At 43.0% G+C, this 52,529-nt stretch carries 40 protein-coding genes, 2 tRNA genes and 1 pseudogene; 21 read left to right on the top strand and 22 right to left on the bottom strand.

Going from position 1 to position 52,529, the window contains the following annotated elements; all coding sequences use genetic code 11:
* Nucleotides 1–372: 372 nt before the first annotated feature.
* From JMX63_RS11190 to hisF, 11 genes are all read right to left on the bottom strand, one after another.
* Nucleotides 373–1,932, bottom strand: a complete 1,560-nt coding sequence (locus JMX63_RS11190; protein ID WP_201572393.1) for a TnsD family Tn7-like transposition protein — start codon at nucleotides 1,930–1,932, stop codon at nucleotides 373–375.
* Between the two features lies 1 nt (nucleotide 1,933).
* Nucleotides 1,934–3,607: an AAA family ATPase gene (locus JMX63_RS11185; protein WP_201572391.1), complete on the bottom strand. Its 1,674-nt coding sequence runs from the start codon at nucleotides 3,605–3,607 to the stop codon at nucleotides 1,934–1,936.
* Nucleotides 3,608–3,629: 22 nt separating this feature from the next.
* Nucleotides 3,630–5,726, bottom strand: coding sequence for a Mu transposase C-terminal domain-containing protein (locus JMX63_RS11180; RefSeq protein WP_201572389.1), 2,097 nt, complete (start codon nucleotides 5,724–5,726; stop codon nucleotides 3,630–3,632).
* Nucleotides 5,710–6,525: a TnsA endonuclease N-terminal domain-containing protein gene (locus JMX63_RS11175; protein ID WP_201572387.1), complete on the bottom strand. Its 816-nt coding sequence runs from the start codon at nucleotides 6,523–6,525 to the stop codon at nucleotides 5,710–5,712. Before JMX63_RS11175 ends, JMX63_RS11180 begins: the two co-directional genes overlap by 17 nt.
* A 148-nt stretch (nucleotides 6,526–6,673) precedes the next feature.
* The gene (gene glmS, locus JMX63_RS11170; RefSeq protein WP_201572385.1) at nucleotides 6,674–8,518 is read right to left on the bottom strand and encodes a glutamine--fructose-6-phosphate transaminase (isomerizing); all 1,845 of its coding nucleotides are present in this window, start codon (nucleotides 8,516–8,518) and stop codon (nucleotides 6,674–6,676) included.
* A 182-nt stretch (nucleotides 8,519–8,700) separates the two neighbouring features.
* Nucleotides 8,701–10,077, bottom strand: coding sequence for a bifunctional UDP-N-acetylglucosamine diphosphorylase/glucosamine-1-phosphate N-acetyltransferase GlmU (gene glmU, locus JMX63_RS11165; protein WP_201572383.1), 1,377 nt, complete (start codon nucleotides 10,075–10,077; stop codon nucleotides 8,701–8,703).
* Between the two features lie 206 nt (nucleotides 10,078–10,283).
* Nucleotides 10,284–10,865, bottom strand: coding sequence for a phosphatidylglycerophosphatase A family protein (locus tag JMX63_RS11160; protein ID WP_201572381.1), 582 nt, complete (start codon nucleotides 10,863–10,865; stop codon nucleotides 10,284–10,286).
* A gap of 3 nt (nucleotides 10,866–10,868) precedes the next feature.
* Nucleotides 10,869–11,900, bottom strand: a complete 1,032-nt coding sequence (gene thiL, locus JMX63_RS11155) for a thiamine-phosphate kinase (protein WP_201572379.1) — start codon at nucleotides 11,898–11,900, stop codon at nucleotides 10,869–10,871.
* An 8-nt stretch (nucleotides 11,901–11,908) separates the two neighbouring features.
* Nucleotides 11,909–12,751 carry a transcription antitermination factor NusB gene (nusB, locus tag JMX63_RS11150; RefSeq protein ID WP_227673322.1) on the bottom strand — a complete coding sequence of 281 codons (843 nt, stop codon included), beginning with the start codon at nucleotides 12,749–12,751 and terminating at the stop codon, nucleotides 11,909–11,911.
* 216 nt (nucleotides 12,752–12,967) lie between these two features.
* Nucleotides 12,968–13,489, bottom strand: coding sequence for a 6,7-dimethyl-8-ribityllumazine synthase (gene ribH, locus JMX63_RS11145; RefSeq protein WP_075106501.1), 522 nt, complete (start codon nucleotides 13,487–13,489; stop codon nucleotides 12,968–12,970).
* A gap of 185 nt (nucleotides 13,490–13,674) precedes the next feature.
* The gene (hisF, locus tag JMX63_RS11140; protein WP_102092121.1) at nucleotides 13,675–14,457 is read right to left on the bottom strand and encodes an imidazole glycerol phosphate synthase subunit HisF; all 783 of its coding nucleotides are present in this window, start codon (nucleotides 14,455–14,457) and stop codon (nucleotides 13,675–13,677) included.
* Between the two features lie 185 nt (nucleotides 14,458–14,642).
* On the opposite strand from hisF, the gene JMX63_RS11135 reads away from it, so the two are divergent.
* From JMX63_RS11135 to JMX63_RS11125, 3 genes are all read left to right on the top strand, one after another.
* Entirely contained in the window at nucleotides 14,643–15,806 is a 1,164-nt protein-coding gene (locus tag JMX63_RS11135) for a homoserine kinase (RefSeq protein ID WP_201572377.1), read from the top strand.
* Between the two features lie 72 nt (nucleotides 15,807–15,878).
* Nucleotides 15,879–16,208 carry a hypothetical protein gene (locus JMX63_RS11130; RefSeq protein WP_227673321.1) on the top strand — a complete coding sequence of 110 codons (330 nt, stop codon included), beginning with the start codon at nucleotides 15,879–15,881 and terminating at the stop codon, nucleotides 16,206–16,208.
* On the top strand, nucleotides 16,209–17,129 hold the full coding sequence (locus JMX63_RS11125) for a class II glutamine amidotransferase (RefSeq protein WP_057762068.1): 921 nt from the start codon (nucleotides 16,209–16,211) through the stop codon (nucleotides 17,127–17,129).
* Nucleotides 17,130–17,153: 24 nt separating this feature from the next.
* Here JMX63_RS11125 and JMX63_RS11120 read toward each other — a convergent pair whose 3' ends face one another.
* Both JMX63_RS11120 and JMX63_RS11115 read right to left on the bottom strand, forming a co-directional pair.
* A complete protein-coding gene (locus JMX63_RS11120; RefSeq protein ID WP_201572375.1) occupies nucleotides 17,154–17,729 on the bottom strand; it encodes a YchJ family protein in 576 nt (191 codons plus the stop codon).
* A gap of 59 nt (nucleotides 17,730–17,788) precedes the next feature.
* Nucleotides 17,789–18,505, bottom strand: coding sequence for a metal-dependent hydrolase (locus JMX63_RS11115; protein WP_179799584.1), 717 nt, complete (start codon nucleotides 18,503–18,505; stop codon nucleotides 17,789–17,791).
* A gap of 126 nt (nucleotides 18,506–18,631) precedes the next feature.
* Between JMX63_RS11115 and JMX63_RS11110 the strand changes: the two genes are divergently transcribed.
* Both JMX63_RS11110 and acnA read left to right on the top strand, forming a co-directional pair.
* Nucleotides 18,632–19,702, top strand: a complete 1,071-nt coding sequence (locus JMX63_RS11110) for a DUF3025 domain-containing protein (RefSeq protein ID WP_201572373.1) — start codon at nucleotides 18,632–18,634, stop codon at nucleotides 19,700–19,702.
* Nucleotides 19,703–19,998: 296 nt separating this feature from the next.
* Nucleotides 19,999–22,836: an aconitate hydratase gene (gene acnA / locus JMX63_RS11105; RefSeq protein WP_201572372.1), complete on the top strand. Its 2,838-nt coding sequence runs from the start codon at nucleotides 19,999–20,001 to the stop codon at nucleotides 22,834–22,836.
* Between the two features lie 100 nt (nucleotides 22,837–22,936).
* On the opposite strand, the gene JMX63_RS11100 is transcribed toward acnA, so the two are convergent.
* From JMX63_RS11100 to gltX, 5 genes are all read right to left on the bottom strand, one after another.
* On the bottom strand, nucleotides 22,937–23,590 hold the full coding sequence (locus JMX63_RS11100) for a LysE family translocator (protein WP_201572371.1): 654 nt from the start codon (nucleotides 23,588–23,590) through the stop codon (nucleotides 22,937–22,939).
* Between the two features lie 292 nt (nucleotides 23,591–23,882).
* Nucleotides 23,883–23,958, bottom strand: a tRNA-Glu gene (locus JMX63_RS11095).
* 148 nt (nucleotides 23,959–24,106) lie between these two features.
* Nucleotides 24,107–24,182, bottom strand: a tRNA-Ala gene (locus tag JMX63_RS11090).
* 122 nt (nucleotides 24,183–24,304) lie between these two features.
* Nucleotides 24,305–24,670, bottom strand: a complete 366-nt coding sequence (locus JMX63_RS11085) for a hypothetical protein (RefSeq protein WP_101205977.1) — start codon at nucleotides 24,668–24,670, stop codon at nucleotides 24,305–24,307.
* A 158-nt stretch (nucleotides 24,671–24,828) separates the two neighbouring features.
* Nucleotides 24,829–26,355 (bottom strand): glutamate--tRNA ligase, encoded by a 1,527-nt coding sequence (gene gltX, locus JMX63_RS11080; protein WP_201572399.1) that lies wholly within the window; start codon nucleotides 26,353–26,355, stop codon nucleotides 24,829–24,831.
* Nucleotides 26,356–26,704: 349 nt separating this feature from the next.
* On the opposite strand from gltX, the gene rsmH reads away from it, so the two are divergent.
* From rsmH to JMX63_RS11040, 8 genes are all read left to right on the top strand, one after another.
* Nucleotides 26,705–27,754 carry a 16S rRNA (cytosine(1402)-N(4))-methyltransferase RsmH gene (gene rsmH, locus JMX63_RS11075; protein ID WP_201572397.1) on the top strand — a complete coding sequence of 350 codons (1,050 nt, stop codon included), beginning with the start codon at nucleotides 26,705–26,707 and terminating at the stop codon, nucleotides 27,752–27,754.
* 429 nt (nucleotides 27,755–28,183) lie between these two features.
* Nucleotides 28,184–28,666 carry a cell division protein FtsL gene (gene ftsL / locus JMX63_RS11070; RefSeq protein ID WP_057762053.1) on the top strand — a complete coding sequence of 161 codons (483 nt, stop codon included), beginning with the start codon at nucleotides 28,184–28,186 and terminating at the stop codon, nucleotides 28,664–28,666.
* The gene (locus tag JMX63_RS11065; protein ID WP_201572370.1) at nucleotides 28,663–30,753 is read left to right on the top strand and encodes a peptidoglycan D,D-transpeptidase FtsI family protein; all 2,091 of its coding nucleotides are present in this window, start codon (nucleotides 28,663–28,665) and stop codon (nucleotides 30,751–30,753) included. The genes ftsL and JMX63_RS11065 overlap by 4 nt, the downstream gene beginning before the upstream one ends.
* Before the next feature lie 66 nt (nucleotides 30,754–30,819).
* On the top strand, nucleotides 30,820–32,532 hold the full coding sequence (locus tag JMX63_RS11060; RefSeq protein ID WP_201572369.1) for a UDP-N-acetylmuramoyl-L-alanyl-D-glutamate--2,6-diaminopimelate ligase: 1,713 nt from the start codon (nucleotides 30,820–30,822) through the stop codon (nucleotides 32,530–32,532).
* Nucleotides 32,533–32,614: 82 nt separating this feature from the next.
* Complete coding sequence (locus JMX63_RS11055; protein ID WP_201572368.1) at nucleotides 32,615–34,060, top strand: UDP-N-acetylmuramoyl-tripeptide--D-alanyl-D-alanine ligase; 1,446 nt, start codon at nucleotides 32,615–32,617, stop codon at nucleotides 34,058–34,060.
* A 3-nt stretch (nucleotides 34,061–34,063) separates the two neighbouring features.
* The gene (mraY, locus tag JMX63_RS11050; RefSeq protein ID WP_201572367.1) at nucleotides 34,064–35,182 is read left to right on the top strand and encodes a phospho-N-acetylmuramoyl-pentapeptide-transferase; all 1,119 of its coding nucleotides are present in this window, start codon (nucleotides 34,064–34,066) and stop codon (nucleotides 35,180–35,182) included.
* Between the two features lie 135 nt (nucleotides 35,183–35,317).
* Nucleotides 35,318–36,265, top strand: a complete 948-nt coding sequence (locus tag JMX63_RS11045; protein ID WP_201572395.1) for a putative RNA methyltransferase — start codon at nucleotides 35,318–35,320, stop codon at nucleotides 36,263–36,265.
* Between the two features lie 433 nt (nucleotides 36,266–36,698).
* Nucleotides 36,699–36,995 carry a hypothetical protein gene (locus tag JMX63_RS11040; protein ID WP_201572366.1) on the top strand — a complete coding sequence of 99 codons (297 nt, stop codon included), beginning with the start codon at nucleotides 36,699–36,701 and terminating at the stop codon, nucleotides 36,993–36,995.
* 95 nt (nucleotides 36,996–37,090) lie between these two features.
* On the opposite strand, the gene JMX63_RS11035 is transcribed toward JMX63_RS11040, so the two are convergent.
* The gene (locus tag JMX63_RS11035) at nucleotides 37,091–37,810 is read right to left on the bottom strand and encodes a hypothetical protein (RefSeq protein WP_201572365.1); all 720 of its coding nucleotides are present in this window, start codon (nucleotides 37,808–37,810) and stop codon (nucleotides 37,091–37,093) included.
* A gap of 572 nt (nucleotides 37,811–38,382) precedes the next feature.
* On the opposite strand from JMX63_RS11035, the gene JMX63_RS11030 reads away from it, so the two are divergent.
* Nucleotides 38,383–39,546, top strand: a complete 1,164-nt coding sequence (locus JMX63_RS11030) for a M20 aminoacylase family protein (protein WP_201572364.1) — start codon at nucleotides 38,383–38,385, stop codon at nucleotides 39,544–39,546.
* A 78-nt stretch (nucleotides 39,547–39,624) separates the two neighbouring features.
* Nucleotides 39,625–40,941, top strand: a complete 1,317-nt coding sequence (locus tag JMX63_RS11025; RefSeq protein ID WP_201572363.1) for a DUF3100 domain-containing protein — start codon at nucleotides 39,625–39,627, stop codon at nucleotides 40,939–40,941.
* Nucleotides 40,942–41,824: 883 nt separating this feature from the next.
* Here JMX63_RS11025 and JMX63_RS11020 read toward each other — a convergent pair.
* Genes JMX63_RS11020 through JMX63_RS11010 form a run of 3 tightly spaced genes read right to left on the bottom strand, consistent with a single transcriptional unit; the run spans nucleotide 41,825 to nucleotide 45,727 of the window.
* Nucleotides 41,825–43,399, bottom strand: coding sequence for an aldehyde dehydrogenase (NADP(+)) (locus tag JMX63_RS11020; protein ID WP_201572362.1), 1,575 nt, complete (start codon nucleotides 43,397–43,399; stop codon nucleotides 41,825–41,827).
* Between the two features lie 10 nt (nucleotides 43,400–43,409).
* Complete coding sequence (araD1, locus tag JMX63_RS11015) at nucleotides 43,410–44,408, bottom strand: AraD1 family protein (RefSeq protein ID WP_201572361.1); 999 nt, start codon at nucleotides 44,406–44,408, stop codon at nucleotides 43,410–43,412.
* 11 nt (nucleotides 44,409–44,419) lie between these two features.
* Nucleotides 44,420–45,727, bottom strand: a complete 1,308-nt coding sequence (locus JMX63_RS11010) for an MFS transporter (protein ID WP_201572360.1) — start codon at nucleotides 45,725–45,727, stop codon at nucleotides 44,420–44,422.
* A 216-nt stretch (nucleotides 45,728–45,943) separates the two neighbouring features.
* On the opposite strand from JMX63_RS11010, the gene JMX63_RS11005 reads away from it, so the two are divergent.
* The 6 genes and pseudogenes from JMX63_RS11005 to JMX63_RS14725 form a co-directional block, all read left to right on the top strand.
* Entirely contained in the window at nucleotides 45,944–47,677 is a 1,734-nt protein-coding gene (locus tag JMX63_RS11005) for an IlvD/Edd family dehydratase (RefSeq protein ID WP_201572359.1), read from the top strand.
* A gap of 101 nt (nucleotides 47,678–47,778) precedes the next feature.
* Entirely contained in the window at nucleotides 47,779–48,495 is a 717-nt protein-coding gene (locus tag JMX63_RS11000) for a FadR/GntR family transcriptional regulator (RefSeq protein ID WP_193006518.1), read from the top strand.
* 261 nt (nucleotides 48,496–48,756) lie between these two features.
* A complete protein-coding gene (locus JMX63_RS10995; RefSeq protein ID WP_201572358.1) occupies nucleotides 48,757–50,292 on the top strand; it encodes a type I restriction-modification system subunit M in 1,536 nt (511 codons plus the stop codon).
* Nucleotides 50,282–51,439, top strand: coding sequence for a restriction endonuclease subunit S (locus tag JMX63_RS10990; protein ID WP_201572357.1), 1,158 nt, complete (start codon nucleotides 50,282–50,284; stop codon nucleotides 51,437–51,439). Before JMX63_RS10995 ends, JMX63_RS10990 begins: the two co-directional genes overlap by 11 nt.
* 64 nt (nucleotides 51,440–51,503) lie before the next feature.
* Entirely contained in the window at nucleotides 51,504–52,238 is a 735-nt protein-coding gene (locus JMX63_RS10985; protein ID WP_201572356.1) for a hypothetical protein, read from the top strand.
* A gap of 221 nt (nucleotides 52,239–52,459) precedes the next feature.
* Nucleotides 52,460–52,529, top strand: a pseudogene (locus tag JMX63_RS14725) (transposase); the annotation flags it as partial.

Here is a 52,529-nt window from a genome sequence, read left to right as displayed (position 1 = left end):
CCAAAAAGTGGTCGATGCCAATCCGTAACTGGACGTCTGCTCTGAATCGTTTTATGATTATGTTTGATGACCGTATCAGCAAGCATTTAATCTAAACGGCAGTTACACAGAATTCGGGATGGTCTCGCATGGAAATACTCGAAATCAGACCAGTTTTCCAGATCATCAATAGTCAACTCAAAAACAGGACCTTTTTTGCTGCCGTCATATTCATTTGAGTACATTCTGCCGCGACATAGAGCAGGCGCAGTGCTAAATTTTATATTTTTCCAACTGTTTTCGTTTCTGCTGTTGATATAGTTTACCGTTACTAACCAATCCTTGTAACCGTCGCCCCTCGATAGAGAGCCTATATTAGTCAAAAGCACATCACTAGGTAGGCCCACTATTTCCATAATTTAAATTCCAATTTTCTGTTTCGATTAAACGGCTTATTGATCTTTGAAAACGGTTAGCTTCTAAAGTTAACCTTTGCTCACTTAATCCAGCCTCACGTAGTATTATCCAATCTGATAGTGATATACCTTGAGAAATTCTCGATATGTATACTCGAGTTAGTCGTCTAATTTGATAGTCGCTTACACTCTCACTATATCTAGATAGAAAGCTAGAAACTAAAGGCAGTTTTTTCAAATTCTTCTCGACTGTCGAAGAGGTCTTAGATTGCTTCAACCACCAGTTACTTGATCTTCTAGGGCTATCTAGATCCCATGTTAGGGTGTTTTTAATGCTTATTAGCTGCCTTACACATAATCTATCACGCTTGCTCCAGTCATGTTTAAGGCCGTTTTCAATATGCCTGCTATGATGAGATTTGTTGTAAGAAAGCAGCCATGTTTTATCATGACGGTAGAGCCAAGCATATAACCCACCATCTTCTTGCCGAGCTTGCTTGATGCTTTTCTGACACTCTACTACTAAGCTTTGCCATTGGTCGCGTTTAAGTTGGATGTTTAAAGTAGACTTTCCGCTAGATTTTAGTACTTCATCTTCTTTTTTTATATTCAGCGCACTTACATGCGAAATAATATTTTTAAAATCCCAGTTCTTGCTAATAAATGCTTCAATGACAATAAGATGCTGAAGGTAGCTGAAGCTTTTTCTGTGTTTACGGAATATTGAACGTAACCAGCTATTATCTGCATCTAAATCATGCAAGTTGAATCGACGTAGACTATTGATACTCCATCTATCTAGCAACTTAGTTGCGATACTATCAAAGTTGATATGCCCCGAGCCTCTATTGCAATTAGCCGACAAGGCTAAATTTTTGTAAAACAGCGACCATTGCTCATAGCTAGGAGATGGTGAAGGCGGTAAGGTTAACAACTCTAGGGCTTTATGGGTGACAAAAATATCTGTTTCGGATGCATGCGTTTGAACGATGGGAGTATTATCTTCAAAACTGGCTGAAACATATGTATGTCGTGTACTAGGACGAAAATCAAGCTCAGACTCTATTAGAGTGCCATGTTCAAGGCAGCAATTCACTCCCTGTATTTGCCACAATCTTGACCAGAAACACTCACCTAAAACTTCTAGCTGTTTTTTAAAACAAGAAGGGCAGTAACGTACTTTTTTAGGTGCAGGTACTCTGGAGGCGTTTAGCCCTACTGCTAGATGTACGGAACCGCGTGACTCTTCTTTCATCCATGCTAAGCACTGTCTACGTCTATCTTCAGGAATAAATGTTGCGTAGATAGGAAATAGGGTATGGCTATAGATCAAGGTTTCTACTTTGTATTGATGGCTACGATATAACTTTACGATAGCGGATACCTGATTGGGTAAATCAATTGTGGCAATGACTTTTCGATTATCAAAAATTTCATCAAGTAGCTGTTTTGGGCTCGTAATCCCAGCTCTGACACCAGCTCTAGCAATGACACTATAGATCAGCTCGTCTTCATAAAACATGGGAAAGTTAAGCATTTCAACTTACCTTAGGTAGCCAGTCATTGATATCAAAAATAAGATCAGTCGATTTCTTTAAGTGATCATAAAGTAGCCCGTCTGTGTCTTTTTGGGTAAACTGAAACCGTAAGTCTTCTGTTTCTAACGTATGCCAGTCTTTTTGCTTAATAAGAGTAGCTTTCGTTTTTGTTTTACTATGCTTTGTTCCTACAGTTGATATGGTCTTATTATGCTTTTCATCCTTCAACCACTCTAAGACTATATACATTAAATCTGATATCGAGGCGTTAGGTAACTCTTGAATAGCTTTTTTGACGGTAGGTACTAATAGGGAAGAGTTTTGTTCCATGTTGACTAGCGTGCGATGTAGCCTGATACTCATCTCATGGCCTTGATACTCGGAAATTTCATCAAACTCAACTTTCTTCTCGTTTAACAAGGATTGAAGTCGTAATAATTTTTTATCAATATCTGGAACTACTAGGTCAGAAAATTTTTCGATTTTATTTACTTGTCCAGAACGTAGGGCTTCTATCATCAAATGAACTGGTTTAAGATCCTCATCATAAGTCTTTTGCAATAATTTGACTGTAATACGTTCTAACCCTGAGTCAATAGCTCGTAATTGGGCTAGAACGAATATTTTAACAACAATATCTAAGATTCCTTGAGATAGGTCATACCAACATTCTCGTATTTCGTCTGTTAAAGTGATATCAGCTTTCCTAAGCCATTGAAGCTTCCACAAACTATCAGTGAATCGATTCCACTCTGATTTAATAAGCCTTCCATCACTTAACTCTATATTTCTATCTTGTTTCATTTGTTCCCAAAAAATTGACCCAAAACCTGCGCCACGTCGAGCAGATCGTAAATCCTCTTTAAAGATGAAACGTGCTTTGGGTGTCCCTACCATCACAACTGGCAGACCGACAGTATTTACTAGAGTAACAAAGAAATTAAGCATCTTCTCAGCGCCGCCCGACTTATTGACACTGAGATGTTGAATTTCGTCAATGACCAATAACCCAATAGCGTGATGATTAGAGATTTGTCGCATCAAATTCAACAAAGTTTCAATGCTATGACGTTTTAATGCATATTTATTTTCGTAGTTAGAGTCTAATGCTTGGTCAATAGCTCTAAAAAAATGTAGGCATAAACTTTTCAATGAGCCGTCATGTGGACAGTCTATTCTCAAATAAACAATTTGAGTAAAATTAAATTTTGAATGATAAATGACTTGAGGGTAAGTCGATAATATTTTATTAAGAGTAGTGGTCTTGCCACTACCTGAGCACCCAATGAATGCTAGACTACGCGCTGTAGAGGTTACCGAAGGAAATCTTATGGCATCGTCTGCTCCTGACATTAACCTTTCATAACCGTTTTGCAGGTGTGTACTCAATGAGCCATCATCAGGGTTACGTCCTACATAACCTTCACGGATCATAATTGATAGTTTCTTTTCAAGATCAATGTGCCTATTAATTGGATGAAAAAACTGATTCATCAGTTGAGATACAAGATGCCCACGTACTGACGATGACGCCTGCTTATCTGAATCATAACAGTCTACAAAGCCCTTTAACTTTTTAGAGACTTGTGCTGGTTCGAGCACTGCAGGTAGCGCTTCGATGAATGGGTTACCTTTATATGAGCCAAAACTTTCCCGATAGATAGCGTTAACCATAGTTGACCTCAGTTACTTGTGTTTAGTCATCATCAGATAAAGTCTGGTGATAGGTAGGATATTCTAACGCTAGCTCTTCATCACTTAATTCGTTTTGATTGCGTTTGTTTGTTATCGATTTAGATAGTTGAATCAGCTGGCCTTTCTTAGCCTCATTTCTTCTGCTTAGACGCTCTTCATCTTTAGCTTGTTTTTTATTATCATTGATATTGGCTAGCTGAGCCTGCTTAGTTTGTGAAGATTTGGATTTAGATTCTACAGCACTCTGTATAATGCTCTCGATTGTTCTCTCTAACTTCTCTAATCCTAAATCACTTTTAACTTCTTGTGCTGCAACTGTCTTTTTCTGTTCTTGTTGAATCTGCCAAACCTCCCAAAAACTGCAGCCTTTAAACTCTCTAGATCGATCAGACAAATGAGCCTCCCAATACTTTAGGCTATCTTTTTCATAAAAAATATAGATGGTATTTGCATCAAGGAGATCATAAGCGACTACTAGTGATTTAGGTCTGTGTATTGAATTTTTTCTGTGTAACCAGCCTAGATCTCTTATTTCTGAACAACTATAGTAATTACCAAAAAGCTTGATCCCTAAGTCTGATAATGTTGCATTCTTTCTAGGTAATAATGCAATATGTAAAGACTTCTCTGACACAGAACGTAACTTACCTGTTCGATGTTGTAGCCCCCAATTCCATAGTTCAAGAGGAACTGCGGGTAAGTCTAATGGCATATCGCTATCTCTATCATAATGTCTTAATTGATGAGTTTTGTTATACTTTAAAACCGCATGAAGAATAATTTTAGTGAAGTCTTTAATGGTTAAAGTAGCATCTAAACGGTAGTCTCCTCCTCCTTTCTTTCTTTCTTTTACACCCGTTACAACACCTGGAGCAAATGGTTTGAACTTTGCTTGCATAGTTTTAAAGTATCTTTCTACAACAGGTTTTAAATCTCCACGGTATGGGGGTGTAGTTTCTATTCGAACGGAAAAGCTCTTTTCCAAGGTTTCAATTTGATGACCAAGTAATTCGCCGCGATCTGCGAGAAGTGCATCAGGCAGCCCTATACACGGCCACTCATCTGCAGAGATATTAATTCCATATTTTTTACAATAGTTCTGCTTATCAGTAACTGCCATTTTCAAAGCTTGCATGCTAGTGGCATATGAAGGGTTTTCAAATCCAGTATAGAAACCCGCTATCATGCGACTGAATACATCGACAACGAAATATATTACAGGGCGGCCTACGATACTCTGCCTATCTGAATCAGATAATAGATAAATATCTGCAATTGTGGCATCTATTTCGTAGCGTGAACCAGGACCAAGTACTTGAGTATTAACAGTAGAATTTAGCGGTCTAACATCTTTGTTATAGATTTTTTTGTTTTGCCTAGATTTAAGTTTCTGAACTGAGGTAAATTCTTTATTATAGAAATATTTAAATTGCCAAATACTAGGAAAGTTTTCTTCATGAATATCAGGATTTAGAGATCGATACACAGTTTTAAATTGTCGATAAGCATAGAGGATTGTATGCTGTTCATCACTTAGTAAGTATTTACTGATGATTCTCGAAAATAACCTTTCCGTTTCAATATTGATTATGGCTCCAGAGCCGTCTTTATGAACTCTTGGTCTACCTAGCTTTTTATTTTTGGCAGTACGTTTTTTGCCTTTCGCACCTGAATTTTTATAGCTTGGTAATAATGTGTTAGGAGTTTGTCCTCTTTGCCAATAGCGCCGTAGTAAACGATATAAAGTTTGTTTAGTACTTTTGTTTGATTGAATAATTTCGTTTATGGGCTTTGCTCGCTCTGCCGGAAGGTAGTATAAACTATGACTTACTATAGGCTTTATCAGCTCGTAATTGCTATCACGTTTTAACTGAGCAGTACTACCATCTTCAGGGTTTTGTAAGATTAAGTCTTGATAGGGATCATCAACTAAATAGCAAATATTTTCTTCAATAAGGTTAGCTAGCTCTTTATAAGAGATCAACGCAGGTAACGCAGATCCTTTATCGATATCAATCCACACAATATTCTTAGATAAAAGACTTAAAATTCTATATCTTTCTCCTTGGTTATTGTATACATCATTGATTCGAAACATAAAGCATCTCCTCAGTTATCAAGCTATAGTCGTTACTATTGGATATATGGATATCGCTACACTTCAATCGCCTTAAATCTATAAAAATATCAAAAGTAAAAAACCTAAGTGCTAATAGTTTCCGGATCTCGTTTAAAGAAGCGCCTAATTCACTAAAATAAACTCTATCAACCTCTTTACATAAATCTATGAGACTTTTTGAAGGAGATTGGCTGAACTGATCAATATAGAAGTCTAACTTTTCTTCAATATTGAAAGTGACTCGGCTGTTCGATTCTGGGTATAGCCACTTAATATTATTTTGGATAACTATAGGAATATCTTTCTCAGTAATTATCTGCCAAGGAATACCTTTAGAGTGCCAGTATCGACGCTCTATCTCTAGTTTCTCTATAATTCTGGGCTTCATTAGATCTTTTGAATATTTTGCCTGCAAAACAAATTGGCTAAGCTCTTTATCAGAGCTCACGACATAAAAGTCTGACGTCATAACATGAGTATTGCCACTAATAGCAGGATGCTTTACTTGCATATTCTCTGCAATTTGAAGGGTTTCATCAAATTTAAGAGGAAATTGCTCTCGAATATCTATGATTTCTTGACTCCATTCAAGAAATAGAAATGTTGCTAGCTCTAAATCTGAGAGTAGATGATGAGTCCGTCTGGTTTTATGACCAAAGACTCTATGAGATCGACCTGAGGAAGATATGTCAGAGATTTTTATCCATGGCTTGTAATCGGCAAGCTCACCTTGACCTCGGCCTTCTCTAAGCCATTTCTCTTGTTTTTTTGAGAGCATAAAAAACCCCTGCTAAAGTTACATCAACTTTAGCAGGGGGTAATAATGGAGTCAACAGTATGAATCTTTATTACTCAGTATGAATCTTTATTACTTAGTATGATACTTTATTACTCGCAGACATCAGATTAGTGTAGAGTAGTTTTTCTTATTCTACCGTGACTGATTTTGCCAAATTGCGCGGTTGATCGACGTCTGTGCCACGCATTACTGCTACATGGTATGATAACAGCTGCACAGGCACGCTGTAGACGATAGGGGCAAGCGTCTCGCAAACATCGGGTACATACACTAAGTGCAATCTATCTTCCGCGACCATTTGACTGGCTTCACTAGCGAATACAAATAGCTCACCATGACGCGCATGCACTTCTTGCATGTTGGCTTTTAATTTATCAAACATACTATCTTTAGGTGCCAATACGACGATGGGCATGTCTTTATCGACCAATGCCAATGGACCGTGTTTGAGTTCACCTGCCGCATAACCTTCTGCATGAATGTAAGAGATTTCTTTTAGCTTTAACGCGCCTTCCAGAGCAATCGGGAACTGTAGCCCGCGACCTAAAAATAGACAGCTTTTCTTATCTTCAAAGCTTTCACTCATGGTTTTGATAGGAGCATCAAGGTTTAAGCTGGCGTAGAGTTGTCCTGGCAATTGATGTAACTCACTTAATAACGTATTTAAGTGTTCGTCAGTCATGCGCTGCTGCGTGACACCAACTTTTAATATCAACAATATCAAGGCCACAAGCTGAGTGGTAAATGCTTTGGTAGAGGCAACGCCAATCTCAGGTCCTGCTAACGTTGGCAAGAAGATATCTGTTTCGCGTACCAACGATGACGTCGGTACATTACATAGTGCCAAGCTGACTAAGCCTGCTGGTGTTTGCTTCTGGATATCACGTAATGCTGATAAGGTGTCAGCCGTTTCACCAGATTGAGAAATACAGATGACCAAAGTATTATCGACGACGACAGGATTGCGATAGCGGAATTCGCTGGCAACTTCGACGGAACAAGGTATACGGATAAGGTTCTCAAACCAGTATTTTGCGACCATACCGGCATGATAACTGGTACCACAAGCAATCACTTGTACATGACGAATACCTGACAACAGTGTCTCATGACGCTGTAAAAAATCGTCGCGTAGTTTAGTCGTTTCACCATTGTCCAAAGCCATCTCGATCGTACGAGCGACGGCATCTGGCTGCTCGTAAATCTCTTTGAGCATATAATGTTTGAACTCGCCTTTATCGGCATTGTGCTGGGTTGCATCAATCTCATGTATTTGACGTTGGACTTCAACACCATCTGCATAAACTTGAATACTATTGCGAGTTAATTTGGCGATATCGCCTTCTTCTAGATACATAAAGCGGTTAGTCACCGGCAGCAACGCTAACTGATCTGACGCGATAAAATTCTCACCGATACCAACACCAATCACTAAAGGTGAGCCTAGACGGACAGTAATGAGCTCATCAGGGCAGTCTACGTGGACGATACCCAATGCAAAAGCACCGTGCAGTAGCGGAATAATGGTGCGGACCGCTTCTAATAAGTCAGGTGTCTTTTTGTAGATATCATGGATTAGATGCGCCACAACTTCAGTATCTGTCTGTGAAGTAAACACATAGCCTTTGGCTATTAACTCTTCTTTCAGCTCAGCGTAGTTTTCGACGATACCATTGTGCACGACCGCAATCTTGCCTGACACGTGTGGATGCGCGTTACGTTGTGCTGGCTCACCATGGGTTGCCCAGCGCGTATGAGCAATACCGATATGACCATTAAAAAACTCTGGATTGATAGCGACGGCATCGACCAGCGCCTTTACTTTGCCCACTTGACGCTCGCGGTGTAGCTCACCATCACGAATCACCGTCAAACCAGCTGAGTCATAGCCTCTATATTCTAAACGTTTCAAGCCTTCAAGTAAGATATTAGCAATATTTCGCTCAGCGACTGCGCCTACAATTCCACACATGGCTATTCCTTAGATTCAATTTTTAGTAGTTCAATATATAATGGTGCAAGATCAAAAAATTTGGTTGGTCATTAATGATGAGTCATCAAAAGACAAATATAGTGAAGCAGTACCACAAAAATCGCCGCACTGCTTAGGTTTACTCAAAGATGACTGAAGTTGACTAAACCACCAATGAGCAATTATTTTTTAGGGGGTCTTTGAAAATCATTTTTTTGTACTTGACGCGCACGACCAAATGCCAACGCACTACTATCAACGTCTTTGGTAATCACAGAACCAGCAGCAACGGTAGCAGTATCGCCAATCGTCACTGGAGCGACTAGACTGGCGTTAGAGCCGATAAACGCATTGTCTTCAATGATGGTTTGCGATTTATTAGCACCGTCATAGTTACAGGTAATGACACCAGCACCGATATTAACGCCTGTGCCAACGGTTGCATCACCGACGTAGCTTAAGTGATTTACTTTACTGCCTTGACCAATAGTCGATTTTTTAATTTCGACAAAGTTACCAATTTTGCTGTTATCAGATAGTACGGTATCAGGACGCAAGTGCGCAAAAGGCCCAATATCAACACCAGCACCAATATCAGCGCGATCGATCACGCAATACGGTTTAATATAGCAGGCATTACCAATCTTGGCATTTTTAATAACACAGCCTGCTTCGATATAGACGTTGTCACCTAAGGTGCAGTCACCTTCAAATACCACATTAACGTCAATAAACACATCTTGACCAGCGGTTAACGTACCACGGATATCGACACGAGTAGGGTCGGCAAACTGTACGCCAGCTTCTTGTAAGTCAGCAACTAGCTTACGTTGCCAAGTGCGTTCTAGACTAGCAAGCTGTTGACGATTATTAACTCCTTCAATCTCAAACGTATGCTCAGGCTCAATCGCCGCGATAGTAATACCATCGGCGACTGCCATTTTGACGATATCCGTTAGATAATATTCTTGCTGTGTATTATCGTTAGAAAGCTCAGGCAAATATTTGTGCAGTAATGCATTATCGACGCAGTAGATACCGCTGTTAATTTCTTTAATACTTTGCTCTTCAGCATCGGCATCTTTTTGTTCAACGATGGCTTCAATATTACCTGCTTGGTCGCGTTTAATACGACCCAATCCAAATGGATTATCGACAGTCAACGTCAGCATCGACATACCATTAGTATTGGCAGTTTTTAATGCCGTTAGCGTCTCACAGCTGACCAATGGCACATCACCGTAAAGAATGAGACTTTGTCCTGACTTGGGTAAATCAGACAGTGTCACCTTGACCGCATGGCCAGTTCCCAATTGCTCAGTTTGAGCAACCCAAGTAATCGATGCTTGTGTATATTGATTGGTAATTTCTGACTTTACTTGATCACCACCAAATCCATGAACAATGATGGTTTCATCAACAGTAAGCTGATGACAAGTATCTAGCACATGGCCTAATAAAGACTTCCCAGCTAATGTCTGCAATACCTTTGGCTTTGCCGATTGCATACGTGTGCCTTTACCGGCAGCTAAAATAATTACAGAAAGAGGAGACGTCATAATAGGCTCGCAAATGTAACAAAATATAATATTGGATTATAGCGCAAATGTTCAGTTAGAAAAACACTGTGATGTGCAGGCTTTGTAATGCAACCTGCTGACAATAAATCAATCATCTATGCAGAAGAGTAGCGTTCAAATTGATAACGTTGCTAGGATAAGCGTTTGTAGAATAGCCAATTCAGTATCGTAGTAGTTAGGGTAGCTTATAACAGCACACCAAACATAACCGCTACCCATACTACTGCTGCCATGATACCGGCGATGATGTCATCAAGCATAATACCTAACCCACCAGCAACTCTTTTGTCAGCCCAGCCAATCGGTGGCGGCTTAACAATATCAAAAAAGCGAAATAAGATAAAAGCGACAACAATGGCGAAAATAGAAAGCTCTTGAGACACATTTTGCCAAAAGTTATCGTCAGCAATCCCCATATAAGACAAGGGTAGTAGGGTAATCCAAATACCAGCCCACTCATCCCAAACGATATGCGGATCGTCGTGACCTTGCATTAGCTCAGCAGTGCGTCCGCAAATCCAAACGCCCAAAATACAAGATAGAATTGTCAAAATGAGAAAAGGTACAAAGCCCAAACTCAACAATGGTATGGCAATGATTAACCCACCAACAGTACCCCAAGTGCCAGGTGCACGGCGCGGCAGACCACTACCTAAACCTAGCCCAAGCCAATAAACCACACGGTCAAGCATACTGGCACCGACCGGTAAGGGTGGGCAGTCATTTGCTTTACGGATGTCAGGCTTAGATAAGTCGTGATCAGTCATGGATTAGCCTGTAAAGTGTTGGTAACCAGTAAGATTGGGCCACGTTAAAAACGGTACGGGCTGAGTTGGCGTCACTGGCTGATTTTGATAAAACAGTTCAAGACGTGAGTTATCAGAAGACTTGGTATCTGTCGTTATAGGATCTGATAGTGCAGTTACCTCACCGATACAAGTAACAGACGTGTTGCCTATAGGCGGTTTGATATGTGCAGGCAAAGTAAATGCCAATTCATAGTCATCGCCGCCCGCTAGCTGACCTAACAAACGATCAGACAAATCGACAGTAGATAATGACTCGCTACTCGGTAGCTTGTCTAAGTGGATGCGCATACCTACAGAGCTTTGCTGACAGATATGACCAAGATCTTGATAAAGACCGTCGGAGATGTCTATCATCGCTGTTGCACCCATCTTTGCCAATGCTGCACCTAGTGCAATACGCGGCGTTGGCATATGTAGACGATGCGCCAACTCAATACCTTGTGCGCTGTCAGGATGCTGTAAGGCGAAAGCGGCATCACCAAGGGTGCCTGAAACATAAACCTTATCACCCACTTGCGCACCTGAGCGGTAAATGGCAGGTGTATCTGCGGACAGCAATCCCTGAGCACTGATACTGAGTACTAAACGCTCACTGCGCGTGGTATCACCACCTATCAGCGTTACGCCAAACAGCTGGCACGCATGAAACAGCCCTTTGGCAAACTCAGTAAGCCATTCGCGTTTTGCCAAACGTTCAGGTAATGCCAGTGCTAGCATAATGCTATGCGGCGTCGCACCCATAGCTGCAATGTCTGAGACATTAACAGCCACGGCTTTATAGCCAATGGCAAATGCTAATTCGTCGACTCTTTGCCAATCAGCATGAAAGTGACGACCTTGAACCAGTGTATCAATACAGCTAACCAAGCGTGATCCTGCTGGCAATGCCATCACCGCCGCATCGTCTCCGATACCTTTTTCGATACCAGTTAATGGCGCATGCGTGGCCTGCATCTGTGAGAATATACGCTCAATCAGCTCAAACTCATTCATGGCTAGTCTTAGTCTTTGGTATCGTTAGCGCTTTTCTTGCTCGCCTTAAAGTCATTGATATTTGCACTGGCTTTACTGGCACTACTGCGTTTAACGTTGGCTTTGTTAGCACTGATACGCGGCTTATTTGATGCAGTCGGCTCATCGACGATAGCGCTTTCTGTTTCAGCAGCAGTTTCGATGCTATCGGCTGAACTTACTTCAGGCTGTTTAGCCGCCGCTTTTTGTGACGTACGTAGATTGGCATTGGTATCTGCTTGTACCTCTAAAGCACGCAGCTCACCGGCCATTTTATCCAGTACCGCATTAATCAGTTTGTGAGCATCAGTCGCCCCAAAATGATTGTTTAGCTTCATTGCTTCATCAAGCACGACCTTGTAAGGAATCTCTACACGGTTTTGCAGCTCATACGCGCCAATCAACAAGATAGCGTGCTCAACAGTATCTAGCTTATCAACCTCGCGATCGAGATGCTGACTGATAAGCGCATCGAGTGCTTCAATTTGCTCTGGGATGTCGCGCATCATTTCATGATAATAACCGATATGGACGGTATGCATGGCATTGGTTGCACGTGTGCGAGCAGCAATATCGTGCGGAGCATTGGCTTTCCAGCCAAGCTTACCATCTACATCAAAGCGGCGATCAGTGACGAGCCATTCGTATAGGCCTTGCATCGCAAAGCGACGTGCCTTACGGATAGCAGTGTGACTGGTCTTGTAAGAAGACTCACTCATATCGAATGTTTGATCACCCGCACTACTGCTCGCTATACGGGTAGCTTCAGCTTGTCCATCATTGGCTTGTGCGGTTTTCGCAGCGCTAATAGCGCGCTTGAGTTGGTCAGTCATAGGGGGTCTGTACCTAAATTTTTGAGATGATACCCAGTCAAAATATAAATTAACAAAGTAGCTTTTTAGCTATGCTTATTCAAAATTTCAAAGGATATAGAAATACGGCGAAAATTCAAAAAGTAGCCAATTGTTTTGATAGCTGGCTAGTGCTATGAGGTGCTGTTATTACTAGATAGCAGCACCAGTTAAACTAATAAATTTGAGCTTTAAAGCTTATGCTTCATCGATGCTGTCATCAATATCTAGCTGTGACAAAACAGCGATCATTTCTAGTACAACCATCGCAGCTTCAGAGCCTTTGTTGCCCGCTTTAGTACCAGAGCGCTCAATGGCTTGCTCGATGCTGTCAGTGGTGATGATACCGTTAGCAACAGGGATATTATAATCCATTGCCACAGCGCTCAAACCTTTGGCCGACTCGCTAGCTACAATATCAAAGTGTGGAGTGCTGCCACGGATGATTGCACCCAATGCCACAATCGCGTCAAAACGATCTGATTCAGCAGCACGTTGGGCCACAAGTGGTAGCTCAAATGCGCCAGGCACACGAATAACAGTAATGTTGCTACCCAGTACGCCATGACGGAGTAGGGCATCGATTGCACCATCAACCAATGACTCAACGACGAAACCGTTAAAACGACCAACAACGATACCAATGCGAGCATCAGCGTTTTGATGTAGGTTACCATCGATATGAGTCACGTCGTTGCGCTGCTGTTGTAAATTCGACATAAAAAATCCTTTGCTTAATAAGCGTTCAATTGAAATATAGGCGTCAATAAGTAGCTAAATAGTCTGATGCGTTCAATCGACTCGGTCGCCTATTGTTTTGGCGTTGCCCCAGTTAATTGAACGAAAATAAATGGTTAGCGCTATGATAGCATTTTTTTGGGTTTTATTTGTATATTACGAGCGTGCTAAAGACGCATCTGTATTCCTTGCGCTGCCATATACTTTTTGGCCTCCAGTACCGTGTACTCACCGAAGTGAAAAATACTGGCGGCAAGTACGGCATCTACGCCGCCTTCTAGTACGCCTTCTGCTAAATGTTGCAGGTTACCGACGCCGCCTGAAGCGATAACTGGTACATTAACGCGGCTCGTAATTTGCTGCATGAGCGCCAAGTCGTAGCCTTTTTTGGTACCGTCACCGTCCATCGAGGTGACCAGTAATTCACCAGCGCCCAGCTCTGCCATTTTGCTCGCCCAAGCAACGGCATCGATACCTGTTGGCTTACGGCCACCATGGGTGAAAATCTCCCAACGTGGCACGACAATACCATCGACGTTGATATCAGCAACGCGTTTGGCATCGATAGCAACGACGATACATTGGTTACCAAATTTCTGCGCGGCTTCACCAACGAACTCCGGCGTAAATACGGCTGCTGAGTTAATCGCCACTTTATCCGCGCCAGCATTGAGCAAATTGCGGATATCAGCGATTTTTCGAACGCCGCCGCCAACGGTCAGCGGAACGAATACCGTTTCTGCCATGCGTTCAACAGTATGATAAGTGGTATCGCGCTCATCATTGGTCGCAGTAATATCCAAAAAAGTAATCTCATCAGCGCCCTGTTCGTTGTAGCGTTTGGCTACTTCAACAGGATCGCCTGCGTCTTTGATGTCGACAAATTGCACGCCTTTGACCACGCGGCCATTGTCAACGTCCAAGCAAGGAATGATACGCTTTGCTAACATAGGGTCTTTCACCTTATAATCAATTCATAGGCGCTAGTCTAGCAAAATCACTGCTATTTCAGGCAGGTTTTCGCAAGATTATTACGCTTTTCACCATAGTTTTATCATGCGCGGTACAATTGCTGTCATTACCGCCTAAATCTATTCTATTTAACTTGTTATTCAATTGCCAAAAGTGAGATGTCATGTCCGTCTATACCCAGTTAACCGATGATCAGTTTGCCGCCTTTTGCCAAAGCTTTGGCGTGTCGTTTGCCCGCGCGATACCGATCACTCAAGGCATTAAAAACTCAAACTGGTTTATTCAAACGACTGACGATGTAGATGGTACATACTCTTACGTATTCACTTTATTTGAAGAGCGTCCGCCTGCTGATATCGAAAAAATGGCCGTTATTCTTAATCAATTAAATGGCAAGCTACCAGTCGCCGCGCCGCTAGCCGTTATTGAATCAAATGGTTCGCAAACGGATGGCGACGATAAGCGCTATGTCATCCACTATGAAGACAAAGCGATTACGCTAGTGCCATGCTTAGCGGGCTCACATCCGGATCAAACCACGCAAGCGATGTGTCATGATATTGGTGCGGCATTAGCCATGCTGCATGAAACGCTACAAGCACTACAACCAAGCGAGCAGTATGGCGTGCCTTTGTACCCATGGGCAGATGTGCGCGACCGTGAAATGCAGTTTATGCCAGGTGACGAAGCCAAGCTGATGAGCGATATCTGGCGCTCTTATTCAGAATTACCACTGGCAACCTTGCCAAAAGGCCTATGTCATCTAGATATGTTTGCCGACAATACCTTATGGAATCTACAAAAAGGCGAAGCGCGTTTGACGGGCCTGTTGGACTTTACCGAAGTCAGCGTTGAGCATTACGTGATGGATATTGCGATTACTATCAATGATTTTTGTACCACGTGGGGCGTTGCAGAGCAAGGCGAATCCGTTAACTTTGACCGTAGTAAAATGGCAGCGTTCTTACAAGGTTATGAATCGATACGCCCGTTAAATAACGATGAAAACCGTGCACTACCTGTTATGCTGGCAAAGGCGGCAGTGATTTTCTGGTTATTACGCCTAAACGTGATTCACTACAACCGTACTGAAGGTCGTACGGGTGATAACATCATGGTCAAAAACCCTGACTTGATGAAACGTTTGGCTGCTTACCATTGGGCGCATGTTGAAAAGTCGCAAAATACCGTATTTGTACTATTAAGCAAACCAGACAATCAAATAGTCGGCGTGTTTAGCAGTATCACCCAAGCCGAACAAGCGCAGGAAACATTAAATAGTAGTGAGTTTGCAATCAAAGAATATATGCTAGATCAATTATCGTAAGCATTGCTTATTCATTTATTCTAGTACCAATGCTAGTAATAATTTTAGCACCGAAACCTTAGAGGCGACCCCATGACCGATCAAGTTGATAACTGGCACAAACTGGCGCGCTACGATACCAATATGCAGGGTGAGCTGCACGCAAACCTACTACGTAATAACGGCATTACCGTGTCCTTGCAACCGCTAAGCGCTATCCCAGGTATGAACTCGGGTATCGTTCTTTGGGTAGAAAGTACCGATCTGGCAGAAGCTCAGCGCATTTTGGATACCATCCCAACTGATGGTGCCGCCTTACTGGATGAGATGAGTGATGCTGACTTTGATGCGCTATCTGCCGCTCAAAGCAATGCTAATCAAAGCAAATCGATAATAGACGACAATAACGGCGGTAATGATTAAATGTGTCAACTCTTAGGAATGAACTGTAATACCCCAACGGATATTGGCTTTAGCTTTGCAGGCTTTCGCAAGCGCGGCGGGATGACGGACAGTCATGAAGATGGCTTTGGTATTGCATTTTTTGAGCGCAGCGAATGCAGCAATAACGACAAAACCAACGATGAGACGGCAAATGACTCAACGGGTCTGCGTTTGTTTCATGACAATCGTCCAAGCCATCTGTCGCCAGTCGCCGATTTGGTCAATAACTACCCAATCAAAGCCATGAATGTCATTGCGCATATTCGTAAAGCGACGCAAGGGCAGAACTGCTTGGCCAACACTCATCCATTCGTCCGTGAAGTATGGGGCGAACAGTGGGTATTTGCGCACAATGGGCAGATGAATAGCGAATTTATCAAACGCTGTCAACGCCTGCAAGACAACGGCAATGCCTCACACTGTCAACCAGTTGGTTCAACTGATTCTGAGATGGCATTTTGCTATCTGGTCAATCGTCTAAAGAGTAGCTTTAAATCGCGTCCTGATGACAAAACACTGTTTAATTTTTTGACCACGCAATGTCGTTATCTCTCTGCCAATGGGTTATTTAATTGCTTGATATCGAATGGTAGGTGGCAACTGGCTTATGCGGGTAGCTTGCTGTTTTATCTCACACGTAAAGCGCCATTTGGTGAAGCCAAACTGGCTGATGATGATATGGCGATTAACTTTGGTGATGTGACTACAGACACAGATAAAGTCACGATTTTGGTCACTGTGCCACTTACTGAAAATGAGAAATGGCAGCAATTGGCTGTCAATGAATGCTTAATCTTTCAAGACGGTGATGTCATTTATAAAGACAGCCCAAGTCAGCGCAAGTTTTTAACAGTGGACGAAGGCATTGCGATTGCACGAGCCGTTGGAGCGAGTGTTTAGGGAACGATAAATAACTAAAATTTTTTAAATATAACTTCCACAACACCGTTTAAACTTTTCACCCGACCCACAAATGCACGGTTGCTTTTGGCTGACAATCATCGCAACCGTCGGGTCTAAGAAATACCAGCGCGCATCGTTATTAGCTCTGTTTATAACCTTTACGAAAGTAGATAGTTCGTGATGCGCCTGTATTTTTTCGTCTAAACCACCTGATGTTTCCTCAGGACTTTTAAAATAAGCCTTAAACTCAACCTGTGCATGACGTTTACCAAGCTTTGGCGTGTGCTCTACTATCTCTAATCCTGCCCAATCCGTCTCTTTGGCCCAACTTTCAATCGCGTCAAAGTCAAGCAAGCCTTGCTGCGCAGGCACTGTGGTCTTGACGATATAGTCTGGTTTCACCAATGCAAAGGCACTATAGCGCGTGCGCATAAGCCGTTCGGCTGTCTCCGCTTTTATACCATCTGCTTTATTAACCTCATCATTATAAAAAGCATTATGATATGGTTGACAGCAGTCTTGGTAGGATAAAGTAGAGCTTGTCGTATCTGGTGTTGGATTGATTTGGCAAGGGCAAGTACTTGGGTAAGATTGCATGTTTTACTCTAATTTTTGTTTGGGCTTATTCGTTTAGGCTCAGTGGTCTTATGATAACTTTATTGCAGCATGCTTTTTATTAATTCTGGCAATATGCCGACTTTGAGCTGCGCCCATGCTGAAGGATCACTTAGTCGTGACCAAAACATCTCAAAAGGTGGGGCGGCATACACCAGTAGCCCCAGAATAGTATATAAAAGCAGATACCACCATTTGTCTTTTGGCTGATAAAATTTCATTGCCGTGCCCGATGAACGTTTCATTTTCATATTGGACAGATTGACGCTATACAGCTCGTCCAATGATAAGTGCACCATCGCGCCCCCAAATAAAAACAGACCATAAAACCAGCTAGTCGTCAGTGGTAGGTGCAAGCCATAATAACTTAGGCACGTCAGACCCAATCCCAGTATCGCCATATACGGCACAGAGTGGATGACGCCGCGATGCACCGTCATAGTAGTAAAAATATGAAAAACCACGTAGCGCATGAAACCGTAGCCTGCTAGCCACAATACTATCAATGCCAGTAAGCTCAAGTCACTACGCCAATGCATGACCAGACCAAAAGCAAATATGAATGAGGTGATATTAAAACCGAGCTTAATCGGTGTTGAATTATCAGAATCCAAGTCTGGCAGCAATCCACCGATAGTACCAAGCGCTACGCACACCAAAAACCCTGAATCATCAATCAATCCAGCTTTATAAACCGTCAAACTCAGTGTGCCGCTGACCATAAAGGCGACATTTAAGTGGGTATTAAAATTTGCCATAAAACTCATTCATCCATAGCGCTCAAAAAGTCCTTTCGAGCGGCGTATCTAGCAGTAAAAAAGCGCACCATGATACCATAGACCGTCCATACGTCTAATAGAGATAGCCCGTAAGAGAGAGCTTCTATGCCTGCCAATGATTTACCCGCCACACTTAACTCTGATACTCATACTAAGCAGCTACCTGTAGTAGAAGGTCAGCTTGATAACAGCTTTGCTGATATTGATTGGCAAGCACCATGGTTGTCGCATATTACTCAATTGAGTTATATCAGCAACACGATTGAGCGGCTTAGTCGCTCGAAATCACAGAGAAATAGCTTGGATGGTTCGAATGATTCAGAAGGTTTGGATAATGCAAAAAGTCTAAATGGACACGATATAAATGCTTCTGGCATCAATACGCCTGACACGATTGCCAAGGTCTTAAAAACGGCAATAACGCAGCAGGCCACTTATTTAGAGCAGCCGTTACCGCATACCAAACCTGCTCATGACCACAAATCTCAAACGCTACAATTCGTTTCTCAAAATGTATTGCCTGAAGGGGAGGCTTATGAACATTTCATCGGCACAACTGGCAACATCCCGACGCGTGATAACTTGCATGATTTGTTTAATGGCAGTATTTGGCTGACCTTTCCGAAGACCAAAGCTGTGCTTAATTACTACCATATGCTAGAAATCGCAAAGCAGGGTATTAGTGAGCGTCGAGGGCGTGTTCGCGACACTATCACTGTCTTTGATGAGAATGGTGCAGTGCTAGTGACTTCTGATGCTAGTATCGGTGAGGCGTTGGTTGACTTTGACTGGCAGGCAAGTTTGGTGAAACCACGTCCTAAATGGGACAACCCAACCCAGCCTGATAACAGCACTCAGGCAGCAGTCTATATCTTTGGCCATGCATTGCTTGAGCAGTTGGTACACCCACGCAAACCTCTATGCGCTCACAGCATTGTCATTCACGTTGCACAAGAATTCTTTACCTTATCCTTAGCTGAACGTATGCGCTATTTGGATGACAAAGTTGCCGAATACATGGATACATTACTATCAAATGATGACGTCAAGCCGCGCCAGCTTGCGCCGTTACCAATTTTAGGGGTGCCACACTTTTGGGCAGAGAATGCCGATACTGACTTTTATGAAGACAGCTACGTGTTCCGCAGTGGGCGACGTAAAAAAGATAAAAAATAAATAGAAAGGGATTGCTTAAAAATAGCTCGCTAAACCATTGTTACGTTTACGATTGTGCCACGATTCGACAACGTCCAGACGTTAACAAAGCCTTGTATGTTTGTTATTGTAAAAGGGAGTTTCTGTTAATCACTACAGATATGATTATCTCTTTTGTTAACACGGACTTATATTAGACAGTTTTGCGAAACTGCTCTGCTGATCCAAGACAGATCAATCATTTATTGAGCCACCAGTCATACATAAACTTATAATAATTTATGTCCAGGATTTATAACAACGATAAGGAAGCTATCATGAGTGATATTTTTGATGTAAAAGACACCCTTTCGGTTGCTGGCAAGGAGCATGCCTACTACAGCCTGCCAAAGCTGACCGAAACTTATGAGCATATCAAGACACTACCATTTTGTATGAAAGTGGTATTAGAAAACCTATTACGTAACGAAGACGGCGGTCAGTCGGTTGGCAAAAACCATATTGAAGCGGTTGCTAATTGGGATGCAGGGGCTGAGGCGTCAAAAGAAATCGCCTTTATGCCAGCTCGTGTGGTATTGCAAGATTTCACTGGTGTACCATCAGTAGTCGATTTGGCCGCGATGCGTGATGCAGTGGTCGAGCTTGGCGGAAAGGCTGAGCAGATCAATCCGTTTATCCCTAGTGAGCTGGTCGTCGATCACTCTGTACAGGTCGATGCTTATGGTCGCGAAGATGCGCTAGATTTGAACGAAAAGATTGAATTTAAGCGTAACAATGAGCGCTATGAGTTTTTGCATTGGGGCAAACAAGCCTTTGAAAATTTCGTCGTGGTACCGCCAGCGACAGGTATCGTGCATCAGGTTAACCTTGAGTATTTAGCCCGTGTGGTAATGGCAGCAGACGTCGATGGCGAGCTGATAGCTTATCCAGATACAGTATTTGGTACAGATAGCCATACCACGATGATTAATGGTATTGGCGTACTTGGTTGGGGTGTGGGCGGTATCGAAGCTGAAGCTGCGATGCTAGGTCAACCGTCTTCGATGCTGATTCCACAAGTGGTCGGTTTTGAGCTAAAAGGTAAGCTAACCGAAGGCGTCACGGCGACCGATTTGGTATTACGTGTGGTTGAGATGTTGCGTGCACATGGTGTGGTAGGTAAGTTCGTCGAGTTTTATGGCGAAGGCTTACACAGTATGCCGCTAGCGGACCGCGCTACCATTGCCAACATGTCACCAGAATACGGTGCGACTTGTGGTATTTTCCCAATTGACCAAATGGCGATTGATTACCTGCGTCTATCAGGCCGTGAAGAAGAACAGATTGAGTTGGTTGAAAAATATGCTAAGGCGCAAGGCTTATGGCACGATGCCGATACACCAGCGGCGACTTATTCGAGCAAGCTAGAATTAGATCTATCGTCAGTACAGCCAGCACTTGCTGGTCCAAACTTGCCACAGCAGCGTATCAATTTGTCTGATATGCATGAGAAGTTTGGCGAAACGCTAGAAAAAATGACCAAAGATCGTAAGTCAGAAGTAGAAGGCAAAGTACGCTTTGATCAAGAAGGTGGCGAGCAAGAGCAAGCTGAACACTTAGCGGCTGAGCCAAATATCGAAGTTGATACCAGTGATGACAATGCAGGTTATGCGCCAGCCAACAATGTCTTCTCAAATGTCAGCATCGATGACAAACAACACAAGTTACGAGACGGGTCGGTAGTTATTGCCGCCATTACTTCTTGTACCAATACTTCCAATCCAGCGGTAATGATTGGTGCAGGTCTAGTGGCCAAAAAAGCTGCTGCTAAAGGGCTTAAAGCCAAACCTTGGGTCAAGACATCACTCGCACCGGGTTCTAAAGTGGTCACCGATTATTTAGAAAAAACCCATCTAATGGATGAGCTAGAAAAAACGGGCTTCTACTTAGTAGGGTATGGTTGTACGACTTGTATCGGTAACTCAGGGCCATTATCAGAAGAGATCGAAAAAGGCATTGAAGAAAACGACTTAGTCGCGGCAGCGGTACTGTCTGGTAACCGTAACTTTGAAGGTCGTATTCACTCGCATGTCAAAGCCAGTTATTTAGCATCACCACCGTTGGTCGTTGCTTATGCGCTAGCAGGTACAGTCGATATCGATCTGACTACTCATCCACTAGGCCAAGACCAAGATGGCAACGATGTATTCCTAAAAGACATCTGGCCAACTTCAGAAGAAATTAACGAGTTAATTGCCAACAATATCGATGCTGATATGTTCCGCAAGAACTATGGCGAAGTATTTGACGGTAGTGCAGCGTGGAACGCAATTAGTTCAGCGGATAGCCAACTATATCCATGGGATGAAGGGTCGACCTATATTAAAAACCCACCGTTCTTTGATGGTATGACCATGGAGCCAGAAGGTATTCCTGATATCGAAGGCGCGCGTATCCTAGGTCTGTTTGGTGACTCGATCACCACCGATCATATTTCACCAGCAGGTAATATCGATCCAGACTCACCAGCAGGTAAGTACTTGCAAGAGCGCGGTGTAATGGAAGCAGACTTCAATAGCTATGGCTCACGCCGTGGTAACGATGCAGTCATGACTCGTGGTACCTTTGCCAATATCCGTATCAAAAACACCATGATGGGCGGTAAAGAAGGCGGCTATACCTACTACTTCAAGGACGACAGCGCTACGCTACAAGATGGCGAAGAAATGCCTATCTATAATGCAGCGATGAAGTATAAAGAAGATAAGCGTCCGCTAGTGGTACTGGGCGGGGCAGAGTATGGTTCTGGTTCGAGCCGTGATTGGGCAGCCAAAGGTACTATCTTGCTAGGCGTAAAAGCGGTATTGACCAGCTCGTTTGAGCGTATTCACCGCTCGAATCTTGTCGGTATGGGCGTGTTGCCATTAACGTTTAAAGACGGTCAAAATGCAGAAACATACAAACTAGATGGTTCTGAAGTGCTGAGCATCACAGGTCTAGATAATGGTGAGAGTAAAACAGCCACGGTTACGGCTACGCGTGCTGACGGATCGGCAGAAACCTTTGAGGTAAATGTCGGTCTACAAACGCCAAAAGAGCGCGAATATGTGCGTCATGGTGGCGTATTGCACTATGTACTACGTCAACTGGCAGCTGAGAGCAAAGAAGCTGGCTAATGATGTATTAGACTTGGTATGACAAAAAGCCCAATCTCCGTCAAAGTAGGGGATTGGGCTTTTCTATGGAAGACGTTTTTTCTTCTTGTTACTTTACTTTTTAAGCCTTTTCAGTCAATAACTTAATTCCTAGCCCCATAAATACGACACCACTTATTTTATTCATCATGGATTCAATTTTTGGATTCTCTCTTAGTTTTTTGCTGAACTTTGACGCCAACATCGCCAAACATAAGCACCATATAAAGCCTGTGGTGGCAAAAGTCAGTCCCAACATCAAAAATGACAGCATGCCATAAGCATAACTAGCGTCGATAAACTGAGGGAAGAACGCCAAGAAGAATAAAGCGACTTTTGGGTTAAAAGTATTGGTCAACACACCTTGCTTATATATTTGCCAACCATCTACAGCCTTTTGGCTAGTCACGTCCTGATCTTTGGATAAATGGTTCGTGATTGAGTTAGAGCTTTTGCTCGTCAGCATTTTAAAGCCTAAATAACACAAATAGCTGGCCCCAATATATTTGACAATCATAAAAGCAGTAGGGGAATTGGCAAGCAATACGGACAATCCTAGCGCCGCCAATAGGGTGTGTACCAAAATACCCGAAGTAATGCCAAGAACAGAATAAAACCCTGCTGTTTGCCCCTGTGAAATACTACGGGTGATAATGTACATGCTATCCGTACCTGGCGTTAGGTTTAACAAAATCGCCGCCAAGATAAACCCTAGATAATTCTCAATACCAAACATCGCAATCACTTCCCTTTAATCACGCTAAGCCCCATCATTTATAGTATGTGGCTGCACTTTATAAATACGCTTATCAGGTCGATGTTAACGAGTATTAGATAAGTTGGCAATAGCGCTATCAGCAGTAAGCTAGCAACTATTAATAATAAGCTAACGACAACAGAATAGAGGACGTTGAGAAACGACAGACATAAAAAAGCCCAGTCACCATATGATGACTGGGCTTTTTTATTGTTCGCTTATTAGTCTAACCTGATGCTAAGCAAAAGTGCTAATAAGTGACGCCGAATAGTGGCGTCCCCAGGGGGATTCGAACCCCCGTTACCGCCGTGAAAGGGCGGTGTCCTAGGCCTCTAGACGATGGGGACGCATAGAGTGTTATAACCAGTGGTTACAACGGTACTTCACAATATCAGATAGCTTAGTAAATAAGCATTGCCTAGGTGCTGATATCGTCCTACTAGCGAGTATTTATTATTACGTTTCAGTAATACTGAGCGTTGCTATAAATAAGTATGGTGGAGCTAAACGGAGTCGAACCGTTGACCCCTTGCATGCCATGCAAGTGCTCTACCAACTGAGCTATAGCCCCTCGCTAAGAGTGTGCGTATTTTATGTAAGAGTGGCAGTCTTGTCAACAACTATTTTAAAAATAATGCATAAATATGCAAAAAAAAGTGATTTAGCCTATTTTAAAGGCTCAGCAAGCCCAAATTAGCGTGGATTTTGCTTAAGTGCGATCTCTTTGATGGCTTTATCGGTATAAAACTCTTCTTCGCTGCCATCAGAAAAAATAATCGCACAGCATTCAGTTGGCATATATTGGCCGCCTTTTTCTCGGATCGTTCTTATGCCTTTGACGCCAATGATGTCATATTCGCCCAATTTATCTAGATTATGCTTAGTGTAACCGCAGTAAGTGCTGTATATCCATTTTAAATCTTCGAAGTCTTGGCCCTTGGTCAGGGTCAAAGTTGCGTCAAACAGCTCTTTTACGATGGCATCATAATATTTCTGTGCTTCTTTTAGCGTGTTAAAGACATAATCTTTGCTTTCTATCGTGACGGTTTTGGCGGCCATGTTTATTTCCAATTAAAATATTGAGTAAGAGATTTTTATATTCTGAGAGTAGTAGTACTTATTAACAACAAAAAAAGGGTCAGAGATGGCCTGACCCTTTTACATTCGACAAGTTTAGCTAGTTAACTGTCTAGTAGATAAGTTATTCAGCTTCTGAACTACTCAGCAGCAGCCAAAAAATCTGGCAATTCTGCCGCTTGTTTCTCTAACTTCTTCAGTTTCTTTTTACCGAGGCCACCCAGTACGTCAACCGCATGACGCAATCGAGTCAAGGTCATATCAGCACCGATAATCGCCATAGAGTTCATGACTGGCGTCGATGAGGTGCTACCAGCGATAGCGATAAAGAATGGCGCCATAAAGTCACGCATCTTAATATCAAGGTGAGCTGCAAGACCTTTTAGCGTGGCATAAATGTTTTCTTCTGACCACGTTGGCAAGACTTCTAATTGCCAAAGCGCTAATTGCAGCATCTCGATAATTTGCTCAGGGGCGAGTGATTTATGAGTGAAGCTCTCAGCATTGATGTCAGGTAGGTTTTGGAAGTAGAAACCACCCCAATTAACGGCATCAGACAATAGCTCGATACGTGGCTGAATCGCCGCTGCGATAGCAGTCAGTTTGTCACTGTTGCTGGCCCACTCAAGGATTTTATTCTTTAGCTCTTCAGGGCTAAGCGCACGTAGCCATTCGCTATTTACCCAGTTGAGTTTTTCGATATCAAAAATAGGACCGCCAAGCGAGACACGCTGAATATCAAATCTGGCAATCATCTCATCTAAGGTGAATTTTTCAGCTTCATCAGGCATTGAGTAGCCCATGCGACCCAGATAATTGAGTAATGCTTCAGGTAACACGCCTGCATCACGATAGTAGGTGATAGACGTTGGGTTTTTACGCTTAGACAGTTTTGATTTGTCAGGGTTACGCAGCAGCGGCATATGGCAAAGGGTCGGCATTTCCCAACCAAAATAATCATAAAGCAATTGATGCTTAGGCGCAGAGTTCAGCCACTCTTCACCGCGCATCACATGAGTGATTTCCATCAAATGGTCATCGACGACGTTGGCGAGATGATACGTTGGCATGCCGTCTGTTTTTAGCAGTACTTGCATATCGACTTGAGTCCAAGGGAACTCAACGGTGCCACGTAGCATGTCTTGTACCTGACAAGTGCCTTCGGTCGGTACACGCATACGAATCACGTGCGGTTTGCCCTCGCTTATCAATTGCTCGGTTTTTTCTGGTGCAAGATGGGCACAGCGACCATCATAACGAGGGGTCTCGCCATTGGCCATTTGTTCAGCGCGCATAGCATCCAACTCTTCACTCGTACAAAAACAGCGGAACGCATGGTCTTTTTCTATGAGTATCTCGGCGTGTCTTCTGTAGATATCGCTACGCTCGCTCTGACGATAAGGGGCGTGTGGGCCACCAATATCTGGGCCCTCGCTCCAATCCAGACCAACCCAGCGTAAGGCGTCCAAAATCATTTGTTCTGATTGCTCAGTCGAGCGAGTCTGATCAGTGTCTTCGATACGTAAGATGAATTCGCCGCCATGCGCTTTGGCAAAAGCCAAGTTAAATAGGGCAATATAGGCAGTACCTACGTGTGGGAAGCCAGTTGGTGATGGGGCGATACGCGTGCGCACAGGACGCTTGCTGTCAGTAGAGGTTTGCATGATAAAAGTCTCAAAGTTTGCTATCGATATAAGCTATTAGTATAAATAGCGATGAAAGATATGAAGTCGATGTTAAGAAATAGCGTAAAATATAGCGCTAGTATAACAGAGACATGTGATATTTTTAATGAAAAGCCCTTCTAGTGCTTGACTACAGGTGTATCCTTGCGATAATAATGCTAAGCAAGTCATAACTTGTTTATTTTCATCTAATTACTGGCCAGTACGGTCGTCATCTATTGAGTTGTTTGTGTCCCTATCAAAGTCTAAGCCAAAATCGAAAGCCAGTCCTTCTGCCGCCGCTGATCTCTCTGAGTCAGTGTCTAGTCCTCCTGCTGTAAAGGATGCGTCTATGCAAGATGTCGATCTGGATGTTACTCACACCCGTCATAAGGACAATATCACGTCTGATGAATTGAGTTTCGTCCATGATGCGGTGCTGCTGCAAGAGACCGTCGCAGCAGTACTAGGTGTGAAGTCCTTGCCCAAGCAAACAGAAGGCGACCAAAATAGCTTAAATATAAGTGGTATCTATGTTGATGCGACCTTTGGTCGTGGCGGCCATAGTCGACTGCTACTAAGTCAACTCGCCGATGACGCAACACTGATTGTCTTTGACAAAGATCCGACAGCCATTAGCGTGGCGCAAGAGTTGGCAAGTAAAGACAGCCGTGTGCGTGTGGTTCATGACAGCTTTGCAACGTTGACTGATAGTTTAGCTGCTATGGGTATTACGCAAGTGGACGGCTTGATGGCGGATTTGGGTATTTCATCACCACAGATTGATGATGGTAGTCGCGGCTTTAGCTTTATGCGCGATGGGGCAGTAGACATGCGTATGGACACCAGCCGTGGCCAGTCAGTTGCCGAATGGCTTGAAAAAGTCGATGATGAAACGTTGGCCAATGTGCTTTATGAGTTTGGCGAAGAGCGTCACAGTCGCCGTATTGCTCGTGCTATCAAACAGATGGAGAGCTACGAGTCTACGCTTGAATTGGCAGAAGTCATCAAGGTAGCTCATCCCAACTGGCAACGCGGTAAACATCCAGCGACGCAAAGCTTTCAGGCCATGCGTATCTTTATTAATAATGAGCTGGGCGATGTTGACGACTTTTTAGCGCAAAGCATTCCTATCTTAAAGTCAGGTGGGCAGCTTGCGGTCATTAGTTTTCACTCATTAGAAGATCGCCGTATCAAGCAGTTTTTGCAGCGACATAGCAAAGGGCAGTATCCAGAAGACGAAAACCTGCCAATGCCGCCGAATCGTCCGCGCTATTTTAGCAAACCAAAACGTGTTGGCCCAAGCAAAGCTGAGACGAGTCAGAACCCGCGCGCGCGTAGTGCATGGCTGCGTATGGCAACGCGTACTGACACAGCTTATGAGCAGACAACAACATCATAGAACAACATGACGCCGCAAGTTATATCTGAGTATGATTAGGAAGTTGTCTAAGATTGCTAATATTTGTCTAAATGATGCGCAAATGTCCTAATGGCTACGCCACTGTTAAAAATCTGTAAATATTGTCTGTTAGGCTCAGTAGTTGGTTTTTATCTGCATGATAGTTGCACAGATTTATATGTAGTATAGCCATGCAACGTGTTTGGTTGTGGTATGACATATTGATAGCCATGAGTTGTGATGACTTATGGCTCCTAAATATATTAGCTATCGGATGTGATTTTTATATTCGTTTTTTTAGGTTTGGTTTTTACACTTATAAGTGTCTTTAGTTTTATATTTATCAATGGTATGACCGAATAATGACACGTTTATCTTTCGCAATCCGTTATCTACTCTATCGTTTACGTTCACCTTTTTGAGATCGTCATGGCAATATCTGACAAACCTGCGAATCGCCGCACTGCTACACCTTATAATACCGATGTCGGCGAGCTGTTCGTGCGCCGGTTTAATGTGGTGAGCATTTATGTGGTCGTGCTACTGCTATTGGCAGCCACGATTGTATGGAGTGGTATCAAAACTGCCGAAGAAGTTCAGCAATATCATCAGGACTACAAAACCTTGCAAGACATGAAAAAACAAGAACGTAAGCTACAAGTAGAGCATCAGCGTCTATTGATTGAGCAGCAAACCTTTAGCGCCACACCGCAGATTGCCAGTCGAGCGGTTGCTGAATTGGGTATGTATTCGCCAACATTAAAGGATAAGCTGATTATCCAGCCTGGTGTCGCTACTGCATTGGTGCCAGTGGTTACGGAAGACTCAGATGAAGATATGTCTGATGTTATTGGGCCACGTGCCTCTACCGACATCTCTCCTGAAGAACCAGCGACGGAGGCAGGACAATGAGTGAGAAAAAGCCTAAATCCACCGCAAAGAACACTAGCAAGAAACCAGCCAGCGGCAAGGTAACCAAACCTCTCCGCCGAGCCAGTGCTGCTAAATCTGGTCAGACGAGCAGTAAGCCTGATAAAGCTGCAAGCAATCGTAAGGCCAAATTGTTTGGTCGCATCAAAAAAAGTGACACCCAAGGCGCTTATACCAGTGTAAAAAATCGTAAAAGTAAAATGGTTTTTTCGAGCAAAGCGTCAGGTGCGTCAGCTCTCGGTGGTTTCGAACAAGACAAAAACCGTTTTCGTATGGTCTGGGGTCTAGCGCTGGTCATATTAGCGCTATTGATTAGCCGCGCCTATTATATTCAGGTTGCTAACGCACAGTTCTATCAAGACAAAGGCAATGAGCTCATTACCAGTGAGCGTACCCAAAAGTCTTATCGCGGTATGATTACCGACCGTAATAATCTACCGCTTGCGGTCAGTGCACCGCTCGCAACGGTTTCGTTTAGTCCGCATGATTATTCGCGTGAATATTACGAGCTAAAGCGCATTATCATTACCAATCCTAGCAGTCCCCAATTACAGGCGCGTATGCAAAAGCGTCTGGATAACATGGACCTGACCAAGCTAGCTGCTGCTGCCAATATCTCGGTCGATGAACTAAAGAAAGTCACTGCTATTGATGACAGTATCGATGTGACCGATGAGAAAGCGGTAAAAGCTGCTTTACCATCTGGCGCGGGCTCACACTATTTGCCACTACTTAATAAGGTCACGCCTGAGATTGCCCAAAGCGTCAGCTCGCTTGATTTCCCTGGCGTCTACGAAAAGAATTTCTTTCAGCGTTATTACCCGCAGCCACAGTCTAACGCACAGCTGCTAGGCTTTATGGGTCAAAATGCCAAAGATCCTGAAGGCGGTTACGAAGGCCGTGCTGGTATTGAGCGTCAGTATGAAAAAGATCTAGCAGGTGATGATGGGAAAGTACTGGTTCTAAAAGACGCCAAACAAAACAGCCTAAAAGAAATCAAACAAATCGAGCCAGAAGTACCCGGTAAAGATGTGGCGTTGACGATTGATTCACGTTTACAGTATTTGCTGTATAAAGAGCTAGAAAAGGCTGGGCGTTTGCAAAAAGCACGTTGGTCAACGGGTATTATCGTTGATGTGCAAACTGGTGAAGTGTTGGCGTTATCGACATGGCCATCGTTTAACTCGAACAACCTTAACGAGATGACAGGTGAAAATCAGCGTAACCGCGCACTGTTAGACGTGTTTGAGCCAGGTTCGGTGATGAAACCGTTTACCGTGGCGGCAGCGCTAGACTCGGGTAAATATACGCCAACAACTTTAATTGATACCAATCCTGGTTCGATTCGCGTACGTGGCTATACCATTCGAGATCATAACAACCTGGGCATGATTAACATGGCCACGCTATTACAGAAATCCAGTAACGTTGCCTCTACCAAGATTGCGCTATCACTGCCAGCCGATGCTATTAGCAATATGCAACGACAGTTTGGCTTTGGCTCAAAAACGCCTTTGCAGTTCCCAGGTGAGGGCAGCGGTCTGATTGTTACGCCAAAAGAGAAAGAAACCTCGCGCCGTGCGACGGTTAGTTATGGTTATGGTCTGCAAGTGACATTGGCACAGGTTGCACAGGCGTATTCAGCCCTAGCAGCAGGTGGAGTCATGCATCCATTAACTTTAATTAAAGATGATAAGTCGCAGCCAAGCAAACGCATTATGGCACATGAGCAAGCAATGTCGATTGTACAGATGCTTGAGAGCGTGACTGAGCCTGGTGGTACGGCTAAAGCTGCTGCCATTGACGGGTATCGCGTGGCAGGTAAGACAGGTACGTCACGCCGTATCAATCCAGACGGTGGTTACTATACGGATCAGTATCGTAACGTCTTTGCTGGTATGGCACCTGCATCCAATCCAAAGCTGGTGGGCGTAATGCTTATCGAAGACCCGCGCGGTCAGATTTATGCTGGTCTAACGGTCGCACCTGTCTTCCATAATGTGATGAAAGAAGCATTACGATTGTATAATGTGCCTTTGGATAAGCCACTAAAAACGGAAGCGCAGTAAGCGTTCAATTATTTTAAATGTCCAGTTCTACTGAGCTGACACGTTTTAACTGTTTAGGATTTATCTATGACTATATCATCGCTAGATAGCGCTACTGTTACTTTACAACAGCTTATAGATGCCAATAAAAGCCAGCAGCAAAAAATGGCTGAGCAGCTTATAGTGATGATAGCAGCATCGATTCAGGAGTCATCCAATCAAGTAGGTTCAGATCAATCCCAGTCTATCGCCCATATTCCGTTTCAACAGTTTCGCTTGGACAATCGCCAATTAGAAGCGAATGACGTATTTGTCCTGTTAAAAAGTCAAGCAGCCAACCCTCAAAAAAGTCGCCATTATCTACTACAAGCCGCTGAACAAGCTGCGTTTATTCTCTCAGAAATTGATCCTAGTATTTTGCTTAGCGAAGCAAAAAATTCCTCAAATGCCAGTAGTGAACCGCAGACAGATAGTATCGCTAGTATGCAGCAACTAGCAGCATTATCATGCCATGTATTATACGTTTCTAATATCCGCGACTTTTTAGGTAGCTTAATTCAAGCACGCCTTCAATATCAGCAGCAAGTGACTCTACCGACCGTGGTTGCGGTGACTGGTACGAATGGTAAAACAACCATCAGTCAATTAGTAGCACAGCTTACTCAATTGATGGGTCAGAGTAGTGCAGTGATGGGTACGGCAGGTAATGGTAGACTTGGCGCTCTGGTGCAAGCCAGCCATACCACGGGCGATGCGTTAGCTGTCCAGCAGTTCCTATATCAGATGGGAACAGAGCAAGCAGAAGTATTAGCATTAGAGGCCAGCTCTCACGGGTTGGACCAGCAACGTCTACAAGGTATGCCAGTCACTGTAGCGATTTACACCAATTTGAGTCGTGACCATTTAGACTATCATGCCGATATGGCAGAATATGCCGCTGCCAAAGCAAAGCTGTTTGATAAAGCTCATTTCCCAGATTTGACCCATGCCATTATCAATATCGATGATGAGTATGCTCAGGTTATGTTAGATATGGCAAATGATAGCGGTTTGACGGTATGGACATACAGTTTGGATTCATCAAAAACTGCGACTTTCGTTGCTGCTGATATTACACCAAGTCTGCAAGGCGTCAAAATAAAACTGCGTACTGATTTTGGCGATGAGAAAGCTGACAACATAGAGGTTGTTAGTCCACTATTAGGTCGCTTCAATGTAGCCAATTTGCTCGCAGCGATAGCAGCTGTCGTAGCACTTGATGTTGACTTGGCTATGAATATCGAGCGTATTGTGCCTGCTGTTGCACAGTTGCAAGGTGCGGTTGGGCGTATGCAGCGTGTACCGTCAAATGATGGCTGCTTTATCGTTGATTATGCGCATACCCCAGATGCGCTAAGCCAAGTGCTAGCAAGTTTAAAAACCCACTGTAAAGGTCAGCTATGGGCAGTATTTGGTTGCGGCGGAGATCGCGATGCAGGCAAGCGACCGTTGATGGCGCAAGCAGGTCTGGCATGTGCTGATCAAGTTGTTTTGACTGCGGATAATCCACGTACCGAAGATCCTAATATGATTTTGCAAGATATGCAGGCTGGTATGACCGCTGAGCAATATCAACGAACCCATATCGAGCCTGCCCGCCAAACCGCTATTGAATATGCAGTTAGTCACTCAGGTGTGGATGATATCGTGGTCATCGCAGGCAAAGGTCACGAAACCTATCAAGAGATTAACAACGTTCGCTATGATTTCGATGACAGTGTTGTTTTGCAGCAGGCATTAAATCAAGCTGGCCGTGTGTAGTTGATTGGCTCTCGGTACATGTATTAGTAAAAATTGATCATTAAATATAAAAATTAAGTAGTCATCATATAAGGTAATCATTATGACAGCCGACACCGATAATACTGCCCAGTCGCAAGGGCTCTATGTCTGGCAAATGGACAATCTGCTCGCAGCGACCACGTCGCTCGATGGGCATTGGCAACTACCACAAGGCCATTCAGAGCAGACTGCCTTGTCCAGTAAACGTATAGCCACCGATACCCGTACGATAAAGCCAGGCGATATATTTTTGGCGCTAAGCGGCGATAATTTTGATGGTCACGATTATATCGAGACAGCAATATCAAAAGGCGCTGTTGCCGCTGTCGTCTCGCGTCCTATCTCGTTGTCTAGCCCAAATGCTATTCCGCAACTGGTGGTCAGCGATACTCGTTTGGCACTAGGTCAATTGGCAGCGTATCGTCGTCAGCAGCATACAGATTTAACCGTGATTGCTATTACGGGCTCTAGCGGCAAGACCACTTGCAAAGAAATGCTTGGCAGTATTTTTGGTAGATTGGCACCGACCTTGATCACTCGTGGTAACCTTAATAACGATTTGGGTGTACCAATGATGTTGCTTGAGCTATCAGACCATCATCGTTATGCTATTTTAGAGCTAGGCGCAAACCATATTGGCGAGATTGCTTATACGACTGAAATCGTTCAGCCTGATGTGGCCTGTATCTTAAACATCGGTACAGCGCATTTGGGTGAGTTCGGTAGCCGTGAAGGTATTTGCCAGACCAAAGCAGAGATTTACCATACATTGACAGACGCGCAGTTTGCGATTGTTCCTGATAAGGATGATTTTACCAATCAGCTACGTCGTATCGCTGAAAAGCACACCTCGCATGTGATTGGCTTTGGTAATACGGATGTAAGCGCAAGCCATCTAGACGTAGAGCCTGAGCGTAGCGAATTTAAGCTACATATCGGTAACCAAGTCCATGATATCAACTTGCCATTGGCAGGTGAACACAATGTCAATAATGCCTTGGCTGCTGCTGCCTGTGCGCATGCGCTAAATATTGAGGTAAGCGACATTGTGGTTGGGCTCGAAAATGCGCGTCCTGCTAAAGGTCGTCTGAATAGCCAGATACTTGGTATGCATCGTCTCATTGATGACACTTATAATGCCAACCCGCATTCAGTACGTGCTGCCGCCAAAGTATTGGCTGCGCAAACAGGTACGCAGGTCATGGTACTGGGCGATATCGGTGAGCTAGGAGAGGCGGCTATTAGTGAGCATCAGAGCTTGGGCCGTACTATCGCGACCACAGGTATCAACGTGCTGCTTTGTGTTGGTGAATATGCCCCTTATACCGTTGCGGGTGCGCAAGAAGTGTCTGATATCAGTGCGCATGCCTTTGCCAACAAAGATAGTTTATTACAGTATTTACAGCCATATTTGCAAGCGCAACAAGCTAAGCCTTGTACTGTGTTGTTCAAAGGCTCTCGTTCCATGGGAATGGAAACACTTATTCATGCGCTAGTAGAGGAGTAGGCGGTGTTAGTTTGGTTGTTTGGCTGGCTTGGCCAGTATTATACGCCGTTTTCTGCGGTTTCTTCGTTGACGCTACGAGCATTGCTTGCAGTTGTTACCGCCCTTGTATTTAGCATGATGTTTGGTGGCCGTGTCATTCGGCACTTGCGTTCACTCAAATATGGTCAGGCCATTCGTAATGATGGGCCTCAATCGCATTTGGCTAAGACTGGTACGCCAACCATGGGCGGGGTATTGATCCTAAGTGCGATTGGTATATCGACGCTACTGTGGGCACGATTGAACAATCCCTATGTTTGGATTTTGCTCGTGGTTATGGTTATCTTCGGCGCCGTAGGTTGGGCTGATGATTGGCTAAAAATTAAGTACAAAGATCCAAAAGGCTTAATCGCTCGCAAAAAGTATTTTTGGCTATCTATGGGCGCGCTATTTGTCGGTGTTTCTTTGTACTATATCGCCACGCTACAACCCGATATCAACACCACGCGTGAGATGCAGGATCTGCTATTGCCAGTATTCAAAGACTGGATGATTCCATTTTCAGCGGTGCCATTTGGTATTGGCTTCATCATCTTTACCTACTTTGTGATTAATGGTGCTTCTAACGCAGTCAATCTAACCGATGGTTTGGATGGTTTGGCAATTTTGCCAGTCGTTCTCGTCGCTGCAGGTTTGGGCGCGATGGCCTATGTATCAGGCGATGTACGCTTTGCTGATTACTTGCATGTGCCTTATATTCCTTACAACTCCGAAGTCATCATCGTTTGTGGCTCAATGATCGGAGCAGGTCTTGGCTTCTTATGGTTCAACGCGCATCCAGCACAAGTCTTTATGGGTGACGTTGGCGCGCTAGCACTAGGTGCAATGCTAGGTACTATCGCCGTGATGACCCGTCAAGAGATTGCCTTTGCGATTATGGGTGGTTTGTTTGTCGCAGAAGCGCTATCAGTGATGTTGCAAGTTGGCTCGTACAAACTGCGCAAAAAACGCGTCTTCCGTATGGCACCGCTGCATCATCATTTTGAGGAAATTGGCTGGAAAGAAACGCAAGTGGTAGCTAGATTTTGGATTATTGCCATTATTCTTGTCATCCTTGGGCTAATGACGCTAAAGCTACGTTAAGCTATAGCAGTCGAATATCTATATAGATATTTGCATAACTCCAAAAAGCCGTTTCAATCATGATTGAGACGGTTTTTTGTCGCTCAAGGCAGATGAATTTTGTTAAAATGCGAAGCATATTGCTATCACTTTGAGATGCCCGTGCCGTTATTTATTTGTCCACTTTGCCAGTCACCACTACAGCCAGCCGCAGATACTTGGCGCTGTGATGGTAGTTTGCACCCCAAACAAACCTCACATCCCTTTGATGTGGCGCGTCAAGGCTATGTCAACCTGCTGCCAGTACAACAAAAAAAGTCCAAAGCACCTGGGGATAGTCAAGAATCTATCGATGCGCGTAAACGGTTTTTGAATCATGGGCACTACGCACCGCTCCAAAACCTAATTAGTCAAAAAATGACAGAGTTATTGTCTAACGATGAGTTAATAGATAAGCAAGATAGCAAGACGGTCAATTGGCTTGATATTGGCTGCGGAGAAGGCTACTACACGCAGGCAATGGCACAAATGGGATCGAAGGTTATAGATACGCTGATAGCCGCTGACATCAGTAAGCCTGCAGTGGTTGAGCTGGCTAAGGTTAGTAAACTATCAGGTCGTCTATGGTATCAGCCGTGCCAAGAAAATACTACCAAGACGACAGCGGTCTACCCATTAGTGACCAGTGCTGCACATTTACCATTACACCCACACAGTGTGACGGGGATTAGTAGTATCTTTAGCCCTATTTTGCCCGAGGCATTTGATAATGTATTGATGGATAATGGCTATCTGGTTATTGCCAAACCTGATGTCGGGCATTTGGCAACGATGCGTGATGCGCTATTTGATGATGTGCGTGAGCATGACTCTGATAAATTTTTGCAAGAATTGGCACCATATTTTACGTTGGTTGAGACCTGCCGTGTCAGTACAGAGCTGACGTTATCCGCAGAGGATTTGGCTGATTTGATGACGATGACACCTTACGCTTATCGTGCTCGCAGCGAAAAAAGACAAGCGCTACTGGCAGCCGTAGAAACAGTAGCATTTAGCACAGAGGCAAAGTTTGTGGTTTATATTTTGCAGAAAACGTCTGTTTAGCATATTTAGAGCATAGCAGTCTGGAGTATTGCTATGTTCGCTTTAAACATTAGCCATTAACTTCTAATGAGTTAGGTTTTTCGAATAGCAGAAAGGTCGATATAGAGAGTTTAGCTTAACCGCCTCCGTATTTGCATTTTTCATTAATCAGCTAGTCATTCGCGTTTTTATAAATATCCTGTTTACGATGCTTACCGATAAAGCGTAAATACGCTGTCATTTAACCAAACATTACGCCAATACCTAATATGCCTTTGATCGCGCATGCCCTCGTAACAATCGCAACCTTTCTTCAAGTTTCATAAATCTACTTAATACTAGAATCATTTATCCTTCTCTTTGTCGATAGAGTAAAGCTTTATCACGATAGTTCATTTAACACTAAGTGAATTATCTATAACTACTCTAAATATGAATTCAAAGGAATAAAATGATGAAAAAGATACTAGTTAGTTCGATTTTAGCCGCTACTGCTTGTTTGTCGATGGTGGGTCAAGCCAATGCTGCACCTAATTTTGATAAGCATCATTCAGCTCAAACACAGCAACAAAAGCACAGCAGCAATAAAGCGAGTAATAATTATAAGTATGCCAAAGCTAAGGCAGCAAAGTCACATCACAAAGCGAACGTAGTGGCTGCTAAGCACAAAGCAATAGCCAAAAATGCCCATGCTAAAAACAGCCACGACAAAAACGGTCATGATAAAAATAACCATGATCGTCGCTCGTAAAAACACGATTTTACCATCCAAAAATAGCGCCTTAATGAGGCGCTATTTTTTTTGTTTTTGTATGACGCTATTGATCGTTACTAATTGAGCAAATGCTACTGACTGATAAACGTCATTGATTTGGGTGTGCCGCTTTTATTAGGCTGAGTAAGTGTGACTTTACTACTCAAAACATCGCCTTTAGCATTGATTTTATAGCATTCTGAGGACCTACCTGCAGCATCAGAAGTCAAAAGTAGATTGCCTGAGGTTTCTATACAGAGCCACGCCGTGTTATTTGTATCTTGTGTGAGCGACCAGTCCTGCTTATAAGTAGCGGTTTTCTGACGCATACTACTGTCAGCATATACATTTTCAGTGATGAGCTGACTTGAGTCGCCCACCGTAGCTATCTTAGGGATATTCGTCGTTTGGTTAGCGACTGAATACTCACCCGTACTATCCGTAAAACCATGGAACATCAATGGATTTAGCGTAAAGTAATTGATAGCGACTGATTGATCCGTAATCTGCTGATTCACTGTGTTGATTGTGCTGACTTCTGCGCCTTGTACCATTTTATTATTAAAGCGCATGCTGCCTTTAGGGGTGATTTGAATATCTGCGGCTACGTTTTGGCCGCCGACAGTAGCTACCAGTTTTTCACTACGTTGTTTGGTATAGATATTGAGTAGGGCAGTCTCAACTGGATATTGAGTGACAAAGTTAGCAGAGCTGTTATTTTGATTGGTATTACCTGTTGCCATGCCGCCTATGCCAGTAGCGCAAGCACTCAATCCGAGTCCTGCTACGATACACATTCCTAGTGTTTTCATTATTGTATCCTTTAGTTTATTTAAATAAATACTACCGATATCTACTATAATCCAATTTTTGGACAATGGCATCTGCCGAGTATCAGAGACCCTATTGTTATTACATTTCTGTACGGTATAGCAATGATGGTAAATATAGATGCAAAGCTAGATTAAGCGCCACAGAAAAACTCAAAGCCTTTTCGTATAAGGGTCTAGGAATAAAATTAAGCTGATAATAAAATAAATAGTAATAGAGTATCTACTCATTTAAAGGCAGTTTTATACGGCCAAATACGACTGAAAAAATTCTTATAATCTGCACTACTGTAAAAAATCTATTCAAAAAGAGATAAAGACGAAGCTTGATAATACGACTCGGCTTTATTCGAATGCGTGAAAATAGGTTACAATAGCTATCCAAGAACATATATCTCTAGTACGTCATAAATAAGCCACTTTAAGTGGCTTATTTATTTGGTAAAAATAAAAAAGTGCAAAAAGATTAGATGGTTTTTCGCTGTCCAAAAGTTGATAGCGCGTATCAATGCCAACGTCGGTATATCAATACATACTTTCAAAGGGAAAAATAAATGTCAGTTAATGAAGCATTATTAGATGAAGTCAAACAATGGCGCAAACAGATCCATAGCCAGCCTGAGCTTGGATTCAAAGAATTTAAGACCTCTTCATTTATCGTAAATAAATTACAGTCTTTTGGTATTGAAGTTCATCAAGGCTTGGGTGGCACTGGTGTGGTTGGCACTTTGAAATACGGTGCAGGCCCTACTATCGGTATAAGAGCCGATATTGACGCGTTGCCAATCGCAGAACAAAACGACGTTGAACACAAGTCTACCCACGCAAACTGCATGCACGCCTGTGGTCACGATGGTCATACCTCTGTTCTGTTAGGGACCGCAAAATACTTAAGCCAGCATAAAGAGTTTAGTGGCACCATTCACTTTATTTTTCAGCCTGCAGAGGAAGTGTTAGGCGGCGCCAAAGCCATGATTGATGATGGCTTATTTGATAAATTTCCGATGGACGCTGTATATGGTTTGCATAATTGGCCTGGGCTGCCAGTAGGAGAAATCGCTGTAAACAATGGGCCTATGATGGCCTCTTTTGATACTTTTGTGATTACATTGACGGGTAAAGGCACGCATGCTGCCATGCCGCATTTGGGTGCTGACCCTATAGCCGCAGGTGCTGCACTAATCACCAATATTCAATCTATTATCTCTCGCCGCGTCTCGCCATTGCAGTCTGGCGTTATCAGCGTGACGCAAATGAACAGCGGCGATACCACCAACGTGATTCCAGATGTTGCCATCTTAAAAGGCACGGTTCGTAGCTTTGATATGGATGTGCGCCAATCTATGCAAGAGATGCTCACAGAAATGGTCGCCACTCTGCCGCCTTTATATGGTGTCAAAGGCGAGATGGACTACCATATTCGTTATCCAGTAACGACCAATGACAGTCAGGCTTACCTTGAGATTAAAGAAGCGGCTACTAAAGCGTTGGGCGCTGATAAAGTCAATACTGATGTAGAACCTTCTATGGCTTCTGAAGATTTCTCATTTATGAGTCAGGTAGTTAAAGGCGCCTATTTTTGGTTGGGCGTTGATGGCAGCACACCTTCTAAGCCGCTGCATAATGCCTCTTATGACTTCAATGATGATGCTATCGAGACAGGTATCAAAGTATGGGTTTCTTTGGTTGAGTCAGAGTTACCAAAGAACGCTGAATAGAATTTTATTATCGACAGATAAAACTCAACAGACCAAGTTCAATCAATAGAGTCATCATCATACTCAAAGGGAATTCATATGAACAACAATAGCGTGCTGTCACCTACTATGACAAAGCACCTGCTTGATTGGAAACTGCATTTATTAGTGATTGCTGTATCGTTGTTAGCAGAATGGATCGGCATTATCAAAATCCCTATCGGTATTGGCATTCTGGTATTACTGCCATTACTTTATGCCTTTATTTTTGCGATTTTATTAAATCCCAATGTCGTGCCTTCGATGAAAGCTGTTATAACCAAACAACGAGCCAAGTTCGCCAGTTATGCCATTCTGTTAAGTATTATGCCTTTTATCGCCAAATTCGGTGTTGGCGTTGGTCCCAATATCGAAGAAATCATTGCTGCCGGTCCAGCACTACTATTGCAAGAGTTAGGTAATGTAGCGACCGTTCTGATTGCGCTACCCGTTGCAGTGCTTGTCTTTGGCATGGGCCGAGAAGCTATCGGTGCCACGCACTCTGTTGCTCGTGAACCTAACGTTGCTTTGATTGCTGATAAATACGGCTTACAAAGCCCAGAAGGCATCGGTGTCATGGGCGTATATGTCATGGGTACTTTGTTTGGTGCGATTTACTTCTCACTAATGGCAGGTATCATTGCTTCGATGGACATCATGGATGTACGCGCACTTGCTATGGCATGCGGTATTGGTAGCGGTAGTATGATGGGTGCTTGTTCAGCAGCATTGGCAGAGACGGTGCCTGCCCAAGCAGAAACTATTACTGCCTTTGCGGCCACTTCTAACCTGCTAACTTATGCCACTGGCTTATTTGTTAGTTTATTTGTGGCGCTGCCTTTTACAGAGTTTTTGTATAAAGTAGTCAGTAAATTTAAGAAGCCTCAGCAGACAGTCACTACGACAGAAACCAATCTTGATGCAGTCATGGAAGAGCCTGCCAGTCTATCAATCATGCAGTCTTTTATTTTATTGGCTGTGATTTGCCTGGTCTTGTTACTAAGCAACTGGGTAGGGCAAGGTGTTAATCCATTAGCAGCATTGCCTGCTATGCTCATTTTATTTGCATGTTGCGTGATCGGCATGCTGTTAAAGCGATTTATCCCAGTCAATGTACCAGCGATTGCTTGGATATCTATTGTAGCTATTTTAATCTCTCTACCACAGTTTCCATTCAATGCTTATGTTTTGGAAGAAACCGCCAAACTGGGCGTTCTGCAATTATTAACACCAGTACTTGCTTACGCTGGTTTTGCTATCTCGCAAATGGAAGTCGATTTGTTTAAGAAGTCTGGCTTTAAAATTGCCATTGTTGCGGTATTAACCTTTACAGGTACGTTTATCGGATCAGCGATGATTGCGCAAGCTATGCTCTAAAAGCTAGGTTAGTATTTGAAGATAGTAAAAAGCCCCAGTTGATCAACTGGGGCTTTTGTTTTTTATCCTACAGCAGGGCATATAGTTATCTTGGTTTATAACCTTTGTATGAGTCACTCTCAGTCCATGATACGAGTTTTTGAACTTGGCCAATAAACGTGGTATTCAATTAGATATATAGTTATTAAATCTTATACGACATATGAAATTAAGGCTAAACAGAAATATTTCAGACAGCAGTAGAGGATGAGTATAGACTGAAAGTCTTACTGTTAAACTGTTAAAAGATATAAAGAATATTTAGGAAAGGGTAGAACAGGATGAAAAACAAAGGTTTTGATTAAGCAATATAGGATTGGCGGTGAAGGAGGAATTCGAACTAATATAATAAGTATTTGATTTAATTATATTTTTTATAATAAATAATTATGTTAGACCAGCATATAGACCAACAGCGACGCAGTATTGAAGGCAAGACAAGTAATAAGATTTTTCTCACAAATATTTGAGACTAAATATTTCTAAAATCTTATTTAGTCTCAAATATATATTATCAGTAAAAAATCATCTTCTGCTTCAGTTTATTTCATTTGTCATCGAACAGGTGATACTCGACTTCGAAAATCTAAGTCGATGCAATTTTTTATCAGCTAAAGAGGAGGGCCAAATGAGTTATTTGATCTTCTAATGTTTGCATCACCTTTTAAGTTATTCTTGAACTACAAAATTACTTTATGCGATTGAGATCCATATTGCAACTGTGAGTTGCAAGTGTTTTTGGGAATGTTTAGATTTTAGCATGGGTTATTAGTATGAATATTTTATCGAGTGAAACAAAAAAAGAGACCAATTAATGGTCTCTTTTTTTTGTTAATCTCTTATATTAAATTTTATTTCGAGTCGTCTCACCGTTAACCAATCTCAAAATATTGAATGGATTTTCATCCTTTAATGCTTCTGGTAATAAGCTTTGTGGATAGTTTTGATAACACACAGGGCGTAGATAACGGTCAATGGCCAGCGTTCCGACCGACGTGCCACGCGCATCAGACGTTGCAGGATAAGGTCCGCCGTGTACCATTGCCTCGCAAACCTCTACACCTGTTGGATAACCGTTTAAGAGTAGGCGTCCAGCCTTTTCTTCTAATACAGGTACCACGTCTGCGAATTCAGCAAAATCAGCTTCATCAGCAATTAAAGCGGCTGTTAGTTGGCCGTTCATGCTACTGAGTGCTTGAATCAGCTGCGCTTTGTCTTTGACTTCAATGACTATGGTCGCAGGACCAAAAATTTCTTCTTGTAGCAACTGATTGCCTGCCAGTAGTAAGTCTACGTCTGCTTTAAACAGTTGCGGCTGAGCTTGATCTCCCTTTTGAGGCTGTCCTGCTAAATGCTGGAACCCTTCATGTGTCATCAAATCTTCCAGACCCAATGAGTAGCTTTCTAATGTGCCAGCATTTAACATGGTTTGTGCAGGTTTGGCATCGATAATAGTTGTCAATTTTTCAATAAATTGACTGTATTCAGGTGATTTAATCCCAATGATTAAACCAGGATTGGTACAAAACTGTCCACAGCCCATCACGACAGAATCTGCTAAGTCTTGAGCAATGCTATCACCGCGATTTTTTAGGGCAGCTGGCAGCATGAGCATCGGATTGATACTACTCATTTCTGCAAATACTGGAATAGGATTGGGGCGAGCGGCTGCCATCGCACTTAAGGCTTGACCACCTTTTAGCGAGCCTGTAAAACCAACCGCTTGAATCAAGGGGTGTTTTACCAGCGTTTCACCGACCCCACTGCCATAAACCATACTAAACACGCCTTTAGGCATATTGGTACTCGCAACTGCTCTATCGATCGCTTGTGCTACTTGATCCGCTGTTACCATATGTCCGCTATGGGCTTTGACCACGACAGGGCAGCCTGCCGCTAACGCAGAAGCGGTATCACCGCCCGCTGTCGAAAAGGCTAAAGGAAAGTTACTGGCTCCAAACACAGCAATCGGACCGACCCCTATCTTCACTTGACGCAAATCTACACGTGGCATAGGCTCACGTTCAGGCAGTGCCGTATCGATACGCGCCCCTAGATAGTCACCGCGGCGTAGCACTTTAGCAAACAAACGCATTTGACCACTAGTACGACCACGTTCTCCTTGTAAACGTGCAAGTGGTAGCGCGGTCTCTTGTGAGATATTATCAAGAAAGTCTTGTCCTAGCGCATCTAGTTCATCGGCAATCGCTTCTAGAAATAACGCGCGCTGTTCAGGTGACGTATTACGATAGCTTTTAAAGGCGTCACTGGCGGCTTCGCACGCCTTGTTGACTTCTTCTTCAGTTGCTTGATAAAACTCATAAGCCAAGGCTTCTCCTGTGCTGGCATTAATACTTTGTAAGACTTTGCTGCCGAGCGCACTGCGTTGACCTGCAATAAAATTATGTCCGATAACCATAGTATTCTCCTTAGAGTGTTTTAACTGAACCAATGGATAGTTCAGGTTGAGTATGTGCAATCTTATTTTTTAAAGAATGACCAAATTCTTTTATCTCAATCTCGAATTCATCACCGACTTGGGTTTGCATACCGTCTGCAAATGATAGTGTCGCCGTCCCAAAATAATGAATATGTACATCACCTGGTTTTAAGAATTGCTGATATTTAAAATGGTGGTATTCAAGATTGGCTAGGCTATGACACATATTGTCTTCACCTGATAAAAATTCTTTTTCCCAAATCACGTCACCATCACGGCGCAGGCGACTGGTACCGACCAAATGTTTTGGCAGCTCACCCGTGCGTAGCTCTGGACCATAACTACAAAAACGTAATTTGGAGTGGGCAAGATATAAATAGTTTCGACGTTCCATGATGTGATCAGAAAATTCATTGCCCATGGCAAAGCCAATTCTATAAGGTTTTGAATCTGGACCAATCACATACAGACCTGCAATTTCAGGTTCTTCGCCACCATCCTCTGCAAAATTAGGCATCGGCAGGTCGGCACCAGGACGAACCACAATAGAGCCGTCGCCCTTATAGAACCATTCAGGTTGGGCGCCCACCTCACCGTCAGTAGGTTTACCTTTTTCAATACCTAACTGAAATATACGCATGGTGTCGGTTACTGATGCGGTATCAGCCACGTTCTGTTGGTGCATTTTGTCACGAGTAGCGGCGGAGCCTAGATGGGTCAAACCCGTCCCTGAGACAAAACAATGTGCGGTATCTGGATGATCCAAAGGCGGAAGTACCTGTAAGTTGTCTAGTAGTTGTGCATAGTCATAGTTCTCAGAGGAAAAGCCTAACTGTTCGATCTGTTGCTCTAGACTTAATTTATTTTTAATCGCCATTAATGCTAAGTCTCGAACTGTTCCAACCTGTTTGACTGGTTTGACAGTGTTATTTTCGACAATGCCAACCGCACGGTGACGGTCTTGGGTTTCAAATTGAATGATATTCATAATCAATGTCCTTAATACGCTTGTTCGCTAACGGTTGTTTTTTCAGATTTCTTTTTTTCAAATTTGGCATAGACGAAATAGGTCAGAATCAAACCAAATACCATAACCATAGAGAGAAAATATAAGCCTGCTGCCATGTGACCCGTGTATTCCTTTAATAAGCCAATACCATAAGGTCCCAAATAACCGCCTAAGTTACCCACAGAGTTGATCAAGGCAATACCAGCTGCCGCACTACTGCCTGTTAAGAAACGGCCTGGCAGTGTCCAAAAAACAGCCGTAGTTGAAAACAAGCAAAACGCGACGGCAGATAGAGCAACCAATTGTAAGACAGGAGAGGTGAGCCAAGCACTTAAGAACATGGCAAAAGCACCTACTGCATAAAGAAAACCAAGATGCCCATAACGGTCATTTAAACGGTCCGTACTGCGTGGAATAATCAGTAATCCGACAACTCCGAAAAGATAAGGAATACTCGACAAGAAGCCAACTCGTAGATCGCTACCACCACCAAACTGCTTGATAATCGTGGGTAGCCATAGATTTAAGCCATAAATGCTCAAAGTGACAGGTAGGTAATACAGCGCAAGCAGCAACACACGTTTGTCTTTTAGCGCATGTAAAGGATTGGCGTGCCTTGTTTGCTTATATTCAGACTCATCTTTAACCAATTCATTTTGTAACCAACTTTTTTGCTCTGCAGTCAACCAATTGGCTGTTTTAATATCATCTGGTAAATACAAATACGTGGGTAGTGCTAAAAGAACAGCAGGGAAACCTACGGCTATGAACAACCATTGCCACCCATGCATGTTTGCCATGCCATCCATCCCGAGTAAGGCACCGGATAACGGCCCTGCAATCACCATTGCAATAGGCTGCGACAGTACAAACATACCCATAATTTTCCCGCGATGGCGTACTGGGAACCATTGGGTAATCAAATATAGAACACCAGGGAAAAAGCCCGCCTCAGCAACACCAAGTAAAAACCTAAGTGCATAAAAGCTCTTTGGACCTTGAATCAGTGCCATCGCCATGGTGATCAAGCCCCATGTCAATAAAATACGCGTAAACCACTTGCGTGCCCCAAACTTGGCCAATAGTAAGTTGCTTGGCACCTCAAACATGAAGTAACCAATAAAAAATAAACCTGCACCAAATCCGTAAGCGGCGTCACCGATACCGACGTCAGCGCCCATATGTAGATGAGCAAAGCCAACCGCACCGCGATCAATATAAGCGACCACATAAAGCAAAATCAATGCAGGGATTAATTTGTAGGTCACTTTTCGTATAACGTTCTTTTCGAAATCCATATCCGACTCCACGTTCCATGTGGTAATTCTCAAGCACCACGCCAAAGAGAAATTATCTGTAATTAAATGCGTTATCAGTAGATAACTGGAATAATGTATAAAAGCTTTAACTAAAATATAGTAATACTATTTAAATATCAACCCTTTTAAAAAGATAGATTTTAGTGTATTTTGATTATTATTGTTTAAATAGTAATACTATATAAGGATATAGACATGTCAAAAAAGAAGCCACTACGTTCAACAGCTTGGTTTGGAACAGCTGATAAAAATGGATTTATGTACCGTAGTTGGATGAAGAATCAAGGCATTCCAGATCATGAGTTTGATGGCAGACCCATTATTGGTATTTGTAATACTTGGTCAGAACTGACACCTTGTAATGCACATTTTCGCAAAATTGCTGAGCATGTGAAAAAAGGAATTTTAGAAGCGGGTGGTTATCCTGTTGAATTCCCTGTTTTCTCCAACGGGGAATCCAACCTACGTCCAACGGCGATGCTGACGCGTAATTTGGCAAGTATGGATGTAGAAGAAGCGATTCGCGGTAACCCTATGGATGGTGTCGTGCTGTTAACAGGCTGTGATAAAACCACACCCGCCTTATTAATGGGCGCAGCCAGTTGTGATGTTCCTGCAATTGTCGTCACAGGTGGGCCCATGCTAAACGGCAAACATAAAGGAAAAGATATTGGCGCTGGCACCATCGTCTGGCAAATGCACGAAGAGCTAAAAGCTGGCAAAATTGATCTCAATGAATTTTTATCTGCAGAATCGGGCATGTCGCGCTCAGCGGGTACGTGTAATACGATGGGTACGGCCTCTACAATGGCTTGTATGGCTGAAGCACTAGGTACTTCTTTACCGCACAATGCCGCTATTCCAGCAGTGGATTCGCGGCGTTATGTTTTGGCGCACTTATCAGGTATGCGTATTGTCGATATGGTCAAAGAAGATCTGACGTTATCCAAAATTTTAACCAAAGAAGCGTTTGAAAATGCGATTAAAGTCAATGCCGCAATTGGCGGTTCAACCAATGCTGTCATTCATTTAAAAGCCATTGCTGGGCGTATTGGTGTTGATTTAGAGCTAGAGGATTGGAATCGTGTTGGTCGCGGTATGCCTACCATTGTTGATTTGCAGCCATCAGGTCGATTTTTGATGGAAGAATTTTATTATAGCGGTGGCTTACCTGCGGTACTGCGCCGTATGGGTGAGCACAATCTGCTACCACATCCTCAAGCACTGACTGTGAATGGACAAAGCATTTGGGAGAATTGCAAAAGCTCGCCTATCTATAATGATGAAGTCATCCGTCAAGTGGACAATCCACTGAGTAAAGATGGCGGTATGTGTATCTTACATGGCAACCTAGCACCGAAAGGAGCTGTGCTCAAACCGTCCGCCGCGTCAGCAGAATTGATGAAACATCGTGGTCGTGCCGTGGTGTTTGAAGACCTTGATGACTATAAAGCACGTATTGTAGATCCAAATTTGGATGTCGATGAAACTTGCATTTTGGTACTAAAAAACGCAGGACCTAAAGGGTATCCGGGTATGGCTGAAGTCGGTAATATGGGATTGCCGCCCAAATTGTTAGAAAAAGGGATCACAGATATGCTGAGAATTTCTGATGCTCGCATGAGTGGTACGGCGTATGGAAGCGTGGTATTACACGTGGCACCAGAAGCCCGCGCAGGGGGACCATTGGCTGCGGTACAAAACGGTGATTTTATTGAACTTGATGCCTACGCCGGAAAACTGCACTTAGATGTTAGCGATGAAGAGCTACAGCAGCGTCTAGCGAATCTGCCAGCACCACCTACCCCCAATTTTATTGGCGGGTATCGTGAACTCTATGTCAAGCATGTGCTGCAAGCTGATGAAGGCTGCGATTTCGATTTTCTTGTCGGCTGTCGCGGTTCTGAGGTTCCTCGTCATTCACACTAATTTACTCAAATATTCGCACTGGTTTACGCAAAATACAAGACCTTGTTAATTGATAAGGTCTTGTATAACATACTAGTGTCAAATATGAGTAACGATAAGATATGAGCACTGCCGACTACAAGAACCCTGTCCCAAGCAAAAGCCAACATGCATTAATGGTTCAACAATTAGGTCTAAAAATTATTTCTGGCGAATTTCCTGAAAATGAAAAATTACCTTCCTCAGCTGAGTTGTGTGAGGAGTTTCAGGTCAGTCGTCCTGTCTCTCGTGAAGCCATACGGGTACTGAACTCTAAGGGCCTGACGTACTCACGTCCAAAAGTCGGTACGGTCGTACGGCCAAAGGATGAATGGCACTTACTCGATCCAGATGTGCTTTTTTGGTTGATTCAGTCCACACCAGAAAATGATTTTTTTAAAACCCTATCGACCGTTCGACGTGTTTTAGAGCCTGAAATGGCCTATATCGCTGCTAGTACCGCAACTGATGACGATATCGCACAGATCAAAAAAGCGTACGATGGCATGGAGAAGGCTACGAGTGCGGAAGAATTTATGCAACCTGACATAGATTTCCATCTTGCCATTGCAAAGGCCACGCATAATGACCTACTTGCTTATATGTCGAGAATGCTGGTATTACCTCTACAGCAATCTATTCAGTTGACCAGCCTAAGACCTAACTTACAAACGCATTCATTACCAAGACACAAAGCTATCTTAACGGCAATCGAGAGTAAAGATCCTCTATCAGCAAGACTTGCTTCTTTAGTGCAATTGGATGATACCAACGTGGCCTATACCTTAATCAAAAAGTAATCTTCAGTGTTCACTGAACGATAAGATACCTATCAAGTAAAATCCATCTACATACTTTTATTTCTGTATAGGTATACAGCCTTCTGTTCTCATCATTGAGTATCTATAATAGTAATATAACCAACTTTCTGCTTGCTATTTGAAGTCCTTCGTTCGCTATATAACCTTCCTGAACTGATTTCAAAACAATGACACCTCAGACCCTGCTATCATTACCTCACTATAAAAATTTACACCTTCCAAAGTATCTAGGACTAATAAATGCCTGCCAGTACCACTAATAATATTAGCAAAATCAATCAAGACGATATCAACAAAGCCGTCTGGAACGCTTGTGACACCTTTCGCGGGGTCATCAGCGCCGACACCTATAAAGACTTTATCTTAACCATGCTGTTCCTAAAGTACCTATCTGATGTATATCGCGATGAGTACAACAAGCTGGTCGAGCAGTTTGGCGACAACCCTGAGCTGATCCACGCTATGATGTCCAAGCAGCGTTTTGTGTTGCCTGAAGGTGCAAGCTTTTGGGACTTATACGAGCAGCGTCATCAGCCGGGCAATGGTCAACGTATTGACGAGGCGCTACACGCTATCGAAGAAGCTAACGGCACCAAGCTCAAAAATGTCTTCCAAGACATTAGCTTTAACACTGATAAACTCGGTCAAGAAAAGCAAAAGAACGAGCTACTACGCCATCTGTTAGAAGATTTCGGTAAAGACATCCTTAACCTAAGCGTTGAGCGTGTCGGTAGCCTCGATGTGATTGGTAATGCTTATGAGTTTTTAATCAAGCACTTTGCCGCCAGTAGTGGGGCGACGGCTGGCGAGTTCTATACGCCGCCCGAAGTATCTAACTTACTAGCGACTATCCTTGAGCCTGTCGAAGGTGATGAGATCTGTGATCCAGCCTGTGGTTCAGGGTCGCTGCTCATCAAGTGTGGGGCTATGGTACGCAAAAACTCAAATTCTAAGAAGTATGCGCTATACGGTCAAGAAGCCATTGGCTCGACATGGGCACTGGCCAAAATGAATATGTTTCTACACGGTGAGGACAACCACCGTATCGAGTGGGGCGATACCATCCGCAATCCGCTGCTACTTGATAAGGACGGCAAGCACTTACTACAGTTCGATGTGGTGACCGCCAACCCACCGTTTTCATTGGATAAATGGGGCCATGAAGATGCCAGCAGCGACCCCTACGGTCGCTTCCATCGCGGTGTACCGCCCAAGACCAAGGGCGACTATGCCTTTATCAGTCATATGATTGAAACACTTAAGCCAAGCACTGGCCGTATGGGTGTGGTCGTACCGCATGGCGTGCTATTCCGTGCATCCAGTGAAGGCAAAATCCGTCAGCAACTCATCGAAGAAAACCTGCTCGATACGGTGATTGGCTTACCAGAAAAGCTGTTCTTTGGCACGGGTATTCCAGCGGCGATTTTGCTGTTTAAAAAGAACAAAACTGATGACAATGTACTGTTCATCGATGCCAGCAATGAGTTTAAATCAGGTAAAAATCAAAACCAACTCACTGAGAATAATATTGCTAAAATTATTGAGACGTATAAGTCACGAGAAAGTGTCGATAAATACGCGTATCTAGCGAGCTTTGATGAGATTAAAGAAAACGACTTTAACCTAAACATTCCGCGCTATGTCGATACGTTTGAGGAAGAGGCGGAGATTGATCTGGATGCGGTGCGTGCTGAGCGTCTTGAGTTAAAAGCTGAATTAGATACGTTAGAGACTGAGATGGCAGGGTTTCTAAAGGAGTTGGGTTATGGTGCCTAATGGTTGGGAGTTCAGTAAACTTGGTAATGTTGCAGAGCTACAGCGTGGTTTTGATTTACCTTCAACCAAAAGAATTGACGGTAATATTCCAATAGTTTCGTCTAGTGGAGTATCAGGCTACCACAATGAATATAAGGTAGAAAAACCAGGTATTGTAACTGGGCGATATGGTTCTATTGGGAACGTTTATTATGTAGAAGAGAATTTTTGGCCTTTAAATACGTCTTTATGGGTTAAAAATTTCCATAGTAACTATCCTAAATTTATTTACTATTTATTATCAAGTTTTGACTTTAAAAAGTTTAGTGACAAAACTGGAGTTCCGGGTGTAAACCGTAATGACTTACATGCAGTTAAGGTTGCAGTGCCACCTTTATTAGAGCAGAAAAAAATAGTCAAAATCCTATCGACTTGGGATAAAGCGATTAGCACGACTGAGCGTTTAATTGACAATAGTACCCAGCAGAAAAAAGCGCTGATGCAGCAATTGCTCACAGGGAAAAAGCGGTTGTTTAATGATGAGGGAAAAAGGTTTGAGGGTGAGTGGGAAGAGATAAAACTAGGAAGTTTATACTCTTTTAAACGGGGTAAGGGTATATCCAAAGGTCAGCTAACAGAAAATGGTAATAAATGCGTGCTGTATGGTGAACTATATACGCATTATGGTGAAGTTATTCACGAAGTTAAAAGTAGAACAAGAGAAATAAACTCTGTTAAGTCTATAAAAGGTGATGTGTTGATACCAGCATCGACAACAACTACAGGAATTGATTTGGCGAATGCTACAGCAGTTCTTGAAGATGATATTCTCCTTGGAGGAGACATCAATATTCTTAGACCTAAAAAAGCAACTGATGCAATATTTATGGCTCATCTTCTTACTCACATAAAGAAGTTCGAAATTGCTAGAAAAGGTCAAGGCATTACGATTATTCATGTTTATGGAAAAGATTTAGCAAATTTAGACGTTTTAACTCCTAAAGATTTAAAAGAGCAACAAAAAATCGCCATCGTGTTAACCAATGCCGACAAAGAAATCGAATTGCTTGAGCAGCAATTGGCTAATTTTCAGCAAGAAAAAAAGGCGCTGATGCAGGTATTGCTGACGGGTAAGAAGCGGGTGGTGGTTGATGGGGAGGTTATTTGATCTTGAGTAGGCTAGGTTAAAAGCTCAGCCTATAAACTAATATAATATTTAAAGGAGTCAAATAGTGAACGAAATTTTTACAAGTATTATAACTTCTTTAATAACCAGTGGGATTAGTATAGCAGTAGTAGTCCTTGGTCTATCAAGCTGGCTAGGAGGTGTTTGGTCAAAGAGAATAGATCGTCTAGAAAATGCTGAGATAGAGCTTAAAAAAATTGGAGAGAAAGCCACAATAGACAGTGAGGCAAGAAAAGAAAATGCAGAAATGCAAAAACAATTAGATGAGTTAAAACACCAACATCAGAAATTGTTAAATAAAGACCATGTAAACCACTCTATCGCTCAGGATACTTATGCTAAGTTCTTCTCGTCAAAAATGGATGCATATATAAAATTAGCAAATTTGAAAAGAAACTATTTATTATCTATTAAGGAGTTTGTTCATGACCCAGAAAATGGGCTACCTCTAAATGATGCTAGCACCTCTATTATGATAAGCATTAGAAATACTATTAATGAAAACTACATATACTTATCGAATAGCTTATTAGAAGTTTTTGAGACATGGAATGAAGAGTTTATAAAAATCGATAAGATTAATACTATTGATATTATGGAAAGATGGTCGGAGTTTTCAAGTATTGAAAGTGAACATGGTGCATCTGCATCTGATTTAGCAAACGAAGAAACTCAATTAACTTATCAGAAGTTTATGGAAGATCAGCCAGAACTATGGGAGAACGTTTTAAATAGAATTGATAGCGATATCAAAGAATTAAGAACAAGATATGACTTATAGATATGTAAGTTGGGGTAAAAAACCAGCTTACGAAAAAATAGCCTACAAAAAAGATTCTTTGCCGAGGGTGAGCGAGGATTTAATAAAGTACTGCTCTATCCGAGTACAAGACGAAAGCTACGCTTGAGTGAAGGCGCGAATGCAGTCTTAAAGATCATCGTCCCAGAGAGTTTCCCAAACTTTGTGTAACTGCTTATAATCCACTAACAGGAGAATAAGCAATGACTAACCAATCTGACATCAAGAAACTGGCTGAGCAAATGGCCAGCAGCATGAAAAGCTTCGATGACA

It is taken from the genome of Psychrobacter nivimaris (assembly GCF_904846365.1).
Taxonomy (GTDB): Bacteria; Pseudomonadota; Gammaproteobacteria; order Pseudomonadales; family Moraxellaceae; genus Psychrobacter; species Psychrobacter nivimaris_B.
Note: the sequence above shows the minus strand (reverse complement) of the source record. Positions and strands in the feature narration are given on the sequence as shown.

What these genes read in the sequence shown, in the direction of transcription:
- JMX63_RS10990 (WP_201572357.1), top strand. Translation starts at nt 50,282, where the DNA reads ATGGTGCCTAATGGTTGGGAGTTCAGTAAACTTGGTAATGTTGCAGAG.
- JMX63_RS11020 (WP_201572362.1), bottom strand. Translation starts at nt 43,399, where the DNA reads ATGGTTATCGGACATAATTTTATTGCAGGTCAACGCAGTGCGCTCGGC.
- JMX63_RS11000 (WP_193006518.1), top strand. Translation starts at nt 47,779, where the DNA reads ATGAGCACTGCCGACTACAAGAACCCTGTCCCAAGCAAAAGCCAACAT.
- JMX63_RS11135 (WP_201572377.1), top strand. Translation starts at nt 14,643, where the DNA reads ATGTCCGTCTATACCCAGTTAACCGATGATCAGTTTGCCGCCTTTTGC.
- JMX63_RS11180 (WP_201572389.1), bottom strand. Translation starts at nt 5,726, where the DNA reads ATGTTTCGAATCAATGATGTATACAATAACCAAGGAGAAAGATATAGA.
- JMX63_RS11035 (WP_201572365.1), bottom strand. Translation starts at nt 37,810, where the DNA reads ATGAAAACACTAGGAATGTGTATCGTAGCAGGACTCGGATTGAGTGCT.
- JMX63_RS11160 (WP_201572381.1), bottom strand. Translation starts at nt 10,865, where the DNA reads ATGACTGATCACGACTTATCTAAGCCTGACATCCGTAAAGCAAATGAC.
- thiL (WP_201572379.1), bottom strand. Translation starts at nt 11,900, where the DNA reads ATGAATGAGTTTGAGCTGATTGAGCGTATATTCTCACAGATGCAGGCC.
- nusB (WP_227673322.1), bottom strand. Translation starts at nt 12,751, where the DNA reads ATGACTGACCAACTCAAGCGCGCTATTAGCGCTGCGAAAACCGCACAA.
- acnA (WP_201572372.1), top strand. Translation starts at nt 19,999, where the DNA reads ATGAGTGATATTTTTGATGTAAAAGACACCCTTTCGGTTGCTGGCAAG.
- JMX63_RS11130 (WP_227673321.1), top strand. Translation starts at nt 15,879, where the DNA reads ATGACCGATCAAGTTGATAACTGGCACAAACTGGCGCGCTACGATACC.
- JMX63_RS11005 (WP_201572359.1), top strand. Translation starts at nt 45,944, where the DNA reads ATGTCAAAAAAGAAGCCACTACGTTCAACAGCTTGGTTTGGAACAGCT.
- JMX63_RS11085 (WP_101205977.1), bottom strand. Translation starts at nt 24,670, where the DNA reads ATGGCCGCCAAAACCGTCACGATAGAAAGCAAAGATTATGTCTTTAAC.
- JMX63_RS11100 (WP_201572371.1), bottom strand. Translation starts at nt 23,590, where the DNA reads ATGTTTGGTATTGAGAATTATCTAGGGTTTATCTTGGCGGCGATTTTG.
- JMX63_RS11185 (WP_201572391.1), bottom strand. Translation starts at nt 3,607, where the DNA reads ATGGTTAACGCTATCTATCGGGAAAGTTTTGGCTCATATAAAGGTAAC.
- JMX63_RS11060 (WP_201572369.1), top strand. Translation starts at nt 30,820, where the DNA reads ATGACTATATCATCGCTAGATAGCGCTACTGTTACTTTACAACAGCTT.
- JMX63_RS11120 (WP_201572375.1), bottom strand. Translation starts at nt 17,729, where the DNA reads ATGCAATCTTACCCAAGTACTTGCCCTTGCCAAATCAATCCAACACCA.
- ftsL (WP_057762053.1), top strand. Translation starts at nt 28,184, where the DNA reads ATGGCAATATCTGACAAACCTGCGAATCGCCGCACTGCTACACCTTAT.
- JMX63_RS11055 (WP_201572368.1), top strand. Translation starts at nt 32,615, where the DNA reads ATGACAGCCGACACCGATAATACTGCCCAGTCGCAAGGGCTCTATGTC.
- JMX63_RS11110 (WP_201572373.1), top strand. Translation starts at nt 18,632, where the DNA reads ATGCCTGCCAATGATTTACCCGCCACACTTAACTCTGATACTCATACT.
- hisF (WP_102092121.1), bottom strand. Translation starts at nt 14,457, where the DNA reads ATGTTAGCAAAGCGTATCATTCCTTGCTTGGACGTTGACAATGGCCGC.
- ribH (WP_075106501.1), bottom strand. Translation starts at nt 13,489, where the DNA reads ATGTCGAATTTACAACAGCAGCGCAACGACGTGACTCATATCGATGGT.
- JMX63_RS10995 (WP_201572358.1), top strand. Translation starts at nt 48,757, where the DNA reads ATGCCTGCCAGTACCACTAATAATATTAGCAAAATCAATCAAGACGAT.
- JMX63_RS11030 (WP_201572364.1), top strand. Translation starts at nt 38,383, where the DNA reads ATGTCAGTTAATGAAGCATTATTAGATGAAGTCAAACAATGGCGCAAA.
- JMX63_RS11175 (WP_201572387.1), bottom strand. Translation starts at nt 6,525, where the DNA reads ATGCTCTCAAAAAAACAAGAGAAATGGCTTAGAGAAGGCCGAGGTCAA.
- rsmH (WP_201572397.1), top strand. Translation starts at nt 26,705, where the DNA reads ATGCAAGATGTCGATCTGGATGTTACTCACACCCGTCATAAGGACAAT.
- JMX63_RS11010 (WP_201572360.1), bottom strand. Translation starts at nt 45,727, where the DNA reads ATGGATTTCGAAAAGAACGTTATACGAAAAGTGACCTACAAATTAATC.
- glmU (WP_201572383.1), bottom strand. Translation starts at nt 10,077, where the DNA reads ATGACGTCTCCTCTTTCTGTAATTATTTTAGCTGCCGGTAAAGGCACA.
- JMX63_RS11125 (WP_057762068.1), top strand. Translation starts at nt 16,209, where the DNA reads ATGTGTCAACTCTTAGGAATGAACTGTAATACCCCAACGGATATTGGC.
- JMX63_RS11190 (WP_201572393.1), bottom strand. Translation starts at nt 1,932, where the DNA reads ATGCTTAACTTTCCCATGTTTTATGAAGACGAGCTGATCTATAGTGTC.
- JMX63_RS11040 (WP_201572366.1), top strand. Translation starts at nt 36,699, where the DNA reads ATGAAAAAGATACTAGTTAGTTCGATTTTAGCCGCTACTGCTTGTTTG.
- JMX63_RS11115 (WP_179799584.1), bottom strand. Translation starts at nt 18,505, where the DNA reads ATGGCAAATTTTAATACCCACTTAAATGTCGCCTTTATGGTCAGCGGC.
- JMX63_RS11045 (WP_201572395.1), top strand. Translation starts at nt 35,318, where the DNA reads ATGCCCGTGCCGTTATTTATTTGTCCACTTTGCCAGTCACCACTACAG.
- araD1 (WP_201572361.1), bottom strand. Translation starts at nt 44,408, where the DNA reads ATGAATATCATTCAATTTGAAACCCAAGACCGTCACCGTGCGGTTGGC.
- JMX63_RS11025 (WP_201572363.1), top strand. Translation starts at nt 39,625, where the DNA reads ATGAACAACAATAGCGTGCTGTCACCTACTATGACAAAGCACCTGCTT.
- JMX63_RS11065 (WP_201572370.1), top strand. Translation starts at nt 28,663, where the DNA reads ATGAGTGAGAAAAAGCCTAAATCCACCGCAAAGAACACTAGCAAGAAA.
- glmS (WP_201572385.1), bottom strand. Translation starts at nt 8,518, where the DNA reads ATGTGTGGAATTGTAGGCGCAGTCGCTGAGCGAAATATTGCTAATATC.